Genomic DNA, 55,597 nt, shown 5'->3' with positions numbered 1-55,597 from the left:
ACCTTCTGACGATCATGATCGGCATGCAGAGCAAGCTGGCCCGGATGGATCTGCAGCCCGACGCGCTGGCGCTGGTGGAGGCCACCAAGGCCGCCGTCGCGCGCGGTGGCTCGCTTCTGGAGAAGATCGCCAGCGTCTCCTCCCCGCGCGAAATGCACCCGGCCCCCACCGATCTGAACCGCCTGCTCGCCGATCTGCGCCTGCTCGCAGAGCCGAGCCTGCCCGAACATATCGCGCTGAAGATCGACGCCGCGCCGCTGGAGGGGCTCTTCCACCTCGACGCAGGCGCGCTGCAGGATTCGCTGCTGAACCTCGTGATCAACGCGCGGGATTCCCTTGGTGCAACACCGGGGGAGATCCGGCTCACCCTGCGCGCGCAGAAAGAGACATGGATCGAGATCGAAGTCAGCGACACCGGCCCCGGCTTTTCCGAGATTGCCCTGCGGCGCGGGCTCGATCCCTTCTTCACCACCAAGGGCGGTGAGGGGAGCGGGCTGGGGCTGTCGATGGTCTATGATTCCACCAAGCTCGCCGGCGGTCAGGTGCGGCTGGCCAACACCCGCCACGGCGCCAGCGTCACCCTGCGCCTGCCCTTTCGCCGCCTGCGTGCGACGTGGGAGCCGACGCTCGTGGTGCTGGTGGAAGACAGCCCCGAAATCCGCGAATCCGTGCGCGACATGCTCACCGAACTGGGCCACAGCGTGATCGAGGCCGAAAGCGCCGAGGAAGCGCTGGCGCTGGCGCATCTGCCCGGCGTGGGGCTCGTGCTGTCCGACATCATGCTCGCCGGGGACCGCACCGGGCTTTCGCTGCTGGACGAGTTGCGGCAGGCCGCGCCACAGATCCCCGGCTGCCTGATGACAAGCCTGCCCCCCGGCGATCCCCTGCGCCAGCAGGCCGCCGCCCGCTACCCGCTGCTCGCCAAACCTTTCGGGGCAGGCAGCCTCGCCCGTTTTCTTGATCCGCAGGAGGAGGCCACCCCATGAGCCTGCCTTACGTCACCGTGCTGGATGATGAGCCCGAAATCCGCCGTATGCTGGTGGACGCCTTGGAAGAGGCAGGCTTTCGCACCGCCAGCTTTTCCCGCGCGACCGAGTTCGAAGCCTCGCTCGCCAAGGAGGTGCCCGATGTCTGCCTCGTCGATCTCGGCCTGCCCGACAAGGACGGGCTGGCGCTGGTGCACCGGCTGGCACTGGAAAGCGGCGCGGCGATCATCATCATCTCGGGCCGCGCGCAGGTGCAGGATCGGGTCACGGGGCTGGAACTGGGGGCCGATGACTACATCATCAAGCCGTTCGATCCCGCCGAAGTGGTGGCCCGCATCCGCGCCCGCCTGCGCAAGGAGCGCAGCCCCGGCAAGCCCAGCGAAACCGCGCGCTTCGAGGGCTGGACGGCCCATTTCGACCGCTACATCTTGGAAGACGCGCAAGGCGGGCAGACGCCCTTCTCCCACGCCGAAGGCGAAGTGCTGCGCCTGTTTCTGTCCAGCCCCAAACGGCTGATCAGCCGCGCCCAGATGCAGGAAAGCCTCGGCGGGGCAGCCGGCGAAAGCTTTGATCGGGCTATGGACGTGCGCATCTCGCGCCTGCGCACCAAGCTGCAGGAAGATCCGAAAAACCCCCGTCTGATTAAGACGATCTACGGCGCGGGCTATATCTTTCTGGGCGATGTGAGCTGGTCCTGAGCCGAACCCTAGCGCGGCGGCTGCACCTCGTAGCCCGGCTCTTCTGGCTCATCGTCCACCATCTCCGGCGGAAACCCCGGTGCCAGCACCGAAAGCCCCGTCGCCTCTTCCAGCCGCTTGATGATGTTGGGCGAAAGCTCCCGCGCGCCGTAGCGGGCGATGCCGTCCTTGAAGATCGAGATCATCAGCGGGTTCATCTCCAAAGGCACTCCGGCGCGGTCGGCAACCTCCTGAAACAGGCCGATGTCCTTCAGCACCAGATCCATCGTGAAGCTGATGTCGCGGCTGCCGTTCAGGATCACCTGGCTTTCGGTCTCGTGGACGAAGGAATTTCCCGAGGAAATACGGATTGCCTCGAAAGCGGTGTTCAGATCCATGCCTGCGCCCTTGGCAACGGTGAGCGCTTCGGCGCAGGAGATCAGGTTCGCCGTCGCTAGGAAATTGGTGATCACCTTCAGCACCGAGGCGCTGCCCAGATCGCCCGTGTGCAGCACCCGGCGGCCCATGGTGGTCAGAAGCGGCAGGATGCGCTCAAAGGTTTCCCGCGTGCAGCCTGCGAAAATGGCGATATTGCCGGTCGCGGCCCGGTGGCAGCCACCCGACACCGGGCAATCCACCGCCTCGCCCCCCGCCGCGATCACCTTGGCCCCCAACCGCTTCACCTCGGCCTCATCGGTGGTCGACATCTCCATCCAGATCTTGCCCGGCTCCATGGCTGCGAGCAGCCCGTCGGGCGCTTCCAGAACCGCCGCGCTGGCCGCCGGGCTCGGCAAGCATGTGATCACCGCCTCGCAAGCCGCCATCAGCGCGGCAGGGCTCTCGGCAATCCACGCGCCCTGGGTCGCAAATTGCGCGCGCTTGCCGGGGTCCAGATCCAGAACCCCCACGTCATGGCCATTGCGCAAAAGACTGCCGCAAAGCTTGCCACCCACATTGCCCAATCCTACGAACCCGATCTTCATAGCTGCCCTCTCCCTTGAAGCACTGCGCCGCCGCCCCACCCTGAAACGCCGCGCCGCGCCCGGTCTGTCCTGAAAGCGACGGCGCTTTCGGAGGGGCCTGCATTGCATTCATGCACAACCACGGCGCACAAGCGCGCAGTCCCCCGCATTGCCGCACAGCGCCGTACCGCCTATCTCTGGCAGGAAAGGAGATCTGCCATGTCCATCAGACCCGTCAAATCCATCTCCCCCGCGATTCCCACCATGGAAGGCGCCGGGGTGAAACTGCACCGCGCGTTCGGCTTCGAGGATCCGTCTATGCTCGATCCCTTCCTGCTGTTTGACGATTTCCGCAACGAACGGCCCGAAGACTTCCTGAAAGGCTTCCCCTGGCACCCGCACCGGGGCATCGAAACCATCACCTACGTGCTGAACGGCACGGTGGAGCATGGCGATTCCCTCGGCAACGAAGGCACGCTCGCCGCTGGCGACGTGCAATGGATGACGGCAGGCTCCGGCATCCTCCATCAGGAAATGCCCAAGGGCAACGCCAAGGGCCAGATGCACGGCTTCCAGCTCTGGGCGAACCTGCCCGCGAGCCTCAAGATGACAGCCCCGCGCTATCAGGACGTGGAAGGCAAGGAGATCCCCGAGATCATCGACGACGACGGCACCCGCGTGAAGGTGATCGTGGGCGAGTTCTGGGGCAAACGTGGCCCCGTGGACGGCATCGCCACCGATCCGCAATACCTCGATGTCTTCGTGCCCGCCGGTGTGCGCAAAAGCTTCAAGATCGACACCTACCGCCACGCCTTCGCCTATATCTTCGACGGCTCCGGACGCTTCGCTGATGCCTCCGCCCCGCGCGGGGTGCTTCTGGAGAAAGAGGTGCGCGGCGAAGAGGTCAACATCCGCGATCTCTCCGGCGACCGCACGCTTGTGCAGTTTTCCACCGGCGACGAGGTGACAGTGCAGGCCGGCCCGCAAGGCATCCGCTTCCTGCTGATCTCCGGCGCGCCGCTGGAAGAGCCGGTGGCCTGGCACGGGCCCATCGTGATGAACACGCGCGAGGAACTGATGCAGGCCTTCGCCGAGCTGCGCAACGGCACCTTCATCAAACCGGCGCACTAAGCCGAAGCGTGCGCGGGGCTTGTGCCCCGCACCCCGGGATATTTCCGGTCAGAAGATGGGGCCCCACTTTGTTCGTAAAAATATCTCGGGGGAGGCGCCGAAGGCGGCGGGGGCAGAGCCCCCCTGACCGGTCAGGATTTCAGAATACGGCGGATCATGTTTTCATGGATCCGATCAAGCTTCTCCTGCGGAAATTCCGGGTGCGCCGTCTGCCAGTCGGGCACATGGTTCAGCAGCGCGAGGATCGCGTCGGCGATCAGGGCTTCGTCGGGCACCTGAAACGCATCCGCCTCGCGGCCCTGCGCGAGAAGCTCCATCAGGTGTCTTCGATAGCCGGCTTCGAAAGCCCCGACGATGGCGGCGTAGTCGCCTTCCAAAGCGCGGGCCTCGTTTTGAACAAGCCGCGCGGCGTCCGGATTGGCGCGGGTTAGCGCGAGGTGGCCCTGCACGAACCCCTTGATCCGCGCATTGGGGCTGTCTTCGGTGGAGAGCGGCGCGAGCGCGTCCTGCCGGGCCTGCAGGAACGCCGTCATCAGGCTGAACAGCAGTGTTTGCTTGTCCTTGGTGTGCAGGTAGATCGCCCCGGCCTGAACCCCGGCTTCCCCTGCGATCTGGCGCATGGAGACGGCGTCATAGCCCTGTTCGGCAAAGAGCCTGAGGGCGGCGGCGTGAATGCGTGCGCCGGTTTCGGCGGCGCTGGTTCCGGTTTTGCGTGCCATGGCGCCAGTGTAACTGAACGAGCGTTTTACACAAGACCTCCTGCCCCGGCGACACCCGCCTTGCCGCGCGTTTCCTGCGCGCCTATGGTCGCCGCACCTCGCTGCGAAAGCCTGCCATGCGCAAACGCCACCTCCCTGCCGCCCTCACGGCCTGCCTGCTTCTTGCGGGCTGTTTCAGCTCGCCGGAGATCGAGGGCTTGAGCGATGTGGCCCCAGTGGATGCGCCCTTCCCGGAGCTAGCGCCGGCCAGTGCGCTGCCCCCGCCCGCAACCGACCCGGAGCGCGGCCTGCGCGAGGCCCAGGCGCTGGAAAACCGCGCCGCCGCCCTGCGCGCCCGCGCCGATGCTCTGAGCGCCCAGCGCCCCTGACACACGTCAGCTATGCGCACCCTGCGCGCCGCGTTGCAAGCCTGCGTGATTCCCGCTAACAGAGCGCGACCAATTCACGGACGGAGACCCCCATGACCCAGCCCCTGCGCCTAGGAATCGCCGGCCTCGGGACCGTCGGTGTCGGTGTCGTCAAGATCGTGCGCCAGAAGGCGGCGCTGCTTGAGGCCCGCACCGGACGGCCGATCGAGATCACGGCGGTGAGCGCTCGCAGCCGCAAGAAGGATCGCGGGGTGCCCCTGGACGGCTTCGCATGGGAAGACGATCCGGTGAAGCTCGCCCAGCGCGACGACATCGATGTCTTCGTCGAATTGATGGGCGGCGAGAACGGGCCCGCGAAGGCCTCCATCGAGGCTGCCATTGCTGCTGGCAAGGACGTTGTCACCGCCAACAAGGCGCTGCTCGCGATCCACGGCCAAAACCTGGCCGAAGCCGCCGAGGCCGCCGGCCATGTGATCCGGTTCGAGGCCGCCGTCGCCGGGGGCATCCCGGTGGTGAAGGCGCTCACCGAAGGGCTTGCCGGCAACGAGATCACCCGTGTGATGGGTGTGATGAACGGCACCTGCAACTACATCCTCACCCGCATGGAAAGCGCCGGGCTCTCCTATGAGGAGGTCTTCAAGGAAGCCAGCGATCTGGGCTATCTCGAAGCCGATCCGACGCTGGACGTGGGTGGCATCGACGCGGGCCACAAGCTGGCGCTGCTGGCCTCAATTGCCTTCGGCACCAAGGTCGATTTCGACGCCATGCGCCTTGAAGGCATCGAGCGCATCACCAGCGAAGACATCGCCGCCGCCGCCGACATGGAGTACAAGATCAAGCTTCTGGGCGTGGCGCAGATGACGGGGCGCGGCCTTGTGCAACGGATGACCCCCTGCCTCGTGCCCGACACTTCCCCGCTGGGCCAGCTGCAGAACGCCACCAACATGGTGGTGATCGAGGGCGACAGCGTCGGCCAGATCGTGCTGCGCGGTGCCGGTGCGGGCGAAGGCCCCACCGCTTCGGCCGTGATGTCGGACGTGCTGGACATCGCGCGCGGCATCCGTGTGTCCACCTTCGGCCAGCCCGCCGCCAGCCTGACCCCGGCCAAGATCGCCGAGATCAGCGTGCCCGCCCCCTACTACCTGCGCCTCAAGCTGCAGGACAAGCCGGGCGCGCTGGCGAAAGTTGCCTCGGTCTTGGGCGAGAACGGCATCTCCATCGACCGGATGCGCCAATACGGCCATGCGGATACGATGGCCCCCGTGCTGATCGTCACCCACAAGACAGACCGCCACGCGCTCGACAATGCGCTGGAAGAATTCGCAAAAACCGGCGTCGTGGCCGGGGAACCTGTGGCGATCCGTATCGAAACCGTATGACGGCTTGCCCGGCGTGGCCCCGCGGGCTATGCCGGGATCGGCCCACATCAAGTTTCAGGATTGCATTCCATGCCCGATACCATTGAATTTTATGACCGCATGCTGTCGCTCGGCCTTGCGCGCGTGTCCGAAGCCGCCGCCATTGCCTCTGCCGATCTGGTTGGCCGTGGCGACGAGAAGGCCGCCGATCAGGCCGCCGTCAACGCCATGCGCAACCAGCTCAACCTGCTCGACATCGCCGGCGTCGTGGTGATCGGCGAAGGCGAGCGCGACGAGGCACCGATGCTGTTCATCGGCGAGGAAGTGGGTACCGGCAACGGCCCCGCCGTGGACATCGCGCTGGATCCGCTCGAAGGCACCACGCTTACCGCGAAAGACATGCCCAACGCGCTCACCGTGATCGCCATGGCCCCGCGCGGCACGCTGCTGCACGCGCCGGATGTCTATATGGACAAGCTGGCCATCGGCCCGGGCTATCCGAAAGACGTCGTATCGCTGGACATGAGCCCGGCGGAACGCGTTCGCGCTTTGGCCAAGGCCAAGGGCTGCGACGCCGATGACATCACCGTCTGTATCCTTGAGCGCCCCCGCCATGACGAGCTGATCGCCGAGGTGCGCTCCACCGGGGCCGCGATCCGCCTGATCACCGATGGCGACGTGGCCGGTGTGATCCACTGCGCCGAGGCAGAAAAGACCGGCATCGACATGTACATGGGCTCCGGCGGCGCGCCCGAGGGCGTGCTCGCGGCTTCCGCGCTGAAATGCATGGGTGGCCAGATGTGGGGCCGTCTGCTGTTCCGCAACGACGACGAACGTGGCCGTGCCGCCAAGGCCGGGATAACCGATCTGGATCGCATCTACGCGCGCGACGATCTGGTGACGCAGGACGTGATCTTTGCCGCCACCGGCGTGACGGATGGCTCCATCGTGTCGGGCCTTAAGCGTGAGCCCAAGGCGCTGACCACCGAGACCATCCTGATGCGGTCCAAAACCGGCTCCGTGCGCCGGATGACCTATCGCAACCCGATCAAGTAACGGGTGCGATGCAGGGCTTGCTTCTGATCGACTTCCAGCGGGGCTTTGAAAGCCCCGTCTGGGGTGCGCGGAACAATCCCGAAGCCGAAGAGCGGGCCGCGCGGCTGCTGAGCCATTGGCGCAGCCTAAGCCTGCCCCTCTTCCACGTCCGCCATATCAGCACCGAGCCCGGCAGCCCCTTGGGGCCGGGCACGGGCGGCACCGAGTTCATCCCGGCGCTGGCCCCTCTGGCGGGCGAGCCTGTTTACGAGAAATCGGTAAACTCCGCCTTTATCGGCACCTCGCTTGAAGCCGATCTGCGCGCCGCGGGCGTGGAAGATTTGGTGATCTGCGGGCTGACAACACCCCATTGCGTCTCCACTTCCTGCCGGATGGCGGGCAACTACGGCTTTCGCGTCACGCTGGCCCATGACGCCTGCGCCGCCTTCGCGGCCAATGCCAACACCGGTTGGGACAGACGCCTTGCCCCGATGGACCCGGAAGCGATCCACGCCGCCGCGGTCTCCCACCTGCATGGCGAATTCGTCACCGCGCACAGCGTGGCAGAGATCCTGGCGGGCTGATGGCGTTTCTCGGGGTCGAAAGCTCGCTCACCGGGCGGCACTGGCAGGGGCTCGGGCCGGAGCAGGAACGACAGGCCGAAGCCATGGCGCAAGGAACGCGCCTGCCGCTGCCGCTCTGCCGCACGCTCGCGCGCCTTGGCGTGCCCACGGACGAGGCCGAGCGCTATCTGGCCCCTGCCCTGCGTGATCTGCTGCCCGATCCTCATTCGCTGAAAGACATGGAGCCCGCTGCCGCGCGCTTCCTGAAGGCGGTGAAAGAGGGCCAGCGCATTGCCATCTTTGCCGATTACGATGTAGACGGCGGCGCGTCCGCCGCGCTGCTGATCTGCTGGCTGCGCGCCATGGGCCGCCCGGCCACGCTCTATATCCCCGACCGCATCGACGAAGGCTATGGCCCCAACGACGCCGCCATGGCCGAACTGGCCGCGCATCACGATCTGATTGTTTGCGTCGACTGCGGCACGCTCTCCCATGGGCCGATCGAGGCCGCAAAGGGCGCCGATGTGATCGTGCTGGACCACCACCTCGGCGGCGAAACCCTGCCCGCCGCCTGCGCCGTGGTGAACCCGAACCGGCAGGACGAAAGCGGCGATCTGGCCCATCTCTGCGCGGCAGGCGTCGTGTTCCTGATGCTGGTGGAAGCCAACCGCCAGCTGCGCAGTGAAGGCGTGCAGGGGCCGGACCTGATGGCGATGCTTGATCTTGTGGCGCTGGCCACCGTCGCCGATGTCGCCCCGCTGATCGGGGTGAACCGCGCGCTGGTGCGGCAGGGGCTCGTCGTGATGGCGCGCCGCCAGCGCCCCGGCCTCGTGGCGCTCGCGGATGTCTCGCGGATGGACACCGCGCCGAGCAGCTATCACCTCGGCTTCCTGCTGGGGCCACGCGTGAACGCGGGCGGGCGCATCGGCGCGGCCGATCTGGGCGCGCGGCTGCTGGCCACAGATGATCCGCACGAAGCCCGCGCACTGGCGGATCGGCTGGACGAGTTGAACACCGAGCGCCGCGACATCGAGGCCGCCGTGCGCGCACAAGCCATGGAACAGGCCGAGGCGCGGGGCTTTGATGCGCCGCTCGTCTGGGCCGCTGGCGAAGGCTGGCACCCCGGCGTCGTCGGCATCGTCGCCTCCCGCCTGAAGGAGGCCACCAACCGCCCCGCCGTGGTCATCGGGCTTGAGGGCAGCGAGGGCAAGGGCTCGGGCCGCTCGATTGCGGGCGTCGATCTGGGCGCATCGATCCAGCGGGTGGCCGCCGAGGGGCTGCTGATCAAGGGCGGCGGGCACAAGATGGCCGCCGGGCTGACCGTCGAGGAAGACAAGCTGGAGCCCGCCATGGCGCGGCTTGCCGAATTGCTGGACAAGCAAGGCGCAGGCAGCGCCGGCCCCGCCGATCTGCGGCTCGACGGGCTTCTGATGACAGGCGCCGCCACCGTGGAGCTGGTGGAGCAGATCGAGGCCGCAGGCCCCTTCGGCGCGGGCGCGCCGGGGCCGCGTTATGCCTTCGCCGATCAGGCCATCCATTTCGCCAAGCGCATCGGCGAGAGCCACCTGAAAATCACCTTCTCCGATGGCATCGGCCCCCGCCTTGAAGCCATCTGCTTCGGCGCCTTCGACACCGCCCTCGGCCCCGCGCTGGAGGCCCACAACGGCGCGCGGTTCCACCTTGCGGGGCGGATCGAGATCAACACATGGAACGGCCAGAGCAAGGTCCAGCTGCGGCTGGAAGACGCCGCGCCAGCCTAGGCGCGCCAGCCCACAAGGGCCTGCGCCCGGAGGCTAAGAATTTCGCTTTCGAGGCCAAAGAATCGCTTGCAGACAGGCTTCGCATTTCCTAAATAGCGCTCCACGCGGCAAGGCTGCTCCGTTCGTCTATCGGTTAGGACGCCAGGTTTTCAACCTGGAAAGAGGGGTTCGATTCCCCTACGGAGTACCACCCGCGCTTTCCCCGCCTTCAGAACACCAGCGCCCAAAGGATCGGGAGCAGCAGCGCCGTGGCCAGAGCGTTGAGCCCCATGGCGAGGCCGGAAAAGGCTCCGGCAGCCTCGGAATCCTGCAACGCGCGTGCGGTGCCAATGCCGTGGCTCGCGGTGCCAAGCGCAAGGCCGCGCGCTTCGGGAGAGCGGATGCGCAGCAGATCCAGCATCAGCGGGCCGAACATTGCGCCAGTGATCCCTGTCGCCAGCACCAGAACCGCGGTGAGCGAAGGCACGCCGCCGATCTGCTCGGCGATGCCCATCGCCACAGGGGCCGTCACCGATTTCGGCGCGAGCGACGCCACCAGCGCCTCATTCGCCCCCATCACATGGCCGATCGCCACGGCGGCGACCACCGCGCTTGCGGAGCCCGCGAGCAGGCTTGCAGCAAGCGCCAGCGCGGAGCGGCGCACCAGCGCGAATTGGCGGTACAGCGGCACCGCGAGCGCCACCGTGGCCGGGCCGAGCAGGAAATGCACGAACTGCGCGCCTTCAAAATAGACGGCATAATCGGTGCCCGTCAGCAGCAGCACCGCCACCACGATCCCGACGCCGATCATCACCGGGTTCAGCAGCGGTGTGCCGCCAAAACGGCGGCTCAGCACGTCGCCCGCCTGAAAGGCGATCAGGGTGAGCGTCAGGTGAAACAGCGGCGTTGCGCTGAGGTAGACCCAGCTGTCCGTCAGCCCGCCCATCACGCGCCCTCGCCCGGCTTGCGACGCGCAAACAGCGCCATCAGCCCGCCGGTGACGGCAATGGCCAGCAGGGTGGAAAGCACCAGCGAGACGGTCACGGGCACCAGCCCCTCCCCCAGCAGGCGCAGGTGCAGCACGACGCCCGCACCGGCCGGCACGAAGAGCAGCGAGAGGTTCTGCAGAAGCCCGCGCGCCACCACGTCCAGCCCCTGCGGCACGGATTTGCGCCAGAGCAGGAAGGCAAAGAGCAGGACCATCCCCGCCACCGGCCCGGGAATCGGCAGGCCAAGGCCACGCATCAGCAGCTCGCCAAGGAACTGGCAGCTGAAAATCAGGGTCAAGTAAGCCAGCATAGTGCCTCCGGGTGTCTGCGGCATGTCGGAGCCGGGCCGCCGCGCCCGGCCCGCTGAGCCTAGGCGCGCGCGGTGACGGCATGCAAGGGGCGCTCTTGCGCCCAAGAAGGCCAAAAGCCCTGATCTTTTTGTGGAATTTGCCCTGCCCATCGGCTTAAATCGCACCAAAGCCATCCTGCCGCGCCAGCGCGGCCCGAAATCATCCCAATCCCGGAGGCCCGCCCCCATGCGCCCGAAGACGTTCCACGCGATTGCCGCGCTTTCCCTCAGTGCGCTGGTGCTAGCGGCCTGCAACGAAGAAGACACCGCCGCGCCGGCTGCGGCGACGCCGAAAGTCTCGGTCGCGGCGGCCTATCAGGAAGACATCACCGAAGAGGCCGTGTTCATCGGCAAGGTCGAGGCCATCGACAGCGTGGACGTGATGGCCCGCGTGCAGGGCTACCTGCGCGATGTGCTGGTGGAAGAAGGCACCAATATCGCCGCCAACACGCCCCTTTTCACCATCGAGAAAGAGGCCTACGAAGCCGCCGTGGCCGCGCGCGAGGCCGATCTGGCGAGCGCCAAGGCAAACCTCGAACTGGCCAACATCGAATTGGACCGCAAGCAACAGCTCGTGGCCAAGGGCACCTCGCCGGAAAGCGAGCTGGACATTGCCCGCGCCAATGCCGCCGTGGCCGAAGCCTCGATCAAGGCCGCCGAAGCGGCGCTGGATCAGGCCAAGCTGGATCTGAGCTACACCGATGTGGCCGCGCCCTTCGAAGGGCGGATTGGCCGTGTGGCCGCGAGCGTCGGCGATCTGGTCGGCCCCTCCAGCGGCCCGCTGGTGACGGTCGTGAGTCAGGCGCCGATGTATGTGAGCTTCTCGCTCAACGAAAAGCAGCTGGCCGATGTGCTTCAGGCGCTGGACACCCACGCTGGCGGGCTGGCTGATTCCGAGCGCTCGCCGGATGTCTTCGTGGATCTGCCCAATGGGCAACGCCTTGAGGAAACCGGCCGCATCGCCTTTGCCGACAACCGCATCGATCCCACCACCGGGAGCATCTCGATCCGGGCGGAATTTGCCAATGAGACCAAGATGCTGGTCGATGGGGCCTTCGTGCATGTCCACATTCAGGCGCTGGAACCCGAGACCCGCGTGCTGGTGCCGCAGGCCGCCGTGCAACGTGACCAGAAGGGCGATTTCGTGCTTCTGGTGAACCAGCAGGGCGTGGTCGAGCAGCGCTACATCACCATCAACGGCCAGCATGAAACCGGCTACATCGTGGAAGACGGCATCCAGCTTGGCGAAAGCGTGATCGTGGAAGGGCTGCAGCGCGTGCGCGCGGGCGTGGAAGTGGAAGCGGTTCAGGCCGGGGCTGCCCCGGAAGCCGCACCCGCTGAAGGCGAAGCCGCCACGACCGACGAGGGCTGAGCCGATGTTCTCCTCGATCTTCATTTCCCGCCCCAAGACAGCGCTCGTAATCTCGCTGGTGCTGTCGATCATGGGCTTCATCTCCTACAGCGTGCTGCCGGTGGAACAGTTCCCCGACATCACGCCGCCGGTGGTGAACGTCTCCGCCAACTACTCCGGTGCTTCTGCTGATACCGTGGAAAACACCGTCGCCGCGCCGATCGAGGCACAGGTGAACGGGGTGGACGACATGCTCTACATGTCGTCGGACAGTTCCGACAGCGGCTCCTACTCGCTCAACGTAACCTTCGAAGTGGGCACCGATCCGGACATCGCTTCGGTGAACGTGCAGAACCGCGTGGCGCAGGCCATGGCGAGCCTGCCCTCTGAGGTGACGCAGCGCGGGGTGGTGACGCAGAAATCCTCCACCAACATGCTGCTCACGGCAGTGCTGTTTTCGCCCAATGGCACCTATGACGAGGTGTTCCTCTCCAACTACGCCTCCATCAACCTGAAAGACGCGCTGGCGCGGGTGAACGGCGTCGGCAAGGCCGAGGTGATGACGGATTTCGCTTATGCAATGCGCATCTGGCTGGACCCGGACCGCATGGCGAGCCTGTCGATGTCGGTGGGCGATGTGATCAACGCGATCCGCGAGCAGAACCTCGAAGTCTCGGCAGGCCAGATCGGCACGCCGCCGGTGCCCGGCGATCAGCAGTTCCAATACACGATCAAGGCGCAGGGGCGGCTGGTTTCAGCCAGCGAGTTTGAAAACATCGTGCTGCGTACCGGCGATGATGGTGCGATTGTCACCGTTTCCGACATCGCTCGCGTGGAACTGGGCGCAAGCTACTACAACGCCTCGGGCCGCTTCTCGGGCAAGGCCGCCACGGTGCTGTCCGTCTATCAGGCCCCGGGCGCGAACGCTTTGGCCGTGTCTGAAGCCGTGCTGGCCGAGTTGGAACGGCTCAGCCGTGTCTTCCCGGACGACGTGGAATACCAGGTGCCCTTCAACACCACCGACTACGTGGAGCAATCCCTGAACGACGTTGTCACCACGCTGATGATGACCTTCGCGCTGGTGATGGCGGTTGTGTTCATCTTTCTAGGCAACCTGCGGGCCACGATGGTGCCGATGCTGGCGATCCCGGTGTCGCTGATCGGCACCTTCGCCTTCCTGCTGGCCTTCGGCATGTCGCTCAACACGATCTCGCTCTTCGCACTGGTGCTGGCCATCGGCATCGTGGTGGATGACGCCATCGTGGTGGTGGAGAACGTGGAGCGGATCATGGCCGAGGAAGGGCTTCCGCCGCCCGAGGCCACCCGCAAGGCCATGGTGCAGATCACCGGCCCCGTGATTGCCACGACGCTGGTGCTGCTGGCCGTCTTCGTGCCGGTGACCTTCATGCCCGGCATCACCGGGCGGCTTTATTCGCAGTTCGCCGTCACCATCTCGGTGGCCGTGCTGATCTCCTCGATCAACGCGCTGACGCTCTCGCCCGCCATGTGCGCGCTGGTGCTCAAGCCCCGCTCCGGCCCGCCGCGCGGGATGTTTGCGCTGTTTGAGAACGTGATCGGCGGGGTTCGCAACGGCTATGTGGCCATCGTCACCCGCTTCGTGCGCGTCGCGCTGCTGAGCCTCGTCGTGCTGGGCGGCATCGTGCTGGCCGCGGGCGGCATGCTGCGCTCCACCCCGGCGGGCTTCCTGCCGCTGGAGGACAACGGCTATCTCTTCGTCGACATCCAGCTGCCCGACGCCGCCTCGCTGGCGCGCACGCAGGTCGTCTCGGACCGGATCACCGAACAGGTGCTCGAAGTGCCGGGTGTGACGGAAAACGTCGTCGTGAACGGCTTCTCGCTGCTCAACGGCGCAGGCTCCAACGGCGCGCTGATGATCGTGACGCTGGACAACTGGGATCTGCGCCAGACGCCGGAGCTTTCGGCCAATGGCGTGCTGGCCCAGATCCTCGCCATCGCCAATCAGGAGGCGGCGGCGAGCATCGTGGCCTTCAACCCGCCGCCGATCCCCGGCTTGGGCATGAGCGCCGGCGTCGAGATGAAGGTGCAGCAAACCGCCGGTGGCACGCCGCAGGATCTGTCTGCAGTGCTGGGCGGCTTCGTCTACGCGATCAACCAGCGCCCGGAGCTTGGGCAGGGCTACACCACCTTCCGGGCAAACGTGCCGCAGGTCTTCGTGGACCTGGACCGTGAGAAGGCCAAATCGCTGCAGGTGCCGGTGTCGGAAGTCTTCCAGACGATGCAGGCGCAGCTTGGCTCCTACTACGTGAACGATTTCAACCTCTTTGGCCGCGTCTACCGCGTGATGCTTCAGGCGGAAGGCAGCTACCGCGATCAGGTGGAGGACATCGGCAATCTCTACGTACGCTCCACCACGGGCGCGATGGTGCCGCTGGGCACGCTGGTGAATGTGGAAAACATCCTCGGGCCCACCACGCTGAACCGCTTCAACCTGTTCCGCTCCGCCACCGTGACGGGCGTTCCGGCGGCGGGCATGGCCACGGGCGACGTGATCACCGCGATGGAGGAAGAAGCCGCCACGGCGCTGCCGCCGGGCTACGCCTTCGAGTGGACAGGCACCGCCCAACAGCAACAGGAAAGCGCCGGCATGGTGCAGGTGATCCTGCTTCTGGCGGTTGTCTTCGGCTATCTCTTCCTCGTGGCGCAATACGAGAGCTGGTCGATGCCGCTGGCCATCCTGCTCTCGGTGATCGTGGCCCTGTTCGGGGCGGTCTTGGCGGTGTTCCTCACCAATGGGGACATCAACCTCTACACCCAGATCGGGATGATCATGCTGATCGGGCTCGGGGCGAAGAACGCGATCCTGATCGTGGAATTCGCGATGGAGCTCAGGGCCTCGGGCAAGTCGATCCGCGAGGCGGCGACAACGGCAGCGCATATGCGCTTCCGCGCCGTGATGATGACAGCGCTCTCCTTCCTCCTCGGCGTCGTGCCGCTGATGACAGCCTCCGGCGCGGGCGCGGCCAGCCAGCGGGCGATCGGCTATGCGGTGTTTGGTGGGATGCTGATGGCGACGGTTGTGGGCGTTATCCTGATACCTGTGCTATACGTGGTGATGCAGATCCTGCGGGAGCGGCTGAAAGGCACCTATAACGGGGCCGATACGCCGCTTGAACGCCCGGCAGGTGAAGATACCCCACCGCCGGAGGACACCCCGCCCCCGGCGGGCGCACCGCAGGAGGGATAATCCGGCGGACAGGATGAAACGCAGGCGGGGCGCTCCGGATCGGAGCGCCCCTTCGCATTCCAAGCCCTTCGAGCAGTTTGACAACGATCAACACACGGAAGGGACAGACCATGAAGAAAACCATCGCAAGCGCCGCGCTCGCAGCCGCGCTTTTCCCCCATGTCAGCCCGGCGGAAACCCCTGCGGAACGCGGCGCTTATCTGGTGCGCGGCATCGCCGGCTGCGGCAACTGCCACACGCCCTTTGGCGCAGAAGGCCCCGACATGGGAAAGGAACTTGCCGGGCGGTTGGTGGAGCAGAACGAGATGTTCACCGCCGTCGCCCCCAACATCACTCCGGCCGGGCGCATTGCCGATTGGAGCGATGCAGAGCTCGCCCGCGCCATCCGCGAAGGCATCCGCCCCGACGGCAGCCTGATCGGCCCGCCGATGCCCTACGCCATGTACCGCGGCCTCGGCGATGAGGATCTCGCTGCCATCGTCGCCTTCCTGCGCAGCCTGCCGGCGGTGGAAAACGAGGTCCCGGCCTCGACCTACAACATCCCGCTGCCCCCGGCCTACGGCCCGCCCGTGGAAAGCGTCAGCGCGCCCGCGAAGGGCGAAACCGTGGAATATGGGGCCTATCTCGCCGGCCCCGTGGCCCATTGCATGGAATGCCACACGCCGTTGGGTCCACAAGGCCCGCTTCTGGAAACCGATCTGGGTCGGGGCGGCTTTGAATTCCACGGGCCGTGGGGCACCTCGGTCGCCTCCAATATCACCAGTCACGAAGACGGGCTGGCGGGCTACTCCGATGACGAGATGAAAGCGATGATCACCAAGGGCATGCGCCCGGACGGAAACCCGATGATGCCGCCGATGCCCTACGGCTACCTGGCGCAGATGGACGAAACCGATCTCAACGCCATCGTGCTCTACCTGCGCAGCCTGCCGCCGCTGCCCGACGCCTGACGCCTGGCGCTTGCCCCCTTGCGCCCACGGCCTGCGCCCCTATCCTCCCGGTGAAACTCCGGGAGGCTCCTTCATGCGCATTTTCTTCACCGGCGGCTCGGGCAAGGCCGGCCGCCACGCCATCGCCCATCTTCTCGAAAAGGGCCACCGCGTCGTCAACGCCGACCGCGTGCCGCTGGATCTGCCCGGCGTGGACAACCTGACCGTCGAGTTGACCGACAGCGGGCAGGTCTTCAACGCGCTCACCTCGCTGGCCGATTTCGACGAGTTGGACGCCCCCGACGTGCCGCGTTTTGATGCCGTGGTACATTTCGCCGCCGTGCCGCGCATCCTGATCCAGCCCGACAACGTCACCTTCGCCGACAACGCGCTCTCCACCTACAACGTGCTGGAAGCCGCCACCAAGCTCGGGATCCCCAAGGTGATCTTCGCCTCGTCTGAAACGACCTATGGCATCTGCTTCGCCCAGGGCGAGAAAAAGCCCGACTACCTGCCGGTGGATGAAGAGCACCCCACCGTGCCCCACGACAGCTACGCCATGTCCAAGATCGCCAATGAGGCCTGCGCCCGCAGCTTTCAGGCCCGCTCCGGGCTGGATATCTACGGGCTGCGGATCAACAACGTGATCGAGCCCCACGAATACGAAACGATGTTCCCGGCCTTCGTGAACGACCCCGCGCTGCGCCGCCGCAACATCTTCGCCTATATCGACGCCCGCGATCTTGGCCATATGGTGGAGCGCTGCCTGCACACCGACGGCCTCGGCTATGAGGTCTTTAATGTCGCCAACCCCGATCTCTCGGTGGCGATCAGCAACGCGGATGTCCGCGCCCGCTTTTACGAGGGCGTGCCGGTGAAGCGGGAGATGGGCGAAACGGAAACCTTCTACAGCATCGAGAAAGCCAAACGCCTCCTCGGCTTCGCCCCGCAGCACAGCTGGCGGGACGCGCTCAAACCCTGATCTTCCTCTCGCCCAAAATACCTCGGGAGCGCGAGGGCAGCGCCCTCGCATCAACCCTCAGACCGCCGCCACCGCCTGCGCCGCCATCTCCAGAATGGCCGCGCGCGAGCGCGCCACGGCGATGAAACGGGCGTTGTGGCAGAACACCGCGCCTGCCACGTCTGTTGCCGCCTCAAGTTCCGCCCCGTTCAATCCGGCCCAGGCCTCCGGCAGCTCAGCGCGGTTTTCAAAGGTGTTGCCGCCTTTTCGGATCGTGGTCAGCGCCCAGTCGCCCCCATCGCGCGGGTGCACGACGAAGAGCAGATGATCGGCGCCTGCCGCCTCCACCGCCGCCCGGAAGGGCATGCCCATGGGCAGTTCCAGAACCCGCGCTTCGCCTGCGGCATGGATCGCCGCCGTCACCAAAGCCTCCGCCCGGCACTTCGCCGCGCGCTGCACAACGGCGGCCTCCACAAAAGCCCGCGCCACGGTGAGTGCGGCGTGGAAGGCCGCGTCATCAGCCCCCGCCTCGCGCGCATCGAAGGGCGGCTTCAGCGTCTCCAGAAGGCTCGGCAGCGTCAGCCCCGCCAGCATCCCGGCGCTCGAGGGCTCCAACGCGCCATTGTCCACCAGATCGATCGGCAGAACGAAACCCTTGTCCATCGCCTCATGCACCGTTGCGACATCGCTCTCCGGCACCGAAAGCGCGCGCAAGTAACCCGTGCCGTACTGCGCCCAGATCAGCCCGAAAGAGCTGTACGGCTGCCCGTCGGCACGCAAAGGATTGGGCCGCTGGTGATGGTCAAAAATCCGCAGCTCCGGATTATAGGCCCGGCCCACATCGTATATGATCCGCCCCTCCGCGGGCACCGTCCAGGCCTCCTCCCGGCTGCGCACCAGCGCGGCCTGCGGAAACAGCCGGGTCAGAACCACGGAAGACAAAAGCTCGTCGGCGTGAAACCCTCCGGAATGGGTCACAAGATGGGTGATGGTCATGATCTGTCAGCAATTGTTACCGGCGCGGGGCAAGGGCAAACGGGGCCCCCTTCCTCTCGCACCAAATACCTCGGGAGCGCGAGGGCAGCGCCCTCGCATGAAACAGCTGCGCCTCAGTGGGTCCAGGCGCTGCGGCGGCCGGTGGCGAAATTCTCGCCATAGCCCCCTGAGCGGATGTTGGGCTTGCGCTTGTGCGGCGTGGAGACGACGTAGTCGATCCCGTGGGCCTTGGCGTAATCCTCGGCGGCCTCGCGGCTGTCAAACCGCAGTTTCACCTGACTGCGCGTGTCGCCGGAGCTTGTCCAGCCCATCAGCGGATCCACCGCGCGGGCGGAGGCCGGGGCGTATTCCAGCACCCAGTGGTGGGTCTTGGCCTGCCCCGATTGCATAGCGTTGCGGGACGGCTGGTAAATACGTGCGCGCATGGCGGAATCCTCTGGTGTCCGGCCAAGTTATCGGCAATTCGAAGGCCTCGCGCAAGCGGCGCGTGGACGCGGGCCAGAGCCACAGCACGGCCTCTGCTGACACCCTCCTGTCAGGAGCCTGTCAGCAGCGCCTTGAACCTTTCGCCAAAGCCCGCACATTAAGGGCCTGTGCCAAGGGCACAGCGTGACCAACAGGAGCCGCCCGCATGGACAACCCGATGCCCCAGATCCCCGATCCCAGCCGCCCGCGGGTGAAGCTGGAAGGCGGCCGGCGCTTTGTGATGAACACGGCGTTTGATCCGGCGGGCGATCAGCCCACCGCGATCGCGGAGCTTTCCCAGGGCGTGATGGAGGGCGAGCGCAACCAGGTGCTGCTCGGCGCAACCGGCACCGGCAAGACCTTCACCATGGCCAAGATCATCGAGGAAACCCAGCGCCCGGCGATCATCCTTGCCCCCAACAAGACGCTTGCCGCCCAGCTTTATGGCGAGTTCAAAGGCTTCTTCCCGGAAAACGCGGTGGAGTATTTCGTCTCTTTCTACGACTACTACCAGCCCGAGGCCTATGTGCCGCGCACCGATACCTTCATCGAGAAGGACAGCGCGATCAACGAACAGATCGACCGGATGCGCCACTCCGCCACCCGTGCGCTTCTGGAGCGCGACGACGTGATCATCATCGCCTCGGTCTCCTGCATCTACGGCATCGGCTCGCCCGAAACCTATACCGAGATGACGCAGGATCTGGTGGTCGGGGAGGAATACAACCAGCGCGAGGTGATGAAGGGTTTCGTCGCCCAGCAATACCGCCGCTCGGATAACGCCTTTTCGCGCGGCGCCTTCCGTGTGCGCGGTGACAGCCTTGAGATCTGGCCGAGCCACCTTGAGGATCGCGGCTGGCGGTTTTCCTTCTTCGGCGAGGAGCTGGAGCAGATCACCGAGTTCGACACGCTCACCGGCGAGCGCACGGCGACGCTTGAGAAGGTGCGTGTGTATGCCAACAGCCACTACGTCACTCCGCGCCCGACGCTGGTGCAGGCGATCAAGGCCATCAAGGAAGAGCTGACGCTCAGGCTCAAGCAGTTCGAGGACGAGGGCAAGCTTCTGGAAGCCCAGCGGATCGAGCAACGCACCAAGTTCGATCTGGAGATGCTGGAGGCGCAGGGCTACTGCAACGGCATCGAGAACTACTCGCGCTACCTGACGGGCCGCGCCCCCGGCGAGCCGCCCCCCACGCTGTTTGAATACATCCCCGACAGCGCGCTCGTCTTTGCCGATGAAAGCCACGTGTCGGTGCCGCAGATAGGCGGCATGTACCGGGGCGATCACCGCCGCAAGTTCACGCTGGCCGAACACGGCTTCCGCCTGCCCTCCTGCATGGACAACCGCCCGCTGAAGTTCGAGGAATGGGACGCGATGCGCCCGCAGAGCGTCTTTGTGTCGGCCACGCCGGCCGCCTGGGAATTGGAACAGGCCGGCGGGGTTTTCACCGAACAGGTGATCCGCCCCACGGGCCTCTTGGACCCCGAGGTGGAGATCCGACCGGTAGAAATGCAGGTGGATGATCTGCTGGATGAGATCCGCCGCGTCACCGAGCGCGGCTTCCGCACGCTCGTCACCGTGCTCACCAAGCGCATGGCCGAGGATCTGACGGAATACCTGCACGAACAGGGCATCAAGGTGCGCTACATGCACTCCGACATCGACACGCTGGAGCGCATCGAGATCCTGCGCGACCTGCGTCTCGGGGCCTTTGACGTGCTCGTCGGCATCAACCTGCTGCGCGAGGGGCTCGACATCCCCGAGTGCGGGCTGGTGGCTATTCTGGATGCGGATAAAGAGGGCTTCCTGCGCTCCGAAACCTCCCTGATCCAGACCATCGGCCGCGCCGCGCGCAACGCTGACGGCAAGGTCATCATGTATGCCGACCGCATCACCGGCTCGATGGAACGCGCCCTGCGCGAAACCGAGCGCCGGCGTGAAAAGCAGATGGCCTACAACCTTGAGCACGGCATCACCCCGCAGACGGTGAAGAAGAACGTCGAAGACGTGCTGGCCGGGCTCTATCAGGGCGACGTGGACATGAACCGCGTCACCGCCACCATCGAGAAGCCGATGCATGGCGCGAACCTGATGGCCCATCTAGATGGCTTGCGCGCGCAGATGCGCAAGGCCGCCGAGAACCTCGAATTCGAGGAAGCCGCCCGCCTGCGCGACGAAGTCAAGCGGCTTGAGGCGGTGGATCTGGCCGTCTCGGATGATCCGCTCGCCCGCCAAAGCGCGGTGGAAGCCGCCAGCGAGGCCGCCGTGAAGGGCCGGGGGCGCTCCACGGCTGGACGGCCGGGGCAGCGGGGCGGGAATGTGCAACGGAAACGGGGGTAGCGGCCCGATAGAGAGCAACGCAGCCCGGTGGTGCCGCCGGACGAAGGGCATTTCGTTCCCCGAACCAGCAAGGGATCGTCTAGGTTTGTTGCATGCCAATTTTCATGTTGTGGATTGCCTCTTATGACAGATGCCCTTGCTTCCTCCCTTATGACGAACATCCTTCTTCTGATCATCGCCATCTTGATTGGCGTGTTGCTCTTCAAGGCAAGCGGAGTCACGCTGATCCGGTTCGAAGGGAAAGCCGCGCAACGGCCCGACAGCGGCGGTCCGATCCCAGAACGTTACCGGCGCATCGCGGACCTTCTGCAAAAAGAAGACCCCGGTGATCTGCTGCTCTTCGTGATGTCCGAACACGCGCTGGCGCAACGTATTGAGGAGATCGAAGAGCTCTTGGCCGCCGGGGATCTGGAGGCGCTCGATGCGCTCTACCGAAGCGATCTGGCGCAGCACGAAGACCGGGAGGGCATCTACCGTTTCTTCCGGGATTGGCTCAAAGAATCGGGACAGAAAATCAAACCGATCCGGGAAACGCTATTGCAGAAGCTCAACACGCTTCTTGGCCTTGGTGGTGGCGGGTCCGGTGCGCCCCATGCTTGAGATCTGCGTTGACACCCTTGCCGGGGCCTATGCCGCCTTCAAAGGCGGGGCCGGGCGGATCGAGCTGTGCTCCGCACTCTCGGAAGGTGGGCTGACGCCCTCGGCGGGGTTGATGCAGGCCGCCGCCGCCCTGCCTGTGCCGGTCTATGCGATGATCCGACCGCGCGCGGGGCTGTTTCTTTTCTCCGAAGCGGAAACCGAGATCATGCTGGCCGATATCGCCGCCGCCCGCGCTGCGGGGCTTGCCGGGGTGGTGCTGGGCGTGCAGCAGGCCGATGGCGCATTGGATGCGGCGCGGCTCGCGACGCTCAAGGCCGCCGCCGGGGATCTGGGCACGACGCTGCACCGGGTGATCGACGTGGTACCGGATCCGCTCGCGGCGCTGGATCAGGCCATCGAACTGGGCTTCAGCCGCGTGCTCACCTCTGGCGCAGAACCGCTTGCCCCGGACGGGGTGGGGCTGATTGCCAAGATGGTGCACCGCGCCGCCGGGCGCATTTCCGTGATGCCGGGTTGCGGGCTGACGGCTGACAACATCGCCTCCGTCCTGCGGGCCACCGGCGCAACCGAGGCCCATGCGGCCTGCAGCGGCAAGGTGGCGGGGGATCCGGCCTTCTCCGATTTCGACCCACCCGGCGGACGCTTTGAAACCCGGGAAGCGGACGTTCGCGCGATGGTGGCGGCGATGCAGGCCGCCTAGCCGCGAAATCCGCTCTTCAGAATAACCGGCACGATGATCTCTTCTTCGTCCACAAGGTGGCGGTCCAGCAGACGGGTGAACTCGGCCAGTTGATCCGCGAACACCCCAGCCTCGCCGCCCTGCAGAAGCGCATTGGCCCCGTTCGCCATGCCGTGCAGCAGCCCGTCCATCGCCTCGTGATCGCGTTCCAGCAGCTCGAAACCGCGTTCGATGCGGGCATCGAGCTTGGCGAGGCGCGGGAAGTAATGGTGGTCTTCGATCTGGTGGTGGCCGTGCAGTTCGTTCAACAACATCCCGCCATAGCGCGACAGGCGGGGCGCGTAGATGTCAAACCCCATTTGCCCCTCGATCAGCGCCTCCACATCGGCCTGCATGGCTTGCGTGAGGCGGCGAAACATCAGGTGCCGCTCCAGCCAGAATTGCACCAATTCGCCAAACGCGGGGTGCGCCTCCCAGCTTTCGCGGGGGATGTCCTCAAGCAGCACGCGCAGGGCCGGAGGCAGGCCGTCTCGGCGGGTCAGATCAAGCGATGTGTCCATGGGCCAAGGCTAGGCCACCCATGCGATCCGGCAAGCGCTATTTCAGCCAGTCGCCCACGATCCCGATCGCATCGACAACCTTTCCGGTGTCCTTGGCGATCTCGTAGATCTCGTTGTCGACCTTGATGTATTTGTTCCCGGCCCCCGGCGGCTTGAGCTTCCAACCAGAGAGATCGAGGATATCGTCGTATTTCAGATCCGCCGGAAGCACATCGCCACGCACCCATTTCTTGGCCTGTCCGGGTGGAATGGCTTTTGCGGCCCCGTTGCCTTGGCGCTTGATCTGCCCAGGGGGGACTTTCTTGCCCTTGTTGTCGGCATGGGCAAGGGAAGCCGCAGATGCCGCCAGGGTGGCGCATGCGATCTGGAACAGAGCTTTACGACGATTGATCATGGTGAGCCTTTCCGTTTGTGTGCCACCCAGTAGACGCCAAACCTTGGCCTTCTGTCAAAGCCGAGCGAACGGGCTTGGCGATTTCCAGCCGCGCCGTCGCATGAGATTGATGGTAGCCCCGCAAAGCATTCGCGTAGATACGGATGGTCAAGTCGATGGAGGGGAAAGGCGCGGGTGGTACTCCGTAGGGGAATCGAACCCCTCTTTCCAGGTTGAAAACCTGGCGTCCTAACCGATAGACGAACGGAGCAGCCTTGCCGCGTGGGGGCGCTTCTACGCAAAGCCACGGGAAGGCGCAAGGGGGGCGCGTGCGTTTTTTTCATTGTCTTCAGAACGGCCCCACCGCCAGCGCAGAGGCCTGCAATATCCCGCCGCCGGACGCGGGTTAACGACGCATTAACCATTGCCCTCCACCCTGTCGGGAAAGGAGCCCGCGATGCGCCGTTTCCCCTGGTTTGTCTGGATGATTGCCCTGCTCCTAATGCCACATCGCGCCGATGCCGGGGCCTGGCCGCGCGAGGAGGGCACGCGGTTTACCTCGGTGAAATACACGCTCGCCGACCGGGAAGAGATCGACAGGCCCGGCTATCTGTCTGTCTACAGCGAACGCGGCCTGCCTCACCGACTGACCTTTGGCTATGATGGCGGCAGCAATCTGGACGATTACGGCTTCTCTGGCGTGCTCTACCTGCGCAAATCCCTGCCTTGGCGAGCGCATTGGTTTGGCTTCGAACTGGGGGTTGGCCTGAAGGGCGAATACGACGAATACGGCCAGCTGCATACAGAGCCCATTGTCCGCCCCGGTCTTTCGTGGGGGCGCGGGCTGAGCTTCCGGGGGCTGAACGGCTGGGCCGGGCTTGAGAGCTTCGCCGAGGTTTGGGTCGATTCGCAGGAAACGGCGGTGAAGCTCGATGGCACGCTCGGCTTTTCCTCGGCGCGCGGCGATCTTTTCATCCTGCAACTGCAGAGCGGCCAGTATCCCGGCAGCGATCCCTACCTGCGGCTGGCCCCATCCTACGTGCGTGCGGTTGGCCCGGTGCAGCTGGAACTGGGCCTGCAGCAAGAACTGACCGGGCAAACGCGCACCGGCCTCGTGTTTGGCATCTGGACAGAGTTCTAAACGCTAGAGCGCCATGCGCCCTGCCATATCAGCGATGAGCCCGGCGCTGCGTGCAAGGGCGGCCTCTTCGCTAGCGTCCATGCCGGGGCGCAGGGTGCGCAGGATGCCGCCGCGCCCCACCACGCGCGGCAGGGAAATCGCCACTTCCGCCTGCCCGCCCACGTCGGGCGTGACGGCCGAAAGGCTCAGCACCACCTGCTCGTCCTGCGCGATAGCGCGCACAATCCGGGCCAACCCGGCGCCAATGCCGTAATGCGTGGCGCCTTTTCCTTCAATGATCGTGTACGCGGCATCGCGCACCGCGTTTGAGATCCGTTCCCGGGCTTCTGGCCCAAGATCCGCGCCGACCTGCCGCGCGAAATCCGCGACCGGGATCGTCCCGGCCCGCGCCCCGGACCAGAGCGCCACCTCGCTGTCGCCATGCTCGCCCACCACATAGGCGTGCACCGATTGCGGCGCGATGCCCAGATGGCTGCCGATCAGGCTGCGAAACCGCGCCGTATCGAGGATCGTGCCGGAGCCGATCACCCGCGCGGGCGGCAGGCCCGAGAGCTTCTGCGCCGCATAGGTCATCAGGTCCACCGGGTTCGTCGCCACCACGAGGATCGCCTCGGGCGCGACGGCAAGCACCTCGCCCACGATGGCGCGGAACACCTCGGCGTTGCGGTCGAGCAATTGCAGGCGGGTCTCGCCGGGCTGCTGATTCACGCCAGCAGCAAGGATCACGACGCCCGCACCGGCCAGATCGCCATAGCCGCCCGCCCGCACCACCACCGGCGCGGCGAAGGGCATGGCATGGGCGATGTCCTCGGCCTGCGCGCGGGCAAGCTTGGGGGCGTGATCGACCAGAACGATTTCAGACGCGGTGCCCAGAAGGGCGATGGCATAGGCCGCAGAGGAGCCAACGAGGCCGGTGCCGACAATTCCGATCTTCATCAAGGCTCCTGTCGTCTGGCGTGGCCCGCCGCCGGGTCAGCGGGCGAAGGGAGGCGGGCAGGCCTCGGTGACGAGGCCGCCGGGGGCGCATACGGCGGCTGTTGCCGTTGGTGTTGTCTGGGCGGCCATGGCCGTCAGGGCCGCAAGGCCAACGGCGGTGACCGCAAGGCGTTGAAGGGGGCTCAACTGGATTTTCTCACTCAGGACTTTCATCGGGACACACGCAATAAACATCTTCAATGTAACGAATTTTACAGAGGCCCCGTGAGGCGCACGTAAAACCGCCGTCATGTCCAAAGAAAGGCGGCACGCAGCCGCCGTTCAATGGCACCGGGGCCGTGGCGACTCGCCCGCCACGCCCCCGGCGCTCCGATTGCCCGAAAAAAGGGCGAAGCGCGACCGTTTTCAGCATTGCCGGAAAGCGTGCCGCAGATTGGCGGCTTGGCCCACCGGGGCGCCTTGTGTCATGCAGGTGTTACGGGCGCTTGGCATGGGGCGGTCGCAGTCACAGGAAGGCCCAGACCATGGCATACGCGCGCTACGCCATCTACTACACCCCGCCCCCCGGCCCGCTTGCGGAGTTCGGGGCCGCATGGCTTGGCTGGGATCCCCGCCGTGGCGCGGCTGTGCCGCATCCGCCGACGATGGGGCTGCCGCTCCCTGTGGCGCGCCTCTCGGAACAGCCCCGGAAGTACGGGTTTCACGGCACGCTGAAACCACCGTTCCGCCTTGCCGATGGCACCCGCGAGGAAGACCTGCGCGGAGCGCTGGCGGAGTTTGCCGCCGATCATTCGCCCGTCTGGCTCGATGCGCTGAAACTGGCCCGCATCGGAAAGTTCCTCGCGCTGGTGCCGGAGGGAGAGCAGGCCGGGCTCGCCGATCTGGCCGCCCGGATCGTCACGGAGTTCGATGGCTTCCGCGCCCCACCCGGCGAGGCCGAACTGGCGCGCCGCCGTCAGGCCAGCCTCAGCCCGGCGCAGGAGGCTCTGCTGGAGCGCTGGGGCTATCCTTACGTGATGGACGAGTTTCGCTTCCACCTGACGCTCACAGGCCCGTTGCCCCCCGAGGATGCCGACTCCGTGCGCCTTGCGCTGGACCCGATCACCGCACCGCTGCTGCCGGTGCCTTTCATCGTGGACGAACTGACCCTCCTCGGCGAGGCTGAAGACGGATGTTTCCACGAAATCGAGCGCTTCGCCCTGACCGGATGACGACCAAGCTGCCGCTAGGGAAAGTTTTCGCGATTAAGGCGAGCTTTCACGCTTTAAGTCATCTTCTTGCCGCGAAGCGGCGTTAGACCGAAGGGCAGTGTTTTAACCCACCGCGGACACCTCCCATGCCCCACTGGATGCTCTTTGGCGCGATTGCCTTTTTCACCGTTATGCTCGCCGGGCGGCTTATTGCAGCCGTGAAGCCGCGCTGCAAAATCACCCGCTTTCTTGAGAATGGCCTGCGCGGCGGCGCGGCCCCAGGCACACGCCGCAGCCTGCAGGCATGGGAGAATACAGTCAGGGACTAAGCCTGGCAGCGGCTGCCATCTCCTCTTCGCCGGTTTGTCACCTGCACGAAACATTCCGTGTCTAGGGTCAGCTCAACAGCCACAACCGGTGCCGAGCAGAGCCCCGCCATGACACGTCCGCTTCCCCCCTTCCGCATGACAGGCGCCACGCTCCTGCGCGATGGCGCGCTTCAGCAGCGTTCGCTCGCGGTGCAGAACGGCCGGCTCACGCGGGGGCCGCTGCCAGAGGTGGATCTGTCGGGCTACCTGATCCTGCCGGGCATCATCGACCTACACGGCGATGCCTTCGAGCGCCACATCGCGCCGCGCCCCACCGCGCCGTTCCCTGCCCTGCCCGCCCTGCGCGCCACGGATCGTGACGCCGCCGCCAATGGCGTGACCACAGCGTGGATGGCGCAAAGCTGGAGCTGGGAAGGCGGCCTGCGTGGCCCCGCCGCCGCCGAAGCCCTGCTGGCCGCGCTGGAGGCCTATGGGCCCGAGGCTGGCACCGATCTGCGCGTGCAGGTCCGCTGCGAAACCCACACCGTTGAGACCTTCGACAGGCTGCTCGCCGCCCTGCGCCGCTATGGGGTGGGCTATGTGGTGTTCAACAATCACCTCCCGGAGGCGGAAGCCAGTGACCGTCACGAGACCCCACAGGCCCAGTTAGCCCGGCTTGCCGCGCACCGCCAGCGCGCCGAGGTGCCGCGCTACCTCTGCCGTCTGGCCGAGGCCTTCGACACGCTCGGCATCATCTACGGCAGCCACGACGACCCGGACGGCGAAACCCGCGAGGCTTTCTCGATGATCGGGGCCAAGATCTGCGAATTTCCCACTACCCGCGCCGCGGCGGGCCTTGCCAAAGCTGTGGGCGATCCAGTGCTGATGGGCGCGCCCAACGTGGTGCGCGGCGGCTCACAAGGCGGCAATATCGCGGCGCAGACCCTGATCGAGCTGGGCCTCTGCGACGCGCTGGTGTCCGACTACCACTACCCCTCGCTGGCCGCGGCCGCCTTCCGGCTGGCCGATCAGGGCCTGAAATCCCTTCCCGCCGCATGGGCGATGATCTCCCAAACCCCGGCCGAGATCATGGGGTTGCACGATCGCGGCGTGATCGAGGACGGCAAGCGCGCGGATCTTGCCATCGTCAACGCCGAGACGCGCGTGATCGAGGCGACGCTCTGCGAAGGGCGGCTGACCCATCTTGCCGGCGAAGCGGCCAACCGCTTTCTGGGGGCCAGCGCCCGCATGCAGATGGCGGCGGAATAGGCCCGCAACCAACCCATTTGGGCGCGTTTGTATCGCCCAGCCCACAATCGCACCCCGATCGCCTCAAAGCCGCACCTTGCCGCTTGCCCGGCTGCGCGTCAGCCATGAGTATGCGCGCAAACCGGCCGCGAACCCGGCCCATTTCGAGCAAGCAGAAAGGCGCACCCATGGCGCAGCCCCCCAAGGAAATCATCGTGCGCCACGGCTCGCGCATGGCCAACCGGATGCTGCAATACCTCGTGGCCAAGGAGTTCCAGCGCAAATTCCCCGAGTATACGGTCTGCGGCTATGACATCCCCGAATGGGGCCTGAAAGGCGCGCGCCCCGCGCCGGGCCGCCGCCAGATCCCCAAGATCGAGATCCAGCGCTTCGACACCCCTCTGATCGAAACCGCTATGGCCGAGGGCCGGCTCGACAGGCTGATGCTCAAGAGCGTCTGCGGCAACATGGAGGCGCTACCCAGCCGCGCCTTCGCCAACAGCCTGTTTGACGCGAGCCACGTGGAGGCCTTCGAAACGGGCGAGGACGACATCGTCATGCATGTGCGCCTGGAGGACATCCTCGTGCCGGGCCGCCACAAGAACTACGGCCCGCTGCCCATCGGCTTTTACAAGCAGGTGGTCGAGGCAAGCGGCAAGCGCCCGGTTTTCGTCGGGCAGATGGGCAGCGATTGGTATTCCGATATGTTGCGCGCCGCCTTTCCCGATGCGCTGTTTCTGGAAGGCGGCAGCGTGCTGCATGATTTCGAAACCATCCGCCGCGCCAAGCACATCATTCTCGCGATCAGCACGTTTTCCTGGATGGCCGCCTGGCTTTCCGAGGCCACAACGATCCACTACCCGCTCTCAGGCCTCTTTCACCCACTGCAGGTGCCCGGCGTGGACATGATGCCCCTGAAAGATCCGCGCTATGCCTTCTACCTGTTTCCCGAACGCGCCTGGCTTGCCTCGCCCGCACAGCAGGAAGACCTCCGCGCGCCCTTCACGGCCGAAGCGCTGAGCGCCGAAGCGGCCGAGGCGCTGCAGGCGCAATCGGCGCAGGCCTGGGCGCCCCAGCTTGACGCCTGGCGCAGCGCCTTCACCACCGAAATCGCCCGCGGCACCGGCGCAGCCGCTGCCGCCGAGTAAGTGACCCGCACCCCCGGCAGGCTCGGGGAGATTTGTTGAATAAGAAGAGGCCCCCTTTGAGCAAAACCGCATTGATTACAGGCATCACCGGGCAGGATGGCTCCTACCTGGCTGAATTTCTTCTGGAAAAAGGCTACGAGGTGCATGGCATCAAGCGCCGCGCCTCGCTGTTCAACACCGCGCGGATCGATCACATCTACGAAGATCCCCACGCCCGCAACCGCCAGCTGCACCTGCATTACGGCGATCTGACGGACACCTCCAACCTCACCCGCATCATCCGCGAAACCCGCCCCGACGAGATCTACAACCTCGGCGCGCAGAGCCATGTGGCGGTGAGCTTCGAGGCTCCGGAATACACCGCCGACGTGGACGCCATCGGCACCCTGCGCCTGCTGGAAGCGGTGCGCTTTCTGGGACTCGAAAAAACGACGCGTTTCTATCAGGCCTCCACATCGGAGCTTTACGGGCTGGTGCAGGAAACCCCGCAAACCGAAACCACGCCCTTCCACCCGCGCTCGCCTTACGCCGTGGCCAAGATGTATGCCTACTGGATCTGCGTGAACTACCGCGAGGCCTACGGGATGTATGCCTGCAACGGCATCCTGTTTAACCACGAAAGCCCGCGCCGGGGCGAAACCTTCGTCACCCGCAAGATCACGCGCGGCCTCGCCAATATCGCGCAAGGGCTGGAGGATTGCCTCCACATGGGCAACATTGATGCGCTGCGCGATTGGGGCCACGCGAAGGATTACGTGCGCATGCAGTGGATGATGCTGCAGCAGGAGACGCCAGAGGATTACGTGATCGCCACCGGCAAACAGTATTCCGTGCGCGAATTCGTGACATGGACGGCGCAGGCGCTGGGGATCACGCTTCAGTTCTCTGGCACCGGGGTGGAAGAGATCGCGACAGTCGTGAAGGTGGAGGGCGACATGGCCCCAGCAGTGAAACCGGGTGACGTGATCCTGCGCATCGATCCGCGCTACTTCCGCCCGGCCGAGGTAGAAACCCTGCTGGGCGATCCTGCCAAGGCCAAGCGCCAGCTGGGCTGGGAGCCGCAGATCACCGCTCAGGAGATGTGTGCCGAGATGGTCACGGAAGATCTGAAAACCGCCCGCCGCCACCGGCTGCTGCGCGAGCACGGGATGGATCTGCCCGTCTCGATCGAAACCTGAGGAGGGCGGCATGCGGATTTTCGTGGCAGGCCATCGCGGCATGGTGGGCGGGGCGATCCTGCGCCAGCTTGAGGCCGCGGGCGCGCATGAGGTCATCACAGCCGGGCGCGCGCAGCTCGACCTGCGCGATCAGGCGGCGGTTCATGCCTATCTGAAAGCCGAAAAGCCCGATGCAGTGGTACTGGCGGCGGCCAAAGTGGGCGGCATCCTCGCCAACAACAGCTACCCGGCGGATTTCATCGCGGAGAACCTTTCGATCCAGCTCAACGTGATTCAGGGTGCCTTTGCCGCCGGGGCGCAGAAGCTGCTCTTCCTCGGCTCTTCCTGCATCTACCCGAAACTGGCCGATCAGCCGATGCGCGAGGATGCGCTGCTGACCGGCACGCTGGAGCCCACCAACGAGCCCTACGCCATCGCCAAGATCGCCGGGATCAAGCTCTGTGAAAGCTACAACCGCCAGCACGGCACCGATTACCGCTCCGTCATGCCGACCAATCTTTATGGCCCCGGCGACAATTTCCACCCTGAGCATTCCCACGTCATGCCCGCCCTGATCCGCCGCTTCTACGAAGCCAAGCGCGATGGGCTTTCGGAAGTTGTGATCTGGGGCACCGGCACCCCGCGCCGCGAGTTCCTGCATGTGGACGACATGGCGCAGGCCTCGCTTTTCGTGATGGATCTGGACGCGGCCACCTATGCCGCCAACACCGAACCGATGCTGTCGCATATCAACGTGGGCACGGGCACCGATGTCTCGATCCGGGAACTGGCCGGGATGGTAGCCGATGTGGTGGGCTATCAGGGGGCGATCACCTGCGACACCTCCAAACCCGACGGCACCCCGCGCAAGCTGATGGACGTCAGCCGCCTTGCCGCCATGGGCTGGCAGGCGCGCATCGGGCTGGAAGAAGGCCTGCGCGAGACCTACGCGTGGTTTCTGGCGCAGAAGGGGGATGTGCGGGGCTGAAGAGGCCGCGCCGGCGTCCAAAAACCCTGTTACCGCTCACGTTACGTCCGGTCACCCTGCCCCCGCGCGCTTGACCCGGCCTGCCAACTGGTGTGGATTGTCCTGCACCACGCACGGAGGCACTCCCATGGCACATGCCGCGATCACCGGAACCGGGCTTTTCACGCCTGAGCTTGTCATCACCAACGACGAGCTGGTGGAAACCTTCAACGCCTATGCCGAGCGCTACAACGCCGCGCATGCCGAGGAGATTGCCGCCGGCACGCTGGAGGCCAAGGATCCGTCGTCCTCGGAATTCATTTTCAAAGCCTCAGGCATCGAGCAGCGCTACGTGATGGACAAGGCGGGCATTCTCGATCCCGAGATCATGCACCCCACCCTGCGCCAGCGCAGCGACGACGAGCCCGGTATCATGGCCGAGATGGGCGTCGATGCCTGCCGCAAGGCGCTCGCGCAGGCGGGCCGCGAGGCCCATGAGGTGGACGCCGTGATCTGCGCCGCCTCCAACCACGAGCGCGCCTATCCGGCCATCGCCATCGAGATCCAACAGCTTCTGGGCACCAAGGGCTTTGCCTTCGACATGAACGTGGCGTGTTCTTCGGCCACCTTCGGAATTCAGGCCGCCACCGACATGATCCGCGCGGGCTCGATCCGCTCCGCCCTCGTGGTGAACCCGGAGATCTGCTCGGGCCATCTGGAGTGGCGCGACCGCGATTGCCATTTCATCTTCGGCGATGTCTGCACCGCCGTGCTGCTGGAGCGCGAGGAAGACGCCAAGGGCGCGCATTTCACCATCCGCTCCACCCGCTGCGCCACCGAGTTTTCCAACAACATCCGCAACAACAACGGCTTCCTGCGCCGCGCCCGCCCCGATGGGCTTACGGACCGCCGCGACATGCAGTTCATGCAGAACGGCCGCAAGGTGTTCAAGGAAGTGCTGCCGATGGTCTCGGCGCATATTCTGGGCCACATGGAAGAAGAAGGCGTCGCGCAGGAGGATCTGAGCCGCATCTGGCTGCATCAGGCCAACAAGACGATGAATGATTTCATCGGCAAGAAGGTGTTGGGCCGGGAGCCGGAAGAAGGCGAGCAGCCCAACATCCTGCAGGATTACGCCAACACCTCCTCGGCGGGGTCCATCATTGCCTTCGCGAAATACTCCGAGGATCTGAAAGCGGGCGACGTGGGGCTGATCTGCTCTTTCGGTGCGGGCTATTCGGTGGGTTCGGTGATCGTGGAGCGCAAGGGTTAGGGCGCTCCGCTCACAGGCCATTTAAAGCCGGCAACGCCGGCCAGCCCCCGACCCTCCCCCCTGGGAGGGGGCTTCACCCCCACCCAAGGGTCAGGGGCTGGCCTCATCTCACAAAATCAGCCTTCAATCGCGGTGATCATATCCACGCGCGTGCCGTGGCGGCCGCCTTCAAATTCGGCCCCCAGAAACGCATCCACGATCTCCAAGGCCAGCCCTTCGCCCACAACGCGCGCGCCGATGGAGAGGATGTTGGCGTTGTTATGCGCGCGGATCATTTTGGCGGAGAAGGTGTCGCTGCAGACGCCGCAGCGCACGCCCTTCACCTTGTTCGCAGCCATCATGATGCCCTGCCCGGTGCCGCAGAGGATCACGCCCAGATCGGCCTCACCGGCAGCCACAGCCCGCGCGGCGGCTTCGCCGTGCTTGGGGTAATGGGTGCTTTCCGGAGACACAGGGCCAATGTCCTGCACAGTGTAGCCCTGCGCCTGAATGTGCTTGGCAATGGCTTGGCGCAGTTCGATGGCGGCGTGATCGCTGGAGAGGACGATGCGTTTGGCTGTGGACATGACGAGGGCCTTTTCGCTCATGGAGGACTTGGAAAACTTGGCCCGCCTTCTTCCAGCATTCCGACCTTTCGTCAATCGCCTGCCCGCCTAAGCCCCGCCGCGCGCCTGCACCTCGGCAGCCGTTTCGATCCGCTCTGAATAGCGGTCCGTCAGATAGGCCGAGCGGCCGCGCGTCATGTAGGTGAATTTCACCAGCTCTTCCATCACGTCCACCACGCGCAGGTAAAGCGGGGAGTATTTCATCCGGTCGCCCTCGAACTCGTTCCAGGCCTTCGGGATCGAGGATTGGTTGGGGATCGTCACCATCCGCATCCAGCGCCCCAAAATGCGCATCTGGTTGACCGCGTTGAAGCTTTGCGAGCCGCCCGAGACCTGCATAACGGCCAGCGTCTTTCCTTGAGTCGGGCGCACGGCCCCGGCGCTCAGGGGCAGCCAGTCGATCTGGGTCTTCAGGATGCCCGTCATCGCGCCGTGGCGTTCCGGGGAGGACCACACCATCCCTTCCGACCAGATCGCCAGCTCGCGCAACTCGGCGACCTTCGCGTTTTCCGGCCCCTCCGCATCCGGCAGCGGCAGGCCGCGCGGATCGAAAATCCGGGTTTCGCAGCCGAAGGCCTGCAGGATACGCGCCGCCTCTTCCGCCGCCTTGCGCGAATAGCTTACCTCGCGCAGCGAGCCGTAGAGCAGCAGGATCCGTGGCGGATGCAGCGGATCCCCGGGCGCAACAAGGCTTTCGGCGTCGATCGGGTGCAACAAGGCGGGGTCGATATGGGGCAGATCAGTCACTTAGGGCTTTCCAATGTCGTCGAGGTGTTTCTTGAGGCTGAGCGCGTCCAGCCCGGCCAGGGGCAGGCTGGTGAACACGTTGATGCGGCTTTCGAGCATCCGGAAGGCCTCGGCAAAGGCCACGCCCAGTTCCGCCGGGCTACCATTGGCCTGCACCGGGTCCGGCACGCCCCAATGGGCGCTCATCGGCTGGCCGGGCCAGACGGGGCAAGGCTCGGCTGCGGCGTGGTCACAGACAGTGAAGACGAAATCCATCTGCGGCGCCTCATGTCCGGCGAACACGTCCCACGCCTTAGAATGCAGCCCTTCCGTGGGAATGTTGAGCTTCTCAAGGATCTGAAGCGCCTGCGGGTGGACCTGCCCTGCCGGGGTGGAGCCCGCCGAATAGGCGCGGAAATGGCCTTTCCCGGCACGGTTGAGGATCGCCTCCGCCATGATCGAACGGGCGGAATTCCCGGTGCAAAGAAACAGAACGTTGTAAGGTGTGTTTGGCATGGGTTTTGGCCCCTCCATGGCGGCAACAAGCCCGTCGATCACTGGCTGGCAGCGGAGTGCATTGCCGCCGCAGCAATCCTGCATCAGGAAGGCGAGCATCCCGCGCAGCCCGTCGAAATCCGCGGTGTAGCGAATCGCCCGCCCTTCGCGCGTGCCGCGGATCAGCCCGGCCCGTTCCAGAATGGCGAGGTTCGTGGACATCGTGTTCTGGCGCGTCCCCAACGCCTGCCCGATCTCCCCGGCGAGCATGCCATCAGCCCCTGCCCGCAGCAAAAGCCGGAATACGCGCAGACGGGTGTCCTGCGAAAGCGCCGCGAAGGCGGTGGTTGACGATTCAATATCCATATATCAAGAATAATCGATACAATTAACCGGCGCAATCGCTGATCTTGCAGAGCGCAAAATTTCAGGTGGCTTCGTCTTCGAGGTGGAGCTTCATGTCCAGCAGCACGCGCTGAAGGGCAACCGTTTCCCGGATCAGCCGCTTGGCCTCGTTGATGGTGATCACGTTATCCTCGATGGCCTGATTGTATTCGGCCATCAGCATGGCGAAGCGATGCGACAGCGCGATCACGTCAGAGTTCACCCCGCCCGGCGCGTTGCGCTGCTCGTTGTTGTAGGAGAGCGTGATGCCCCGCAGTTCCGCAAGAGCCGCTGTGACATGGGGATAGGCCGCCTCTTCCTCCAGCGCCGCCACCGCGTCGATCGGCATGAAGCGATCCCGGTGCTCGTCGGAGTCCGAATAGTAGCGCCCGAGCGTCGCCTTGGACTTGCCGGTGATCTTGCAGGCGGCCTCGATCCCGACCTCCTTCACCAGCGCCTCGGTGTGTTTCTTCAGGTATGCCCCGTTATCCGCCATCTCTGCCCTTTCCTGCCCCCGGCTCCCCCGCCGGCGTTCCCGACCAGAGGGGAACTGAACATATAATTTCCCATTAATGAGCAAAGCACAATTTGTCATTCTTCTAATTGTCCCGATGTTACGGGAATTTAGTGAGTACCGGCGTCCCCATCGTCGGCTATTTGCAGGGGGCCGGACGGATTGTGCAGATCCCCCAGCCCGACCGGGACTTGAGCCCTCTCGGTTTGTGCAGTGCGAGGCTCGCGTGCGTCCACAAGGCGCGGATCAACATCCCCAGGCGAAAGCCGATCCGTGCCGGGCGCTGCTGTCTCGTGCTGCACGCTTGCGTTTTGCGGGCGGAAATCCAGCGGTTGGGTCTTCTTTCGCTACCGCCGCGCGGAAGCCTTGCACCCCTGCCCGGCTTCGGCATAACTGCCGCCATGGCAAAGCTTTACTTCCACTACTCGACGATGAACGCCGGCAAGTCCACCTTGCTGCTGCAAGCCGCGCATAACTACACCGAGCGCGGGATGGAGACGTACCTGCTGACCGCGCGCATCGATGATCGCGACGGCAAGGCGCGGATCGCCTCGCGTATCGGCATCGGCAAGACAGCCGACACGTTTGACGAGGCCGACGATCTGTTTTCCATGATCAAGGCACGGCTCGCGGCGGGCCCCTGCGCCTGCGCTTTCGTGGATGAGGCGCAGTTCCTGACGCCGGACCAGGTCTGGCAACTGGCCCGCGTGGTGGACGATCTGGGCCTGCCCATCATGTGCTACGGCTTGCGAGTGGATTTCCGCGGCGAGCTGTTTCCCGGCTCCGCCGCCCTGCTGGCACTGGCCGATGAAATGCGCGAGGTGCGCACGATCTGCCATTGCGGAAAGAAGGCCACGATGGTGGTGCGCATGGGGCCGGACGGCAAGGCGCTGAAGGAAGGCGCGCAGGTGCAGATCGGCGGCAATGAAAGCTACGTCTCGCTCTGCCGCCGCCATTGGCGCGAGGCCATGAGTGATCAGAGCGACGCTTAGGCGGCCTGAACGAGAACACCCTTGTCAGGTGCCTGCCTGTCTTTCTCGTAACAGACGTCAGCCCACCCGGTTCGGCAGCTTTTCCCCCCGCGCATGGGCCAAAAGGTTCTCCACTGCCATCAGCCCCATCTCGGTGCGCACGTTCAGCGCCGCCGTGCCCAGATGCGGCAGGAGCGTGACGTTCTCCAGAGCTTTCAACGCCTCCGGCACCTCTGGCTCAAACTCGTAGACATCCAGCCCCGCACCCGCGATCTGCCCCGCCTGAAGCGCCGCGATGAGCGCGGCCTCCTCCACGATGTCGCCGCGCGCGATGTTGACGAAGAGCCCCGTTGGTTTCATCGCCGCGAAGGCCTCAGCGTTGATCAGGTGGTGGGTCTGCGGGTTGGCCGGAACCGCCACCACGACCACGTCGGCCACCCCCATCACCTCGGCAATGCTGCCAAGCTGGCGTGCGGGCAGGCCCGGATCGCGCACTTCGGAGCGGTTGTAGAACACTACTTCCATGTCGAAACCGAAATGGCAGCGCTTTGCGATGGCCTTGCCGATGCGGCCCATGCCGATCACGCCAAGGCGGCTGCCCGTCACGTGATGGCCCAGAAGCTGCGTCGGGTGCCAGCCCTCCCACTGCCCCGCGCGCAGCATCCGCTCGCCCTCGCCGGCGCGGCGGGCCGTCATCAGGATGAGCGTCATGGCAATGTCCGCGGTCGCATCGGTGACCGCGCCCGGCGTGTTTGTCACCGAGATCCCGGCAGCCTGCGCGGCGGCCACATCGATATGGTTGTAGCCCACGCCGAAATTGGCCAGCAGCTTGCAGCGCAGGCCTTCGCCCGCGAAGGCCTCGGCGGTGAACTGATCCCGCAGGGTGGGCAGGATCGCATCATACCCGCGCAGCGCCTCGGCGCAGTCGGCCACACTCATCGGCACGTTGCTGTCGCGCACCGTCACCTCATAGGCGGCGCGCGCCGCTTCCAGCACGGGCTCGGGCAGCGGGCGCGTGATCAGCAAGTTTGGCATCAAAACAGCCTCCCGCCCTGCGGCACCGGTTTGTCGGGGGTGAGCAGGACGACTTCACCATCCTCATCCGGTACCCCAAGCACCAGAATCTCGCTCATGAACTTGCCGATCTGGCGGGGCGGGAAATTGACAACGGCCATCACCTGCTTGCCGATCAACTCCTCCGGCTCATAATGGCGCGTGATCTGGGCGGAGCTCTTCTTCACCCCCAGATCGCCGCCGAAATCCACCCAGAGCTTGATCGCGGGCTTGCGGGCTTCCGGGTAGGGCTCGGCCTGCACCACGGTGCCGACGCGCACATCCACTTTCAGGAAATCGTCAAAGCTGATCGCATCGCTCATTGGCCCAACTCCCGCGAGCGATCCGCCGCCGCGGTGACAGCCTCCTTCAGGAGCGCCGGAAAGCCCCGGCCCTCATCCATCAGCACCCGCAATGCGGCTTCGGTGGTGCCGGCGGGGCTTGTCACATTGATGCGCAGCTGCGTGGGGCTGTCGGGGGCATCCTCGGCCAATTGCCCGGCCCCGCCCACGGTGGCCTTGGCGAGCGCCATGGCAAGCTCGGGCGAAAGCCCCTGCGCTTCACCTGCGGCGGCGAGCGTTTCGATCAGGTGGAACACATAGGCCGGGCCAGAGCCCGATACCGCCGTGACGGCGTCCATCTGGCCTTCCTCTTCAAGGCGGACGACCTGCCCCACAGCCGACAGCAGCGCTTCGGCGAGGGCCAAGTCGGCCGCAGTGGTGTGGGCATTGCCAATGATCGCGGTGATGCCGCGCCCCACGGCGGCGGGGGTGTTGGGCATGGCGCGGATGATGCGGCGGCTTTCGCCCAGCGCTTCTTCAAAGGCGCGGATCGGTGTGCCTGCGGCCACGGAAAGGAAAACAGTGCTACTCGACGCAATCGCGCGCAGGCTGGGCAGGGCATCGCCCATCATCTGCGGCTTCACGGCGATCAGGACGATGGCGGGGGCGTCGGGCAAAGGCTCATTCACATGAAGCCCCTGGGTTGCCAGCTCCTTGACCCATTCCGAGGGGCGCGGGTCCATCACCCAGACGACGTGCGGCGCAACGCCCCGCTCAAGCCACCCGGCCAGCATCGCCGACCCCATTTTCCCGCAGCCCAGCAGCACCAGGCCACGCGTGTTGATTTGTCCTAGATCCATTGCCCTCACCCGAATTGTATTGTCGGTTCGGGCGGCAGACTAGGCGCGACCGTAGGCCTCCGCAATGGCGACCTGAAGCGCGTCTTCCGGGGTGCGATTGCCCCAGGCCACGAGCTGGAACGCCGGGTAGTAGCGTTCGGAGGCGCAGACAGCGGCCTCGATCAGCGTGCCGATCTGCTCGCTCGTCGGCATCTGCCCACCCGCCATGACAAGGCCATAGCGGTAGACCATCAGCCGCTGCTCGTGCCAGTAGGTGAAAGCCCCGGCCCAGCAGCGATCGTTGGTGTGGTTGAGCGCTTCGTAGAGCGCGGGGATGCGATCCTCCGGCGGCTCCATCTCGAAGGTGCAGATCATGCGCAGGGTTTCATCGTAGTCCGACCACGCCAGCGTGATCGAATAGGTGCGCCATTGCCCCTCCACCGCCATGGCGATCTGGTCTTCGCCTACACGGTCAAACTCCCATGCGTGATGTTCTGCAAGCGTCTCGACGATGTCGATCGGGTGCAGATCCTCTGCTTCAGAATAATGCTCGGATAGTGACATTGCCCGGCCTCTTCTTTGTTCGCCTAATGTGGGTGGCAGCCCACAAGACGCTGGGTGTCGTTACAAGGAAGAGCGGGGATAGTGGCTCCCCCTTACTAGATATGGTGCAGGGGGAGAGGCACGTCTGTAAAGCCAAAACTTGGGGATAACCGCAATAAGTTGTGGATGCTTCTGAACGGCGCACAAAATTCAGCAGGGTTCAAATTGGTCAAACCCCGAAAAACAAAAGGCGCCCGCGAGGGGCGCCCTGATCGGTGGGACTGTGCCGAAAGGCTGGCTTATTTCTTGGCTTCCAGCGCATCAAGCCGCGCTTTGAGCGCTTCATTCTCTTCGCGGGCCTTCTGGGCCATGGCGCGCACGGCATCAAATTCCTCGCGCGTCACGAAATCGCGGTCCGCCAGCCAGCGGTCCATCATGCTCTTCATCGCGGTTTCGGCTTCCGCCCGCGCGCCTTGGGCCACGCCCATCGCGTTGGACATCAGCTGGGAAATATCGTCGAGAACCTTGTTGCGCGTCTGCATGGATCACCTAACCGTTTTGCTTAGGCCCTATATGGCGTCGCGGAGGCGAAAGCTCAAGGTTGTCGTCCCCGGTTGACTTCCCCTTCTCGCCGCAGGCACAGATGGCCCATGCAGGCAGTTCTTTCCTTCCCCAATGTTGGCCCCGAGATTTTCGCAATCGAAATCGGCGGGTTTTCCTTCGTGCTGCGCTGGTATGCGATGGCCTATATCGTCGGGCTGATCCTTGGCTGGCGGCTGGTGGTGGCACTGATGAAACGGCCCACACTCTGGCCCGGCGATGCCGCGCCAATGAAGCCGGAACAGGTGGAGGAGCTGCTGACATGGATCATCCTTGGCGTGATCCTTGGAGGGCGGCTCGGGTTTGTGCTGTTCTACCAACCCGCCTATTACCTCGCCAATCCGGCCGACATCTTGAAGGTCTGGCAGGGCGGCATGGCCTTTCATGGCGGCTTCCTCGGCGTGGTGGTGGCCACATGGCTCTTTGCCAGCAAACACGCAATTTTCGTGCCCTCGCTGTCTGATGCCATCGCCATGGCCGCGCCGCCGGGGCTGATGCTGGGGCGCATTGCCAATTTCATCAATGCCGAGCTCTGGGGCCGCCCGAGCGATCTGCCCTGGGCGGTGATCTTCCCCGGACAGGCGGCGCAGGATTGCCCCGGCGTGGTGGGGCTCTGCGCGCGCCATCCCTCGCAGCTTTACGAGGCCGCGCTTGAGGGGCTGATCCTTGGCGGCGTGATGCTCTATCTCGCCCTGCGGCGCGGCTGGCTGAAGCAGCCGCTGGCGATCACCGGCGTGTTCCTACTGGGCTACGGGCTGTCGCGCTACGTGGTGGAGTTCTTCCGGCAGGCCGACGCGCAGTTCATCACGCCCGAGAACCCGCTGGGCCGCATCCTCGATCTTGGCCCGCTGGGTGTCAGTATGGGTCAGGCGCTGTCGCTTCCGATGATCGCGGCGGGCGTGCTGCTGATCCTCTGGGCACGGCGGCAGAGCCCGGCATGAGCGCGCTTAAGCAGATTTTGATTGATCGCATCCGAGCGGGCGGGCCGATCAGCCTTGCCGACTATATGGCCGAATGCCTCATGCATCCCGAACACGGCTATTACAGCACGCGTGATCCTTTCGGCGCGGGGGGCGATTTCACCACGGCACCGGAAATCAGTCAGATGTTCGGCGAGCTCTGCGGGCTTTCCCTCGCGCAGGCGTGGCTCGATCAGGGCGCGCCCAGCCCCTTCCTGCTCGTGGAGCTTGGCCCCGGGCGCGGTACGCTGATGGCGGATCTGCTGCGCGCAACGAAGGGCGTGCCGGGGTTTCACGCGGCGATGCGGCTGCACCTCGTGGAGGCTTCGCCCGTGCTGCGCGGCGCGCAGCGAACGGCCCTTGAGGGCTTTGACGTGCAGTGGCACGAAAGCCTCGCCGACGTGCCACTTGGCCCCATCTTCCTCATCGCGAACGAATTTTTCGACGCGCTCCCCCTCCGCCAGTTCGAACGCGCCGCAGAAGGTTGGAGCGAACGGCTCGTCGGCCTCAGCGAAGATGGCACCCTGAGCTTCGGCCTCTCCCGCCCCGCACCCATTGCAGTGCTCGATGGCCGGTTGGAGGACACGCGGCCCGGCGATCTGGTGGAGGTCAGCAGCGCGGGCCGGGCCATCGCGGGAGAAATCGCGGAGCGGATCGCGCGCGCAGGCGGCGCGGCGCTGATCGTGGACTACGGCGACTGGCGCTCGCTGGGCGACACGCTGCAGGCCCTGCGCGGCCATGCCCCCACCGATCCGCTCACCGCGCCGGGGCAGGCCGATTTGACGGCCCATGTGGATTTCGAAACCCTCGCACAAGCCGCCGCAGGCAAGGCCGATATCAGCCGCCTGACGCCGCAGGGCATCTTCCTTGAACGGCTCGGCCTCACAGCGCGGGCGCAGGCCTTGGCAAAGGGCCTTGCGGGCGAAGCGCTCACGGCGCATGTTGCTGCCCATCGGCGCCTCGCCCATCCGGACGAGATGGGAAGGCTCTTCAAGGTGCTGGCCATGGTCCCGCAAGGGGCTTTGATGCCGCCGGGGGTGGAACGATGACGCTAGAAATCCTCACCAGCGAAGCCCTAGGCCCCGTGCGCCATGGCTTCTTCACCCGCCGGGGCGGGGCCTCGTCGGGCATTTTCGAGGGGCTCAACTGCGGCATGGGATCCTCGGATCAGGCCGAGATCGTGCATATCAACCGCAGCCGCGTGGCCAACGCGATGGAGGTTGCGCCCGAGGCGATGACCTTCGTGCACCAGATCCATTCCCCTGACGTGCTGACTGTCTCCGCGCCGGGCGAAGGCGGCGGCCAGGCCGATGCGCTCGTCACGGCAACGCCGGGGCTCGCCCTTGCGATCCTCACCGCCGATTGCCAGCCCGTCCTGCTGGCGGATCCTGAGAACGGCGTAATCGGCGCGGCCCATGCGGGCTGGAAAGGCACGATCGACGGCGTGCTGGAAAACACCGTCGCCGCAATGGAAGCCGCCGGGGCCGAGCGCAGCGCGATCCGCGCCAGCATCGGGCCCTCGATCAGCCAGCGCGCCTATGAGGTTGGCCCGGAGTTCTTCGAGCGTTTCATGGACGAAGATCCTGAGAACGCCCGCTACTTCGGCAACGGCGAGGGCGACCGCTACCTCTTCAACCTCACCCATCTCGGCGCGGACAAGCTGCGCGCGGCGGGCGTGGGCGTGGCGGAATGGACAGGCCACTGCACCTATTCCGATCCGCAGCGCTTCTATTCCTACCGTCGCAGCGTGCACCAGCGCGAAGCCGATTACGGCCGGTTGATCAGCGTCATCCGCCTTTAACGGGGCGAATTCGGGCAGGAAGGCGGCAAGCCCCTGCCCATTGCCGCCACAAAGCGGCGAAACAATCCCCGCACCAAACCCCGCATTGTTTGCAAAACAACTGTTTTCCAGGGGTTTTGCGCTAGCAGCGCATGGTTAGGCCGGTCTGGCACTGCATGGCAATTGCCTCAAACTTTCCTTGGAATCTTCCCGCGATCGGCCCGCCGCCCCGCCATATTGGCTCCAACACGGCAAGACACGCCAACACGGCGGTGCATCAAAAAGTTACGGAGTGGGTATCATGAAACTGAAGAAACGCATGCTCGACGGCATCAAGGCTGAAGCCGAAACCCTGACGCATAAAATGCCCTGGGAACGCGGCGCGCGCCGGGAGGCCTTCATCGTGAAACGCCGCTTGCAGGAGCAGCCCCGCCGCCGCAGCCTGCGCCAGCTGATGGCCTGATCCCTGGCCCTATCGCCCTGACGAGGCCGCCCACCGGGCGGCCTTCGTGTTTTCGCGCCCCTTGGCCGGCCCCGCCACACGCGATTCGCCCTTCCCTTCGCCAAATGTGGCAACCGATCCCGATTTATGGAAACAAAGCGCCCCTCCCCTCGCCATTGCCCGCAGCCCGCGGATCAATATGGCCGGAATTTTGACAATCCCCGGCCAGATCCCGCATCGTCTTTGCATAGTCCTTCTGCTTCTTCGGTGGGGGCCGGTGCAGATGTGATCAGGCGAAAGGCTGAACGCATGACCTACCCCCTCAACCCCGTCCGCCTCACGGGGGAAGATGCACGAGCCGGCAACGGCTCTCGGAACTGGAACGCTCACCCAGGCAGGCCTTCGTCGGAGGCTGTGCATGCATTGCGCCGCTACGACGTGGCCTGCCTCGGGATCCCCCTCGACGATATGCCAAGCCTCCACCGCTTCTCGCGCGTGGCCCCCGCGAGCCCCCATCTGGACGCCGCCTTCGCCGCTTTTGCCCATGGCACCCTATTGGCCACGCCAGAGGGCCCGCGCGCGATCGAGGATCTGGAGCCGGGCGACAAGGTGGACACCCTGCACAATGGCCCGCAGCCGCTGCGCTGGATCGGGCGCATCACCCTGCCCCCGGCGCAAACCGCAAGCCCCGTTGCCCTGCCGCTACTGCGCATTCTGCCCGGCGCTTTTGGCGGCGTCCTTCCCGAGCGCGATATGCTTCTGGGCCCCTATGCCCGCATCCTGCGCGGCCAAGGCGATTTCGCCACCCTGCGCCCCGTGGCAGGCCTTTGCGATGATATGACGGTGGTGCAGACGGCCTCAGCCTCCGCCGTGAGCCTCTATCACATCGGCTTTGCCCGCCACGAGATCGTCATGGCCGGTGGCCTGCCGATGGAGAGCTTTCACCCCGGCGAGAATTTCGAAGTCAGCTACACGTCGGAGGAGCTTTCCAGCCTGCTCGACTTCTTCCCCGCCTCCGCCAGCCCGCGCCGCTTTGGCCGTACCGCCTGCAAACAGATGCGCTTCGCCCACTGACTTGAAGCATTAGGCCGGGGGCGCATCCTCACGGCCCAGCGCATGGAGCCGCGCCTGCAAGGAAAGCGCGCGCGCATCGCCCGCTTCAAGCGCGAAGATGAAGGCCTGGGTAAAGTAGAAACAAGCGGCATCCGCGCCTTGCGCAGCCTCCCCGGCCTGCTTGTAGAGCCCGATCAGAGCCCCGGCATCGCGCCGCGCATGGGCCGCCAGCAGCGCCGCGTCCAGATCCGCCGCCTCCTCAGGCAGGGCGCTCACGCCTGCGCCTCTTGCCCCTTCAGGATCTGCGAGGCCACCCAATGGTGGAACAGATGCGTCGGCCCGTCCATCGCGGGCGAGAAGCGGCCTCCGTCAAACAGCACGCCGTGGCGGCCGCGCTGCATGCCCTCTACCACGAAGACATCTTCCTCGAACACGCCCTTCCACAGCGTCGCGTTGTCATCGCGCAACGCCTGATAGCTGCTGCCCTGCACCTCCGGCGCGGTGTAGTAGAGCGCCACATGTTCGATGGTGCGCTCGGTGGAGATCGGCTGCAGCAGGATGGCGAAGCTGTGATCACGGTGCACGCCCAGAAGCACGTTCGGATAGAGCGCCACATATTCCGCTGCTGTCTCCCATGTGTCGCTCAGGCCCGGCACGTCCGGGAAGGGCGCAAGTCCCTCACGTTTCAACTGGCGATAAACCAGCGTGCCCTGCCCCGAATAGGCCCCCGGCGCTTCGATATGGTAGTGATCCTCCAGCCGCGAGTAACTGTTAAGGCCCGGATGCACCCACGGCAGGTGATAGCTTTCGCAGTAATTTTCGACCGCGAGCTTCCAGTTCGTCGCCACATCCAACTCGAACCGGCTTTCGGGACCACCCGCATAAACGGGGTGCTCGAACTCCGCCCAGCGCTGCAGCAGATCGGCGTGCACCTCCTCGAAAGGCGCGGCGGTGCCGGAGACATTGACGAAGACGATGTCGCGCCAGACGTGGTGGCGCACGCGGATCAGGCCCAGATCGCCCTTATCCACTTCCCGGTGCGTGTTGTGCCCCGGCCCGCCAACGTGCGGCGTGGCGCGCAACTCGCCGGTGAGTGCGTAGCACCAGCTGTGATAAGGACAGCGCAGCGCGCCCTCCACCTTGCGCTTTTCTTCGACAAGGATCATCCCGCGATGGCGGCAGGTGTTCTGATAGACATGCAGGCCGCCCTGCCGGTCCCGCGCCAACAGGAGCGGCATGCCGAGGAAATCCACCGGCATCACGTCGCCCGGCTCCGGCACATCCGCGCCGAACCCTACGCCGGACCAATTCTCAAACAGCACCGCCTGCCGCTCCTGCGCAAAGACTTCGGGCGAGATGTAATGCGCGTTGGGCAGGCCGCGCGCCTGCGAAACATCCTTCAGGACGGCGTGTAGATCCTCTGTCTGGATATGCTGCATCTGCCCCTCCCCCGGCCTTAGCGCTGCTGCCTGCAAGCTTGGGCGCGCAGGCCGTGCGCGCGCTAGAACAGGCAAGACACGGGAAGGTTCGGAAGCGACACCGCCGCCCGTAACAAATTCAGTGATTCGGATGTGATTCGAGGCACAGGCTCGCCGTTGTTAGCGCGAACGCGACGCCGCCACCTCGCGCTCGCCTTGCCGTTGTGTCGCAGGCGTTTTCCCCTCCGGAAGGCCGCGATACCGGAAAAAACCCAGCAAATTCCACGCATCGCAGTTCTGTCAACAAGTTGACCAAATACGCGTGATATAGTCAAATTGTTTTACAGAAAAATAAAAGCTTTTCAGTGTATTGGCTGATCCTTTACGATTTACAGCATCGGAGGAATCGCGCTGGTTGGAGCAGCCGCGATACAGCATTTCAGGGGGGATCATTCTCATGACCGATTCTGCGCCAACCACTTACGCGCCTTCCGCGGATTTCATTGCAAACGCCCATCTCGACGCCGCCAAATACGATGCGATGTACGCAGCATCCATCAGCGATCCGGACGCCTTCTGGGCAGAGCACGGCAAGCGAATCGACTGGATCAAACCCTTCACCAAGGTGAAGAACGCCAGCTTCGAGTTCGGCAATGTCGACATCAAATGGTTCGAGGACGGCACCCTTAACGTCGCCGCCAACTGCATCGACCGCCACCTCGCCACCCGAGGCGATCAGACGGCCATCATCTGGGAGCCCGACTCCCCGGAGGAAGAGGCCAAGCACATCACCTACAAACAGCTGCACACCAGCGTCTGCCGGATGGCCAACATCCTGGAAGAGCTGGGCGTGCGTAAAGGCGACCGGGTTGTCATTTACCTCCCGATGATCCCGGAAGCCGCCTATGCCATGCTGGCCTGCGCCCGGATCGGGGCGATCCACTCGATCGTCTTCGCAGGCTTCAGCCCCGATGCTTTGGCAGCCCGTGTCAACGGCAGCGACGCCAAGGTTCTCATCACCGCCGATGAAGCCCCGCGCGGTGGCCGCAAGACGCCGCTGAAATCCAACGCCGACGCCGCCCTACTGCACTGCAAAGACACGGTGAAATGCCTCGTGGTGAAGCGTACCGGCGGGCAGACGACGTGGATCGCGGATCGCGATTACGACTACAACGAGATGGCGCTGGAAGCTTCTGACGTCTGCGCGCCCGCCGAGATGAACGCCGAGGATCCGCTCTTCATCCTCTACACCTCCGGCTCCACCGGCCAGCCCAAGGGCGTGGTGCATTGCTCCGGTGGTTATCTCGTCTACGCGGCGATGACGCATCAATACACCTTCGATTACCACGAGGGCGACATCTACTGGTGCACCGCCGATGTGGGCTGGGTCACCGGCCACAGCTACATCGTCTATGGCCCGCTAGCCAATGGCGGCACCACGCTGATGTTCGAAGGCGTACCGACCTACCCGGACGCAGGCCGCTTCTGGGCTGTTTGTGAGAAGCACAAGGTCAACCAGTTCTACACCGCCCCCACCGCCATCCGCGCGCTGATGGGTCAGGGCACCGAGTTCGTCGAGAAATACGACCTGAGCGATCTGAAACTGCTCGGCACCGTGGGCGAGCCAATCAACCCGGAAGCCTGGAACTGGTACAACGAGGTTGTCGGCAAGGGCAAATGCCCGATCGTGGACACATGGTGGCAGACCGAAACCGGCGGCCACATGCTGACCCCGCAGCCCGGCGCCCATGCCACCAAGCCCGGCTCCGCGCAGAAGCCCTTCTTCGGCGTGCACCCGGTGGTTCTGGACGCCCAGACCGGCGAAGAGATCCACGAAACCGCTGCCGAGGGCGTGCTGGCGCTGAAGGAAAGCTGGCCCGGCCAGATGCGCACCGTCTGGGGCGATCACGAGCGGTTCCAGAAAACCTATTTCTCCGACTACAAAGGCTACTACTTCGCCGGTGACGGCTGCCGCCGCGACGCCGATGGCGATTACTGGATCACAGGGCGCGTGGATGACGTGATCAACGTCTCCGGGCACCGCATGGGCACCGCCGAAGTGGAAAGCGCGCTCGTGGCGCACGCCAAAGTGGCCGAGGCCGCCGTGGTGGGCTACCCGCACGACGTGAAAGGTCAGGGAATCTACTGCTACGTGACCCTGATGAACGGCGTCGAGCCTTCCGAGGAACTGCGCAAGGAGCTGCGCACCTGGGTGCGCACCGAGATCGGCCCCATCGCTTCGCCAGATCTGATCCAATGGGCACCGGGCCTGCCGAAAACCCGCTCCGGCAAGATCATGCGCCGCATCCTGCGCAAGATCGCCGAGGATGATTTCGGCGCTCTGGGCGATACCTCCACGCTGGCAGAGCCTGCCGTGGTGGATGATCTGATCGAAAACCGCATGAACAAGGCCACCTGATCATGGACAGCGTTCAGCCCCAGCCCGCAACACCCGTGACCCTCATCCTGCTTGGCCCCCCGGGGGCCGGCAAAGGCACCCAGGCACGGATCCTCGAATCCCGCTTCGGCCTCGTGCAGCTGTCCACAGGCGACCTCCTCCGCGCCGCGGTGGCCGCCGGGACCGAAGCGGGCCGCAAGGCCAAGGCCGTGATGGAAGCGGGCGGGCTGGTGTCGGACGAGATCGTTCTGGCGATCCTGAAAGATCGCATGGGCGAGCCGGATGTGACCTCTGGAGTCATCCTTGATGGCTTCCCCCGCACCATCGGCCAGGCCGACGCGCTTGGCGCGCTGCTGGCTGAAGCCGGCACCAAGGTCGATTGCGTCATCTCGCTTGAGGTGGACGACGAGGCCATGGTCGAGCGCATCTCGGGCCGCTCCACCTGCGCAGCCTGCGGGGAAGGCTACCACGATACATTCAAGGCCCCGGCAAAAGCGGGTGTCTGTGACAAATGCGGAGGCACGGAATTCAAGCGCCGCGCTGACGATAACGCCGAGACGGTGCGTGAACGGCTTGCCGCCTACCACGCCCAGACGGCTCCGCTGATTGCCTATTACGACGAAAAGGGACTGCTTAAGTCGGTGGATGCGATGGGGTCGATCGACGCCATCACCGAAGCCCTTGGCACGATCGTCGCGGGCGTTTCGGCCTAACCGGAGAAAGGTGCCCAAAGGAGAGGGGCGCCGATCACCACAATAGAGGGAGAAGACGTGATGGCGGAAAATCCATCCGATAACGACTATTGGTCGGCGAACCTCCGGATCATCAAGATTTGTCTTGTGATCTGGGCACTGGTTTCGTTTGGCTTTGGCATCCTGCTGCGCCCGATGCTGTCGGGCATTCCTGTCGGCGGGACAGACCTTGGCTTCTGGTTTGCCCAACAGGGCTCGATCCTCGTCTTCCTGGCGCTGATTTTCTTCTACGCCTGGAAGATGAACAAGCTCGACGCCGAACACGGCGTTGAGGAGGAGTAAATCCCATGGATCAGTTTACCATCAACCTGCTGTTCGTGGGCGCATCCTTCGCGCTCTACATCGGCATCGCGATCTGGGCCCGCGCGGGTTCCACGTCGGAATTCTACGCCGCTGGCCGCGGTGTTCACCCTGTCACCAACGGCATGGCCACGGCGGCGGACTGGATGTCGGCCGCCTCCTTCATCTCGATGGCGGGCCTCATCGCCTTCACCGGCTATGACAACTCCACCTTCCTGATGGGCTGGACGGGCGGCTACGTGCTGCTGGCCCTGCTGCTCGCGCCCTACCTGCGCAAGTTCGGCAAGTTCACGGTGTCCGAGTTCATCGGCGACCGCTTCTACAGCCCGACCGCGCGCCTTGTGGCCGTGATCTGCCTGATCGTCGCCTCGGTGACCTACGTGATCGGCCAGATGACGGGCGTTGGCGTGGCCTTTGGCCGCTTCCTCGAAGTGTCCAACACCACCGGCCTGCTGATCGGTGCCGCCGTTGTGTTCGCCTACGCCGTGTTCGGCGGCATGAAGGGTGTGACCTATACCCAGGTGGCGCAATACGTCGTGCTGATCACCGCCTACACCATCCCGGCGATCTTCATCTCGCTGCAACTGACGGGCAACCCGATCCCGGCGCTTGGCCTGTTTGGCGATCACGTCGCGTCCGGCGAGCCGCTGCTGGCGAAGCTCGACCAGATCGTGACGGAGCTTGGCTTCGCGTCCTACACGGAGCACCATGCCGACACGCTCAACATGGTCCTGTTCACGCTCTCGCTGATGATCGGCACCGCCGGCCTTCCGCACGTGATCATGCGCTTCTTCACCGTGCCGAAAGTGTCTGACGCACGCTGGTCCGCTGGCTGGGCGCTTGTCTTCATCGCCCTGCTCTACCTGACCGCCCCGGCTGTCGGCGCCATGGCCCGCCTCAACATCTCCGAGATGATGTGGCCCAACGGCACCTCCGGCGAGGCTGTCTCTGTCGAGCAGATCGAAACCGACGAGCAATACGCCTGGATGGCGACGTGGCAGAAAACCGGCCTGCTGGGCTGGGAAGACAAGAACGGCGACGGCAAGATCCAGTACTACAACGACAAGTCCGAAGCTCTGGCTGAGCGGGCTGCCGCGAATGGTTGGGAAGGCAACGAACTGACCAACTTCAACCGCGACATCCTCGTGCTGGCCAACCCGGAAATCGCAAACCTGCCCGGCTGGGTGATCGGCCTCGTGGCCGCCGGTGGCCTCGCCGCCGCGCTCTCCACCGCCGCCGGCCTGCTGCTCGCGATCTCCTCGGCCGTGTCGCACGACCTGATGAAGGGCCAGTTCACGCCCAACATCAGCGAAAAAGGCGAGCTTCTGTCCGCCCGGATCGCAATGGCCGTGGCAATCTGTGTCGCAACCTACCTGGGCCTCAATCCTCCGGGCTTCGCAGCGCAAACCGTGGCTCTTGCCTTCGGTCTGGCCGCCGCGTCGATCTTCCCGGCGCTGATGATGGGGATCTTCAGCCAGCGCGTGAACAACAAGGGTGCCGTTGCCGGTATGCTCGTTGGTCTCGTGGTGACGCTGGTCTACATCTTCCTGCACAAGGGTTGGTTCTTCATCCCGGGCACCAACAGCTTCACGGATGCGGATCCGCTCCTGTTCACTGTCAAGTCGACCTCCTTCGGGGCCATCGGCGCGCTGCTGAACTTCGTGACCGCCTATGTGGTGTCCAACGCGACCGAAGAAACGCCGCAAGAGATCAAGGACCTGGTTGCCAGCGTCCGTATCCCGCGCGGTGCCGGTGTGGCCCAGGATCACTAGGGCCTACCTTGCGGCCGGCGCGGCCCCCTGATCCGCGCCGGCCCCTCTCGTGGCACGCCCTCCCTTCCCGCTTTGGGCGTGCCACACCCCACACCCGATTTTTCAAAAGGTCGATGCCATGCCCATGCGAGCCCCCGAGATCGCGGCCTTCCTGGCCGGCATCCACCCCTACGACACCCTTCCCGCCGCCGATCTGGAACGCGTCAGCGAGGCCAGCGCTTGCAAGACAGTCGCCGCCGGCGAAACCGTCTACAAACAGGGCGACAAGCTAGAAGGGCTCTACATCGTCTTTTCCGGCGAGGTGGATGTGGAGGACGCAAACGGCGTCCAGCTTTCCCACCTCGGCAGCCGCAACTCCTTCGGGGAACGCGGCCTTCTGCGCGACGGCAAGGCCGTCACCACGGCGCGGGCCGCAGGCGACGCGCAGCTGCTGCTGGTGCCTGCCCGCGTCTTCCTGCACCTGCTGAAAACCCAAGCCAGCTTCGCGCGGTTCTTTGACCGTTCCCGCGCCACCGTGGCCGCGCCCAGCGATCTGAGCACCATCGGCATCGGCGATCTGATGGCGCGCGATCCGCTGACCTGCACGCCCAAGACCTCCGTCACCGAAGCCGCGCGGATCATGCGTGACAATCGTGTCTCAAGCCTCGGGGTGATCGGCGAGGGCGGCCAGATGGTCGGCATCCTCACGATCCGCGATCTCGCCTATAAGGCCGTGGCCGATGGCACCCCCGGCAGCGCGCCCGTCTCCGAGGTGATGCGGGCTGACCCGGTGACGCTGGATCCCGGCGCGCTTGGCTCCGACGTGCTGCACGCGATGCTCGAAATGGGCGTGGGCCACCTGCCCGTGGTGGACCGTGGCTGCCTGATCGGCATGGTCACGCAGACAGATCTCACCCGCTTTCAGGCAATCTCCTCTTCGGTGCTGGTGGCCGATGTGGCCGAGGCCCGCGACGCCTTCGATCTGGCCGCCGTCACCGCGCGCATCCCGCAGATGCTGGTGCAGCTTGTGGGCTCCGGCAACCCGCATCAGGTGGTGACGCGGCTGATCACCGACGTCGGCGATGCCGTCACCCGCCGCCTGCTCGCGCTGGCCGAAGAAAAGCTCGGCCCCGCGCCCGTGCCCTACCTCTGGCTGGCCTGCGGCTCGCAAGGGCGGCGCGAACAGACCGGCGTTTCGGATCAGGACAACTGCCTGATCCTTGATGACGCTTTCACCGAGGCGGACCGCACCTATTTCACCGCCTTCGCCAAATTCGTCTCCGACGGGCTGGACGCGGCGGGCTACTACTACTGCCCCGGCGACATGATGGCGACCAATCCGCAATGGTGCCAGCCGCTGGCCACCTGGACGCGCTACTTCCAGAACTGGATCGCCAAACCCGATCCGAAAGCACAGATGCTGGCCTCGGTGATGTTCGATCTGCGCCCCATCGGCGGGACGGCGGCGCTGTTTGACACCCTGCAGGCCGACACGCTGAAGGCGGCGGCGGGCAATTCGATTTTCGTGGCCCATATGGTCAGCAATTCGCTCAAGCATACGCCCCCGCTCGGGCTCTTGCGCGGCTTTGCCACGATCCGCTCCGGCGAGCACAAGAACACGCTGGATCTGAAACACAACGGCGTGGTGCCGGTGGTGGATCTGGGCCGCGTCTATGCGCTGCAGGGCCAGCTGACCGCCGCCAACACCCGCGAACGCCTGCTTTCGGCGGGCGAGGCGGGCGTGCTATCGAAAACCGGTGCGCGGGATCTGGTTGATGCCTACGACCTGATCGCGCAGACTCGGCTGGAGCATCAGGCCGGGCAGATCAAGGCGGGCGGCAAGCCCGACAACTTCCTGCCCCCGGCCGCGCTCTCCGATTTCGAGCGGTCCCACCTGCGCGATGCGTTCGTGGTGATCCGCACCATGCAATCCTCGATCGGCCACGGCCGGTCCATGCTCGGGTAGGCCCATGTTCTTCGATTTCATCTCCACCATCGCAATCGGCTTCTGCGCGGCGGGGATCGTCCTACTGCTCAACCACATGCTGCGCGGCCGCCTGCCACGCTGGCTTGCGCCCGTGGCCGCCGGTGCCGCGATGATCGGCTTCACGATCTGGAGCGAATACACGTGGTATCCGCGCACGCTGCTCACCCTGCCCGAGGGCATCGAGGTGGCCGAGACCTATGAGCATTCCGCCTTCTACCGCCCCTGGACCTACGCCAAACCCTTCGTGAACCGCTTCTCGGCGGTGGATCAGGCCACCCTGCGCCGCAACGATCAGGTCGAGGGGCAGGTGATGGCCGACATCTACCTCTACACCCGCTGGCAGCAGCTCGCCCGCGTCCCCGTTCTGGTGGATTGCGCAGGCAGCCGCATGGCCGAGCTGGTAGCGGGGGCCGAATTTGACGAAAACGGCGCGATTACAGATGCGCGCTGGCAAGACCTGGCACAGGAAGACGCGCTTTTGACATTGAGCTGCAAGGCCTAAAGGCCCGCGCAGCAGATATGGGACGGGAGGTCCGCATGGCAAAATCGGTACTGCTCGTGGAGGACGAGGACAACATCGCGACCGCGCTTGAGATCATGGTGGGCCGGCAAGGCTATGCCATGAGCCGCGTCGCCAACGGCGGCAAGGCGGTGGCCGCGATCACCGAACAGCACCCCGATCTGGTGATCCTCGATGTCACCCTGCCGGAAGTCTCGGGCTACGAGATCTGCCAGACGGTGCGCAATGATCACGCCTTTGACGATGTGAAGATCCTGATCATGACGGCCCGCGGCTCCGAAATGGACCGCCGCAAGGGGCTCGCGCTCGGGGCCGATGATTTCCTCGCCAAACCCTTCGCCATGAAAGACCTGACCGAGAAGGTCGCCGCGCTGATCGGCGGCACGCAGCCCGGCCAGCCGGTGGCGTAACCATGGAGCGCCTCTCCCTCCGGCTGCGCATTTTCCTCTTCTTCGCGCTGGTGGGCCTCGGTGGCGCGGCGGCGGTGATCGGCGCGCTGGCCTGGGGCTACACGCGGCTCGGCGATCCGGCCGCGCTTTCGGCCTTTATCACCTCCGGCCTCGTGGCCTGTTTCGTCATCCTCGGCATGAGCGCGGGCATCTGGTTGCTGTTTGACGAACATGTCGCCAAGGCCGTGGAGCGGCTGGCAAGCGACATGCGCAGCCGCGCCCATGCCGATGTGGCCCATGGGCTGGATGGGGACGCCGCTAAATACCTCGGCGATCTCGCCCCCGCCGCCGCCGCCGTGGCCACCGGGCTTTCGGAAACCAAGACCGCCCTGCAGGAGGCCGTCGCCCGCGAAACCCGCGCCATCGAGGACAACCGCGCCCAGCTCGAAGCCATCCTGTCGGATGTGGAAGCCGGGATCATCCTCTGCACCGACGATCACCAGATCGCGTTTTACAACGGCCACGCCGCCGCCCTGTTCCGCGATCACGCGCCGGGGCTGGACCGCTCCGTCTTCCGCACGCTGAAAGCCGGCCCGATCCTGCACGCCTACGCAAGGCTGCGCTCCGGCGCGCCGGGGGAGGCGAGCGATCTACTCTGCGTCTCCGAAAGCGGGCAGACGCTCTCGGGCCGCATGCGGCTCTTCTCCGCCGGCGGGCGCGGCGGCTATGTGCTAGTGCTGCGCGACGTCACGAAAGCCCTGCGCGGCCACCTTGAACGCGACGCCGCTTTGGCCAGCGCGCTGGAAGAAATGCGCCGCCCCGCCGCAGGGCTGCAAACGATCCTCAGCGTGCTGGGCGAAGATCTGCAGGAGGCCGAACGCACGGCGCTGCAAACGGCGATGCGCGAGGAGACCGAAGCCTTGGTGGCGCAGGTCAACGGGCTGATCGCCCGCCGCGCGCAGGAGGATCGCTCCGGCGCGTGGTGGCCGATGCCCTTGATCCACGGCGAAGACATCCGCGCCGGGTTGGAAACCGGCCTTGGCCTCACAGCCACCGCCGATCCGATGAGCCTGCCCTGCGACGGCTACGCGCTGGTGCAGCTGGCCTGCAACCTCGGGCAGCGCCTGCGCACTGAAGGGCGCGGCACGGGCCTTGCCGCGAGCCTGTCCAAGGCCAGCCCCGGCGCCACGCTCGATCTGACGTGGGAAGGCGCGCCGCTCGCGGTGACGGAACTGGAGCACTGGCTGGACGCGCCCTTTGACGAAAACCTCCCGGCGATCACAGGCCGCCGCCTGCTCGACATGCACGGCGCGGAAAGCTGGCCCGAACGGGCGGCAGGCAGCCGCAACCGCCTACGCATCGCCCTGCCGCGCGCCGAAACCGAAGCCGCCGCGCAGGCCTATGCCCGCTCCGCCGCCGTCTATGATTTCGCCCTGATGACGCGCCCTGCGCCGCCCGACATCGCCCAAAGCCCGTTGCGCAGCTTGCATTACGTGGTGTTTGACACCGAAACCACCGGGCTTTCGGTGCTGAAAGGCGATCGCATCGTGCAGATCGCGGCAGTCCGTGTCGTCAATGGCCGCATCGTGCCAGAGGAGATCTTCAACACGTTGGTGGACCCGGAACGCTCAATCCCGCCCGAAAGTACGAAGATCCACCACATTACAGATGCCGACGTGGCCGGCGCCCCCACCCTCGCAACCGCCGGGAAGAGCTTCCACAGCTATTGCGAAGGGGCGGTGCTGGTGGCTCATAACGCGCCGTTCGACATCGGCATGCTGCGCCGCGACAAGGGAGAATTCGGCGAGATGTTCGATCACCCCGTGCTCGACACCGTGCTGCTCTCTGCCGTCGTCTTTGGACAATCCGCCGAACATTCGCTGGACGCGCTCGCCGCCCGGCTCGGCGTCACCATCCCACCCGAGCTGCGCCACACCGCCCATGGCGATGCGCTGGCCACGGCGGAGGTCTTCCTGAAGCTGCTGCCGATGATGGAAGCCGTTGGCATAGAAACCTTCGCCGACGCCACGCGCAAAACCCGCGAGCACGGGCGGCTCCTGGCCGATCTCAACTGACGTTCATGCGAGGCTCTGCCTCGCGCTCCGGGATATT

Annotated in this window: 57 protein-coding genes and 2 tRNA genes (1 of these 59 running past the window's edge); 37 read left to right on the top strand and 22 right to left on the bottom strand. The window is 65.2% G+C overall.

All coding sequences use genetic code 11. The annotated features are described in order from the left end of the window. On the top strand, positions 1-986 hold the 3' portion of the coding sequence (locus KVX96_RS18285; RefSeq protein ID WP_261196252.1) for a PAS-domain containing protein. It extends 943 nt beyond the left edge of the window; only the last 986 of its 1,929 coding nucleotides appear in the window; the start codon falls outside the window, past its left edge; its stop codon occupies positions 984-986. Further along, positions 983-1,684, top strand: a complete 702-nt coding sequence (locus KVX96_RS18280; RefSeq protein WP_261196251.1) for a response regulator transcription factor — start codon at positions 983-985, stop codon at positions 1,682-1,684. Before KVX96_RS18285 ends, KVX96_RS18280 begins: the two co-directional genes overlap by 4 nt. 8 nt (positions 1,685-1,692) lie before the next feature. Here the strand turns inward: KVX96_RS18280 and KVX96_RS18275 are convergent, their stop codons facing one another. Further along, positions 1,693-2,646: an NAD(P)-dependent oxidoreductase gene (locus KVX96_RS18275; protein WP_261196250.1), complete on the bottom strand. Its 954-nt coding sequence runs from the start codon at positions 2,644-2,646 to the stop codon at positions 1,693-1,695. Between the two features lie 198 nt (positions 2,647-2,844). Between KVX96_RS18275 and KVX96_RS18270 the strand changes: the two genes are divergently transcribed. Continuing rightward, positions 2,845-3,756 (top strand): pirin family protein, encoded by a 912-nt coding sequence (locus tag KVX96_RS18270; protein ID WP_261196249.1) that lies wholly within the window; start codon positions 2,845-2,847, stop codon positions 3,754-3,756. Between the two features lie 131 nt (positions 3,757-3,887). On the opposite strand, the gene KVX96_RS18265 is transcribed toward KVX96_RS18270, so the two are convergent. Then, the gene (locus tag KVX96_RS18265; protein ID WP_261196247.1) at positions 3,888-4,475 is read right to left on the bottom strand and encodes a TetR/AcrR family transcriptional regulator; all 588 of its coding nucleotides are present in this window, start codon (positions 4,473-4,475) and stop codon (positions 3,888-3,890) included. A 116-nt stretch (positions 4,476-4,591) separates the two neighbouring features. Between KVX96_RS18265 and KVX96_RS18260 the strand changes: the two genes are divergently transcribed. The 6 genes from KVX96_RS18260 to KVX96_RS18235 all read left to right on the top strand — a co-directional run bounded on the left by KVX96_RS18260 (position 4,592) and on the right by KVX96_RS18235 (position 9,749). Further along, positions 4,592-4,843, top strand: coding sequence for a hypothetical protein (locus KVX96_RS18260; RefSeq protein ID WP_261196246.1), 252 nt, complete (start codon positions 4,592-4,594; stop codon positions 4,841-4,843). A gap of 92 nt (positions 4,844-4,935) precedes the next feature. After that, positions 4,936-6,222, top strand: coding sequence for a homoserine dehydrogenase (locus KVX96_RS18255; protein ID WP_261196245.1), 1,287 nt, complete (start codon positions 4,936-4,938; stop codon positions 6,220-6,222). 69 nt (positions 6,223-6,291) lie between these two features. After that, on the top strand, positions 6,292-7,257 hold the full coding sequence (gene glpX / locus KVX96_RS18250; protein ID WP_261196244.1) for a class II fructose-bisphosphatase: 966 nt from the start codon (positions 6,292-6,294) through the stop codon (positions 7,255-7,257). An 8-nt stretch (positions 7,258-7,265) separates the two neighbouring features. Continuing rightward, positions 7,266-7,820 carry a cysteine hydrolase family protein gene (locus KVX96_RS18245; protein ID WP_261196243.1) on the top strand — a complete coding sequence of 185 codons (555 nt, stop codon included), beginning with the start codon at positions 7,266-7,268 and terminating at the stop codon, positions 7,818-7,820. Further along, the gene (gene recJ / locus KVX96_RS18240) at positions 7,820-9,559 is read left to right on the top strand and encodes a single-stranded-DNA-specific exonuclease RecJ (protein WP_261196242.1); all 1,740 of its coding nucleotides are present in this window, start codon (positions 7,820-7,822) and stop codon (positions 9,557-9,559) included. The genes KVX96_RS18245 and recJ overlap by 1 nt, the downstream gene beginning before the upstream one ends. 115 nt (positions 9,560-9,674) lie before the next feature. Beyond that, positions 9,675-9,749, top strand: a tRNA-Glu gene (locus KVX96_RS18235). Positions 9,750-9,767: 18 nt separating this feature from the next. Here KVX96_RS18235 and KVX96_RS18230 read toward each other — a convergent pair. Both KVX96_RS18230 and KVX96_RS18225 read right to left on the bottom strand, forming a co-directional pair. Then, on the bottom strand, positions 9,768-10,484 hold the full coding sequence (locus KVX96_RS18230; protein ID WP_261196241.1) for an LrgB family protein: 717 nt from the start codon (positions 10,482-10,484) through the stop codon (positions 9,768-9,770). Then, positions 10,484-10,825 (bottom strand): CidA/LrgA family protein, encoded by a 342-nt coding sequence (locus KVX96_RS18225; protein ID WP_261196240.1) that lies wholly within the window; start codon positions 10,823-10,825, stop codon positions 10,484-10,486. Before KVX96_RS18225 ends, KVX96_RS18230 begins: the two co-directional genes overlap by 1 nt. A 238-nt stretch (positions 10,826-11,063) precedes the next feature. Between KVX96_RS18225 and KVX96_RS18220 the strand changes: the two genes are divergently transcribed. From KVX96_RS18220 to KVX96_RS18205, 4 genes are all read left to right on the top strand, one after another. Then, positions 11,064-12,248, top strand: a complete 1,185-nt coding sequence (locus tag KVX96_RS18220; RefSeq protein WP_261196239.1) for an efflux RND transporter periplasmic adaptor subunit — start codon at positions 11,064-11,066, stop codon at positions 12,246-12,248. A 4-nt stretch (positions 12,249-12,252) separates the two neighbouring features. Beyond that, positions 12,253-15,453, top strand: coding sequence for an efflux RND transporter permease subunit (locus KVX96_RS18215; protein ID WP_261196238.1), 3,201 nt, complete (start codon positions 12,253-12,255; stop codon positions 15,451-15,453). Between the two features lie 110 nt (positions 15,454-15,563). Continuing rightward, positions 15,564-16,403: a cytochrome c gene (locus KVX96_RS18210; RefSeq protein WP_261196237.1), complete on the top strand. Its 840-nt coding sequence runs from the start codon at positions 15,564-15,566 to the stop codon at positions 16,401-16,403. Positions 16,404-16,476: 73 nt separating this feature from the next. After that, a complete protein-coding gene (locus KVX96_RS18205; protein ID WP_261196236.1) occupies positions 16,477-17,364 on the top strand; it encodes an NAD-dependent epimerase/dehydratase family protein in 888 nt (295 codons plus the stop codon). A gap of 57 nt (positions 17,365-17,421) precedes the next feature. On the opposite strand, the gene KVX96_RS18200 is transcribed toward KVX96_RS18205, so the two are convergent. Continuing rightward, positions 17,422-18,339, bottom strand: a complete 918-nt coding sequence (locus KVX96_RS18200) for an MYG1 family protein (protein ID WP_261196235.1) — start codon at positions 18,337-18,339, stop codon at positions 17,422-17,424. A 113-nt stretch (positions 18,340-18,452) separates the two neighbouring features. Beyond that, complete coding sequence (locus KVX96_RS18195) at positions 18,453-18,764, bottom strand: ETC complex I subunit (protein ID WP_261196234.1); 312 nt, start codon at positions 18,762-18,764, stop codon at positions 18,453-18,455. Between the two features lie 206 nt (positions 18,765-18,970). On the opposite strand from KVX96_RS18195, the gene uvrB reads away from it, so the two are divergent. The 3 genes from uvrB to KVX96_RS18180 all read left to right on the top strand — a co-directional run bounded on the left by uvrB (position 18,971) and on the right by KVX96_RS18180 (position 22,445). Beyond that, positions 18,971-21,145 carry an excinuclease ABC subunit UvrB gene (gene uvrB / locus KVX96_RS18190; protein ID WP_314733146.1) on the top strand — a complete coding sequence of 725 codons (2,175 nt, stop codon included), beginning with the start codon at positions 18,971-18,973 and terminating at the stop codon, positions 21,143-21,145. A gap of 150 nt (positions 21,146-21,295) precedes the next feature. Beyond that, entirely contained in the window at positions 21,296-21,745 is a 450-nt protein-coding gene (locus KVX96_RS18185; RefSeq protein ID WP_261196233.1) for a hypothetical protein, read from the top strand. Then, positions 21,738-22,445, top strand: a complete 708-nt coding sequence (locus tag KVX96_RS18180; RefSeq protein ID WP_261196232.1) for a copper homeostasis protein CutC — start codon at positions 21,738-21,740, stop codon at positions 22,443-22,445. The genes KVX96_RS18185 and KVX96_RS18180 overlap by 8 nt, the downstream gene beginning before the upstream one ends. On the opposite strand, the gene KVX96_RS18175 is transcribed toward KVX96_RS18180, so the two are convergent. The 3 genes from KVX96_RS18175 to KVX96_RS18165 all read right to left on the bottom strand — a co-directional run bounded on the left by KVX96_RS18175 (position 22,442) and on the right by KVX96_RS18165 (position 23,628). Beyond that, positions 22,442-22,984: a hemerythrin domain-containing protein gene (locus KVX96_RS18175; protein WP_261196231.1), complete on the bottom strand. Its 543-nt coding sequence runs from the start codon at positions 22,982-22,984 to the stop codon at positions 22,442-22,444. The genes KVX96_RS18180 and KVX96_RS18175 overlap by 4 nt on opposite strands. Before the next feature lie 37 nt (positions 22,985-23,021). Continuing rightward, complete coding sequence (locus KVX96_RS18170; RefSeq protein ID WP_261196229.1) at positions 23,022-23,378, bottom strand: hypothetical protein; 357 nt, start codon at positions 23,376-23,378, stop codon at positions 23,022-23,024. A gap of 175 nt (positions 23,379-23,553) precedes the next feature. Then, positions 23,554-23,628, bottom strand: a tRNA-Glu gene (locus KVX96_RS18165). A 186-nt stretch (positions 23,629-23,814) separates the two neighbouring features. Between KVX96_RS18165 and KVX96_RS18160 the strand changes: the two genes are divergently transcribed. Next, positions 23,815-24,498 (top strand): hypothetical protein, encoded by a 684-nt coding sequence (locus KVX96_RS18160; protein WP_261196226.1) that lies wholly within the window; start codon positions 23,815-23,817, stop codon positions 24,496-24,498. Between the two features lie 3 nt (positions 24,499-24,501). Here the strand turns inward: KVX96_RS18160 and KVX96_RS18155 are convergent, their stop codons facing one another. Together KVX96_RS18155 and KVX96_RS18150 are read right to left on the bottom strand one after the other, a co-directional pair. Next, positions 24,502-25,434: an L-lactate dehydrogenase gene (locus KVX96_RS18155; RefSeq protein ID WP_261196225.1), complete on the bottom strand. Its 933-nt coding sequence runs from the start codon at positions 25,432-25,434 to the stop codon at positions 24,502-24,504. Between the two features lie 36 nt (positions 25,435-25,470). Continuing rightward, positions 25,471-25,620 (bottom strand): hypothetical protein, encoded by a 150-nt coding sequence (locus KVX96_RS18150; protein ID WP_261196224.1) that lies wholly within the window; start codon positions 25,618-25,620, stop codon positions 25,471-25,473. Positions 25,621-25,958: 338 nt separating this feature from the next. Between KVX96_RS18150 and KVX96_RS18145 the strand changes: the two genes are divergently transcribed. From KVX96_RS18145 to KVX96_RS18120, 6 genes are all read left to right on the top strand, one after another. Then, on the top strand, positions 25,959-26,645 hold the full coding sequence (locus KVX96_RS18145) for a DUF1045 domain-containing protein (protein ID WP_261196223.1): 687 nt from the start codon (positions 25,959-25,961) through the stop codon (positions 26,643-26,645). 416 nt (positions 26,646-27,061) lie between these two features. Further along, the gene (locus KVX96_RS18140) at positions 27,062-28,201 is read left to right on the top strand and encodes an alpha-D-ribose 1-methylphosphonate 5-triphosphate diphosphatase (RefSeq protein ID WP_261196222.1); all 1,140 of its coding nucleotides are present in this window, start codon (positions 27,062-27,064) and stop codon (positions 28,199-28,201) included. Positions 28,202-28,368: 167 nt separating this feature from the next. Continuing rightward, positions 28,369-29,328, top strand: coding sequence for an alpha-1,2-fucosyltransferase (locus KVX96_RS18135; protein WP_261196221.1), 960 nt, complete (start codon positions 28,369-28,371; stop codon positions 29,326-29,328). 56 nt (positions 29,329-29,384) lie between these two features. Beyond that, positions 29,385-30,506 carry a GDP-mannose 4,6-dehydratase gene (gene gmd / locus KVX96_RS18130; protein ID WP_261196220.1) on the top strand — a complete coding sequence of 374 codons (1,122 nt, stop codon included), beginning with the start codon at positions 29,385-29,387 and terminating at the stop codon, positions 30,504-30,506. Between the two features lie 10 nt (positions 30,507-30,516). After that, entirely contained in the window at positions 30,517-31,473 is a 957-nt protein-coding gene (locus KVX96_RS18125; protein WP_261196219.1) for a GDP-L-fucose synthase family protein, read from the top strand. Between the two features lie 127 nt (positions 31,474-31,600). After that, entirely contained in the window at positions 31,601-32,725 is a 1,125-nt protein-coding gene (locus KVX96_RS18120; protein ID WP_261196218.1) for a beta-ketoacyl-ACP synthase III, read from the top strand. Positions 32,726-32,841: 116 nt separating this feature from the next. Here KVX96_RS18120 and rpiB read toward each other — a convergent pair whose 3' ends face one another. The 4 genes from rpiB to KVX96_RS18100 all read right to left on the bottom strand — a co-directional run bounded on the left by rpiB (position 32,842) and on the right by KVX96_RS18100 (position 35,431). Then, entirely contained in the window at positions 32,842-33,291 is a 450-nt protein-coding gene (gene rpiB / locus KVX96_RS18115; protein WP_261196296.1) for a ribose 5-phosphate isomerase B, read from the bottom strand. A gap of 87 nt (positions 33,292-33,378) precedes the next feature. Beyond that, entirely contained in the window at positions 33,379-34,077 is a 699-nt protein-coding gene (arsH, locus tag KVX96_RS18110; RefSeq protein ID WP_261196217.1) for an arsenical resistance protein ArsH, read from the bottom strand. After that, entirely contained in the window at positions 34,078-34,917 is an 840-nt protein-coding gene (locus KVX96_RS18105; RefSeq protein WP_261196216.1) for a helix-turn-helix domain-containing protein, read from the bottom strand. A gap of 61 nt (positions 34,918-34,978) precedes the next feature. Beyond that, positions 34,979-35,431, bottom strand: a complete 453-nt coding sequence (locus KVX96_RS18100; RefSeq protein ID WP_261196214.1) for a hypothetical protein — start codon at positions 35,429-35,431, stop codon at positions 34,979-34,981. Between the two features lie 419 nt (positions 35,432-35,850). Here KVX96_RS18100 and KVX96_RS18095 point away from each other — a divergent pair, with 419 nt between their 5' ends. Continuing rightward, positions 35,851-36,441, top strand: coding sequence for a thymidine kinase (locus tag KVX96_RS18095; protein WP_261196212.1), 591 nt, complete (start codon positions 35,851-35,853; stop codon positions 36,439-36,441). 57 nt (positions 36,442-36,498) lie between these two features. Here KVX96_RS18095 and KVX96_RS18090 read toward each other — a convergent pair whose 3' ends face one another. The 5 genes from KVX96_RS18090 to KVX96_RS18070 all read right to left on the bottom strand — a co-directional run bounded on the left by KVX96_RS18090 (position 36,499) and on the right by KVX96_RS18070 (position 39,678). Beyond that, positions 36,499-37,455 (bottom strand): 2-hydroxyacid dehydrogenase, encoded by a 957-nt coding sequence (locus tag KVX96_RS18090; RefSeq protein WP_261196210.1) that lies wholly within the window; start codon positions 37,453-37,455, stop codon positions 36,499-36,501. Further along, a complete protein-coding gene (locus tag KVX96_RS18085) occupies positions 37,455-37,796 on the bottom strand; it encodes a tRNA-binding protein (RefSeq protein ID WP_261196209.1) in 342 nt (113 codons plus the stop codon). Before KVX96_RS18085 ends, KVX96_RS18090 begins: the two co-directional genes overlap by 1 nt. Then, positions 37,793-38,614 (bottom strand): pyrroline-5-carboxylate reductase, encoded by an 822-nt coding sequence (gene proC, locus KVX96_RS18080; protein ID WP_261196207.1) that lies wholly within the window; start codon positions 38,612-38,614, stop codon positions 37,793-37,795. The genes KVX96_RS18085 and proC overlap by 4 nt, the downstream gene beginning before the upstream one ends. 39 nt (positions 38,615-38,653) lie before the next feature. Then, the gene (locus tag KVX96_RS18075) at positions 38,654-39,157 is read right to left on the bottom strand and encodes a YbjN domain-containing protein (RefSeq protein WP_261196205.1); all 504 of its coding nucleotides are present in this window, start codon (positions 39,155-39,157) and stop codon (positions 38,654-38,656) included. 278 nt (positions 39,158-39,435) lie between these two features. Continuing rightward, positions 39,436-39,678, bottom strand: a complete 243-nt coding sequence (locus tag KVX96_RS18070) for an accessory factor UbiK family protein (RefSeq protein ID WP_261196203.1) — start codon at positions 39,676-39,678, stop codon at positions 39,436-39,438. A gap of 108 nt (positions 39,679-39,786) precedes the next feature. Here KVX96_RS18070 and lgt point away from each other — a divergent pair, with 108 nt between their 5' ends. The 5 genes from lgt (at position 39,787) to KVX96_RS18045 (ending at position 43,991) form a co-directional block, all read left to right on the top strand. Further along, the gene (gene lgt / locus KVX96_RS18065; protein ID WP_261196202.1) at positions 39,787-40,677 is read left to right on the top strand and encodes a prolipoprotein diacylglyceryl transferase; all 891 of its coding nucleotides are present in this window, start codon (positions 39,787-39,789) and stop codon (positions 40,675-40,677) included. After that, positions 40,674-41,744, top strand: a complete 1,071-nt coding sequence (locus KVX96_RS18060) for a class I SAM-dependent methyltransferase (protein ID WP_261196200.1) — start codon at positions 40,674-40,676, stop codon at positions 41,742-41,744. Before lgt ends, KVX96_RS18060 begins: the two co-directional genes overlap by 4 nt. Next, complete coding sequence (gene pgeF / locus KVX96_RS18055; protein WP_261196198.1) at positions 41,741-42,496, top strand: peptidoglycan editing factor PgeF; 756 nt, start codon at positions 41,741-41,743, stop codon at positions 42,494-42,496. Before KVX96_RS18060 ends, pgeF begins: the two co-directional genes overlap by 4 nt. A gap of 280 nt (positions 42,497-42,776) precedes the next feature. After that, positions 42,777-42,938: a hypothetical protein gene (locus tag KVX96_RS18050; RefSeq protein ID WP_261196197.1), complete on the top strand. Its 162-nt coding sequence runs from the start codon at positions 42,777-42,779 to the stop codon at positions 42,936-42,938. A 402-nt stretch (positions 42,939-43,340) separates the two neighbouring features. Beyond that, entirely contained in the window at positions 43,341-43,991 is a 651-nt protein-coding gene (locus KVX96_RS18045) for a Hint domain-containing protein (RefSeq protein WP_261196196.1), read from the top strand. Positions 43,992-44,000: 9 nt separating this feature from the next. Here KVX96_RS18045 and KVX96_RS18040 read toward each other — a convergent pair whose 3' ends face one another. Then, on the bottom strand, positions 44,001-44,246 hold the full coding sequence (locus KVX96_RS18040) for a hypothetical protein (protein WP_261196195.1): 246 nt from the start codon (positions 44,244-44,246) through the stop codon (positions 44,001-44,003). Then, positions 44,243-45,409 (bottom strand): aromatic ring-hydroxylating oxygenase subunit alpha, encoded by a 1,167-nt coding sequence (locus tag KVX96_RS18035; RefSeq protein ID WP_261196194.1) that lies wholly within the window; start codon positions 45,407-45,409, stop codon positions 44,243-44,245. Before KVX96_RS18035 ends, KVX96_RS18040 begins: the two co-directional genes overlap by 4 nt. Before the next feature lie 436 nt (positions 45,410-45,845). Here KVX96_RS18035 and acs point away from each other — a divergent pair, with 436 nt between their 5' ends. From acs to KVX96_RS17995, 8 genes are all read left to right on the top strand, one after another. After that, a complete protein-coding gene (acs, locus tag KVX96_RS18030) occupies positions 45,846-47,807 on the top strand; it encodes an acetate--CoA ligase (RefSeq protein WP_261196193.1) in 1,962 nt (653 codons plus the stop codon). 2 nt (positions 47,808-47,809) lie between these two features. Then, positions 47,810-48,499 carry an adenylate kinase gene (locus tag KVX96_RS18025; RefSeq protein ID WP_261196192.1) on the top strand — a complete coding sequence of 230 codons (690 nt, stop codon included), beginning with the start codon at positions 47,810-47,812 and terminating at the stop codon, positions 48,497-48,499. A 60-nt stretch (positions 48,500-48,559) separates the two neighbouring features. Further along, entirely contained in the window at positions 48,560-48,820 is a 261-nt protein-coding gene (locus tag KVX96_RS18020) for a DUF4212 domain-containing protein (RefSeq protein WP_261196191.1), read from the top strand. Between the two features lie 5 nt (positions 48,821-48,825). Further along, complete coding sequence (locus tag KVX96_RS18015) at positions 48,826-50,610, top strand: sodium:solute symporter family protein (RefSeq protein ID WP_261196190.1); 1,785 nt, start codon at positions 48,826-48,828, stop codon at positions 50,608-50,610. 118 nt (positions 50,611-50,728) lie between these two features. Next, a complete protein-coding gene (locus KVX96_RS18010; protein ID WP_261196188.1) occupies positions 50,729-52,555 on the top strand; it encodes a DUF294 nucleotidyltransferase-like domain-containing protein in 1,827 nt (608 codons plus the stop codon). A 4-nt stretch (positions 52,556-52,559) separates the two neighbouring features. Then, positions 52,560-53,078, top strand: coding sequence for a hypothetical protein (locus KVX96_RS18005; RefSeq protein WP_261196186.1), 519 nt, complete (start codon positions 52,560-52,562; stop codon positions 53,076-53,078). Positions 53,079-53,113: 35 nt separating this feature from the next. Next, positions 53,114-53,506: a response regulator transcription factor gene (locus KVX96_RS18000; RefSeq protein WP_261196184.1), complete on the top strand. Its 393-nt coding sequence runs from the start codon at positions 53,114-53,116 to the stop codon at positions 53,504-53,506. A 2-nt stretch (positions 53,507-53,508) separates the two neighbouring features. Then, complete coding sequence (locus tag KVX96_RS17995) at positions 53,509-55,560, top strand: exonuclease domain-containing protein (RefSeq protein WP_261196182.1); 2,052 nt, start codon at positions 53,509-53,511, stop codon at positions 55,558-55,560. Positions 55,561-55,597 lie beyond the last annotated feature (37 nt).

Source organism: Pseudoruegeria sp. SHC-113, from assembly GCF_025376885.1.
Taxonomy (GTDB): Bacteria; Pseudomonadota; Alphaproteobacteria; order Rhodobacterales; family Rhodobacteraceae; genus Pseudoruegeria.
Note: the sequence above shows the minus strand (reverse complement) of the source record. Positions and strands in the feature narration are given on the sequence as shown.

Bases quoted from the DNA above. Each gene is read 5' to 3' on its own strand.
- KVX96_RS18180 (WP_261196232.1), top strand. From the start codon at position 21,738: ATGCTTGAGATCTGCGTTGACACCCTTGCCGGGGCCTATGCCGCCTTC.
- pgeF (WP_261196198.1), top strand. From the start codon at position 41,741: ATGACGCTAGAAATCCTCACCAGCGAAGCCCTAGGCCCCGTGCGCCAT.
- acs (WP_261196193.1), top strand. From the start codon at position 45,846: ATGACCGATTCTGCGCCAACCACTTACGCGCCTTCCGCGGATTTCATT.
- KVX96_RS18075 (WP_261196205.1), bottom strand. From the start codon at position 39,157: ATGTCACTATCCGAGCATTATTCTGAAGCAGAGGATCTGCACCCGATC.
- KVX96_RS18155 (WP_261196225.1), bottom strand. From the start codon at position 25,434: ATGAAGATCGGAATTGTCGGCACCGGCCTCGTTGGCTCCTCTGCGGCC.
- KVX96_RS18105 (WP_261196216.1), bottom strand. From the start codon at position 34,917: ATGGATATTGAATCGTCAACCACCGCCTTCGCGGCGCTTTCGCAGGAC.
- KVX96_RS18220 (WP_261196239.1), top strand. From the start codon at position 11,064: ATGCGCCCGAAGACGTTCCACGCGATTGCCGCGCTTTCCCTCAGTGCG.
- KVX96_RS18255 (WP_261196245.1), top strand. From the start codon at position 4,936: ATGACCCAGCCCCTGCGCCTAGGAATCGCCGGCCTCGGGACCGTCGGT.
- KVX96_RS18245 (WP_261196243.1), top strand. From the start codon at position 7,266: ATGCAGGGCTTGCTTCTGATCGACTTCCAGCGGGGCTTTGAAAGCCCC.
- KVX96_RS18160 (WP_261196226.1), top strand. From the start codon at position 23,815: ATGCGCCGTTTCCCCTGGTTTGTCTGGATGATTGCCCTGCTCCTAATG.
- recJ (WP_261196242.1), top strand. From the start codon at position 7,820: ATGGCGTTTCTCGGGGTCGAAAGCTCGCTCACCGGGCGGCACTGGCAG.
- KVX96_RS18200 (WP_261196235.1), bottom strand. From the start codon at position 18,339: ATGACCATCACCCATCTTGTGACCCATTCCGGAGGGTTTCACGCCGAC.
- KVX96_RS18020 (WP_261196191.1), top strand. From the start codon at position 48,560: ATGGCGGAAAATCCATCCGATAACGACTATTGGTCGGCGAACCTCCGG.
- KVX96_RS18015 (WP_261196190.1), top strand. From the start codon at position 48,826: ATGGATCAGTTTACCATCAACCTGCTGTTCGTGGGCGCATCCTTCGCG.
- rpiB (WP_261196296.1), bottom strand. From the start codon at position 33,291: ATGTCCACAGCCAAACGCATCGTCCTCTCCAGCGATCACGCCGCCATC.
- KVX96_RS18205 (WP_261196236.1), top strand. From the start codon at position 16,477: ATGCGCATTTTCTTCACCGGCGGCTCGGGCAAGGCCGGCCGCCACGCC.
- KVX96_RS18185 (WP_261196233.1), top strand. From the start codon at position 21,296: ATGACGAACATCCTTCTTCTGATCATCGCCATCTTGATTGGCGTGTTG.
- KVX96_RS18270 (WP_261196249.1), top strand. From the start codon at position 2,845: ATGTCCATCAGACCCGTCAAATCCATCTCCCCCGCGATTCCCACCATG.
- KVX96_RS18035 (WP_261196194.1), bottom strand. From the start codon at position 45,409: ATGCAGCATATCCAGACAGAGGATCTACACGCCGTCCTGAAGGATGTT.
- KVX96_RS18000 (WP_261196184.1), top strand. From the start codon at position 53,114: ATGGCAAAATCGGTACTGCTCGTGGAGGACGAGGACAACATCGCGACC.
- KVX96_RS18260 (WP_261196246.1), top strand. From the start codon at position 4,592: ATGCGCAAACGCCACCTCCCTGCCGCCCTCACGGCCTGCCTGCTTCTT.
- KVX96_RS18125 (WP_261196219.1), top strand. From the start codon at position 30,517: ATGCGGATTTTCGTGGCAGGCCATCGCGGCATGGTGGGCGGGGCGATC.
- KVX96_RS18135 (WP_261196221.1), top strand. From the start codon at position 28,369: ATGGCGCAGCCCCCCAAGGAAATCATCGTGCGCCACGGCTCGCGCATG.
- KVX96_RS18230 (WP_261196241.1), bottom strand. From the start codon at position 10,484: ATGGGCGGGCTGACGGACAGCTGGGTCTACCTCAGCGCAACGCCGCTG.
- proC (WP_261196207.1), bottom strand. From the start codon at position 38,614: ATGGATCTAGGACAAATCAACACGCGTGGCCTGGTGCTGCTGGGCTGC.
- KVX96_RS18275 (WP_261196250.1), bottom strand. From the start codon at position 2,646: ATGAAGATCGGGTTCGTAGGATTGGGCAATGTGGGTGGCAAGCTTTGC.
- lgt (WP_261196202.1), top strand. From the start codon at position 39,787: ATGCAGGCAGTTCTTTCCTTCCCCAATGTTGGCCCCGAGATTTTCGCA.
- KVX96_RS17995 (WP_261196182.1), top strand. From the start codon at position 53,509: ATGGAGCGCCTCTCCCTCCGGCTGCGCATTTTCCTCTTCTTCGCGCTG.
- KVX96_RS18120 (WP_261196218.1), top strand. From the start codon at position 31,601: ATGGCACATGCCGCGATCACCGGAACCGGGCTTTTCACGCCTGAGCTT.
- KVX96_RS18095 (WP_261196212.1), top strand. From the start codon at position 35,851: ATGGCAAAGCTTTACTTCCACTACTCGACGATGAACGCCGGCAAGTCC.
- KVX96_RS18025 (WP_261196192.1), top strand. From the start codon at position 47,810: ATGGACAGCGTTCAGCCCCAGCCCGCAACACCCGTGACCCTCATCCTG.
- uvrB (WP_314733146.1), top strand. From the start codon at position 18,971: ATGGACAACCCGATGCCCCAGATCCCCGATCCCAGCCGCCCGCGGGTG.
- KVX96_RS18010 (WP_261196188.1), top strand. From the start codon at position 50,729: ATGCCCATGCGAGCCCCCGAGATCGCGGCCTTCCTGGCCGGCATCCAC.
- KVX96_RS18175 (WP_261196231.1), bottom strand. From the start codon at position 22,984: ATGGACACATCGCTTGATCTGACCCGCCGAGACGGCCTGCCTCCGGCC.
- KVX96_RS18100 (WP_261196214.1), bottom strand. From the start codon at position 35,431: ATGGCGGATAACGGGGCATACCTGAAGAAACACACCGAGGCGCTGGTG.
- KVX96_RS18265 (WP_261196247.1), bottom strand. From the start codon at position 4,475: ATGGCACGCAAAACCGGAACCAGCGCCGCCGAAACCGGCGCACGCATT.
- KVX96_RS18085 (WP_261196209.1), bottom strand. From the start codon at position 37,796: ATGAGCGATGCGATCAGCTTTGACGATTTCCTGAAAGTGGATGTGCGC.
- KVX96_RS18280 (WP_261196251.1), top strand. From the start codon at position 983: ATGAGCCTGCCTTACGTCACCGTGCTGGATGATGAGCCCGAAATCCGC.
- KVX96_RS18050 (WP_261196197.1), top strand. From the start codon at position 42,777: ATGAAACTGAAGAAACGCATGCTCGACGGCATCAAGGCTGAAGCCGAA.
- KVX96_RS18170 (WP_261196229.1), bottom strand. From the start codon at position 23,378: ATGATCAATCGTCGTAAAGCTCTGTTCCAGATCGCATGCGCCACCCTG.
- KVX96_RS18140 (WP_261196222.1), top strand. From the start codon at position 27,062: ATGACACGTCCGCTTCCCCCCTTCCGCATGACAGGCGCCACGCTCCTG.
- KVX96_RS18070 (WP_261196203.1), bottom strand. From the start codon at position 39,678: ATGCAGACGCGCAACAAGGTTCTCGACGATATTTCCCAGCTGATGTCC.
- KVX96_RS18090 (WP_261196210.1), bottom strand. From the start codon at position 37,455: ATGCCAAACTTGCTGATCACGCGCCCGCTGCCCGAGCCCGTGCTGGAA.
- KVX96_RS18195 (WP_261196234.1), bottom strand. From the start codon at position 18,764: ATGCGCGCACGTATTTACCAGCCGTCCCGCAACGCTATGCAATCGGGG.
- KVX96_RS18145 (WP_261196223.1), top strand. From the start codon at position 25,959: ATGGCATACGCGCGCTACGCCATCTACTACACCCCGCCCCCCGGCCCG.
- KVX96_RS18215 (WP_261196238.1), top strand. From the start codon at position 12,253: ATGTTCTCCTCGATCTTCATTTCCCGCCCCAAGACAGCGCTCGTAATC.
- KVX96_RS18060 (WP_261196200.1), top strand. From the start codon at position 40,674: ATGAGCGCGCTTAAGCAGATTTTGATTGATCGCATCCGAGCGGGCGGG.
- KVX96_RS18210 (WP_261196237.1), top strand. From the start codon at position 15,564: ATGAAGAAAACCATCGCAAGCGCCGCGCTCGCAGCCGCGCTTTTCCCC.
- KVX96_RS18005 (WP_261196186.1), top strand. From the start codon at position 52,560: ATGTTCTTCGATTTCATCTCCACCATCGCAATCGGCTTCTGCGCGGCG.
- glpX (WP_261196244.1), top strand. From the start codon at position 6,292: ATGCCCGATACCATTGAATTTTATGACCGCATGCTGTCGCTCGGCCTT.